This window comes from Pseudomonas syringae CC1557 (genome assembly GCF_000452705.1).
Taxonomy (GTDB): domain Bacteria; phylum Pseudomonadota; class Gammaproteobacteria; order Pseudomonadales; family Pseudomonadaceae; genus Aquipseudomonas; species Aquipseudomonas syringae_F.
The window spans coordinates 2,510,645-2,567,361 of record NZ_CP007014.1; the positions used below are offsets into that span (position 1 = coordinate 2,510,645).

A 56,717-nucleotide genomic window follows, 5' to 3' on the forward strand; every position below is an offset into this window, starting at 1 on the left:
TACATAGATGCGGCGGCAGCGTCGGCCAATCGAGCGGCGGTGCTGACCCAGCGGCTGCTGACCTTTGCGCGGCGTCAGTCGCTGGAGGTCAGTGCGGTCGACATCAATCGCATGGTGCGGTCGATGGAGGAGCTGTTGCGAGGTACGCTAGGCAGTCGTGCGGTATTACACATTGAGCTCGAAGAGGGCTTGAGTGTCATTCAGATCGACGAGCATCAACTGGAAAACGCCTTGTTGAATCTGGTGATAAACGCACGCGATGCCGTGCCATCGGGCGGGCAGGTGTGGGTACGTAGCCAGCCTGTAACGCTTGCGGCGCAGCAAGTCAGCGTGCCTGCGGGTGATTATGTCCGGCTCAGTGTCGAGGACACGGGGTGCGGAATCGCTCAAAGCGTCATTGATCGGGTATTCGATCCGTTTTTCACCACCAAGCCGGTCGGTCAGGGCACGGGGCTTGGGCTGTCCATGGTCTACGGTTTTATCAAGCAGGCCGACGGGCATGTGCAGATCAAGAGTGTCGAAGGTCGGGGCACCGAGGTTCATCTGTACTTGCCTTGTCATGCTGCATAACGGGATCTTCTCAAGTCCTGGCTGACGGTTTCCTTGCGCTGGCTTTGGGCTTTTCAGGCGGGCTCGTCTGACGTTGCAAATTTTCCAATGCAACTTCCTTCTTGGTCAGCAGCAGCTCCAGAACCCTGTTTTGCTGGTGAGCGTCTGTCAGGCTTTGCCTGAGTCCGGTCGCTTCGTCTTGCAGGCTTCGCAGTCTTTCCTCTAGCAACGCGCACTGGGTGTGCGCCTGTTGCTGTTGTTCGGCAGAGGCGGTTGCCTGAATGGCGGCTTTACCCAGCAGGTCTTGCTGGCTGTGCAATTCTCGTTGAACACTGCGGTTTTCGGCCAGCAACCTTTCGTTGTCGCGATTCAGTTGCGTGATGTCCTCCTGGCGCATGGCCAGACTTTGCTGCGCCTGCCTCAACTCCATCTGCAACTGCTGCACCTGGCCTTCGTGGCGTTGTTGCTCGTGTTCGCGCTGATCCTTGATCGAGTTGCGATAGTGCTCAAGCGCTTCACGAGCGTGCTGATGTTTCTCTTCCAGCGAGCTGATCTGTCCATCCTTGTCTTGCACGCGCGCCTCCAGGTCCACTTTTGCCTGAAGCAGCCTGGTCTGTTCGGTTTGCGTGCTCTGCAGTGCCTGCTGGGTGTGGAGCAGGGCGGTGGCCTGTTGCTCAAGCATTTCATCCCGCTGCTGCACCTGCTTTTGCAGGTCGCTGGTCTGCTGTTGAGCCGATGAGAGTTGCTGCTGCAGGCTGTTGCAGCTGGTTTCGTACTCGTCGCGTGCCTGATCGATTCGTTCCTGAGCCTGCTCATCCAGTCGTTGCGCGAGGCGGGCCACCAGTTCGCTGAGCTCTTCATTGATGTCGGGTGCCGGCGAGTGCGCCGTATCCAGCTCCTTGAGGTAGCGATGGATAGTGGTTTTCGAGCCGGTATTGCCCATTTCAATGCGTACCGCATCAATGCTGGGGTTCTCGCCTCTGGCCAGCAGGGCAACCCTTGCTTTCTGCACCAATGCCTTGTTGACGCCGCCGCGAGCCATGTTTACTCCTACGATTTCGTAATGTGGTATGTATCCTGTAATTACATACTATATCGAGACTAAAAATTCGTCATTTTTTGAATTAAATAACGCGGGATATTGGCGTATTATCCCGTGTCAGGCGCTCATGGAGGCGTTTTCAGCGTCCCCTCCGGTACAGGCAGCAGGTTTGAGTCATGAATGACATTGATCGCTACATCGACGCCGCAACCCGCGATAACACCCGCCGCAGCTACCGGGCGGCCGTCGAGCATTTCGAAGTGTCGTGGGGCGGGTTTCTGCCAGCCACCAGTGAAAGCGTCGCGCGCTATCTGGCGACTTACGCAGGGACGCTGTCGGTCAATACCCTGAAGCTGCGGCTTTCTGCGTTGGCCCAATGGCATGTCAGCCAGGGTTTCGTCGATCCGACCAAGGCGCCGATGGTGCGCAAGGTGCTTAAAGGCATACGCGCCTTGCATCCGGCGCAGGAAAAGCAGGCCGAACCCTTGCAGTTACAGGACCTGGAAAAGGTGATCGCCTGGCTGGACGTGGAAGCTTGCGATGCCAGCGTTCAAAACGACCAGCCTCGGCTGTTGCGCTGCCGTCGTGACGCCGCGCTGATATTGCTGGGTTTCTGGCGGGGCTTTCGCAGTGACGAGCTGTGTCGCCTGCAGGTACAGGACGTCAAGGCCATGGCCGGTTCAGGCATTACTCTGTACCTGCCGCGCAGCAAGGGTGATCGCGAAAATATCGGCAGGACTTACCAGACCCCCGCGTTGCAGCGGTTGTGCCCGGTGCAGGCCTACATCGAATGGATCAATTGCGCCGCACTGGTGCGCGGGCCGGTGTTTCGGGCGGTCGACCGCTGGGGCAATACGAGCGAAGAGGGGCTGCATGCCAATAGCGTCATTCCGTTGCTGCGTCAGGCTTTCGAGCGTGCGGGTATCGATGCGGTGCAGTACACCAGCCACTCTTTACGCCGCGGCTTTGCAAGCTGGGCGCACAGCAACGGCTGGGACCTCAAGTCGTTGATGGCCTACGTTGGCTGGAAGGACATCAAGTCTGCGATGCGTTACATTGATGCCGCGCCGTTCCCGGGCAACCCAGGAGTGGGGAGCGGGCTGAAGGTTTCTTCTATTGATAAGCTGCCTTCATAGCGAAAAGCAATCGGTGACATGAGGTTTGCCAATGAGCGATTGTCATCGATGATGCGTAAGCTTCACTCCATCGAATTCACAACCCATCCAACCCATCAGGAGATATACCGATGCCTATCATCAACAGCCAAGTAAAACCGTTCAAGGCTACCGCATTCAAGAACGGCGCTTTCGTTGACGTCTCGGACGCTGACTTCAAAGGCAAGTGGTCTGTCGTATTCTTCTACCCGGCTGACTTCACCTTCGTATGCCCAACCGAGCTGGAAGACCTGGCTGACAACTACGAAGAGTTCAAGAAGCTGAACGTTGAAATCTACAGCGTCTCGACTGACACCCACTTTGCTCACGCTGCCTGGCACAACACTTCGCCAGCCATCGGCAAGATCCAGTACACCATGATCGGTGACCCGACGCTGACCCTGTCGCGCAACTTCGATGTGCTGATCGAAGAAGCCGGTCTGGCGGACCGCGGTACTTTCGTGATCAACCCTGAAGGCCAGATCAAGATCGTTGAGCTGAACGACGGCGGTGTTGGTCGTGACGCTTCCGAGCTGCTGCGCAAGATCAAGGCCGCTCAGTATGTTGCTGCTCACCCAGGCGAAGTCTGCCCTGCCAAGTGGAAAGAAGGCGAGGCTACTTTGGCTCCGTCTCTGGACCTGGTCGGCAAGATCTAAGTCGCATGAATCGGCTGGGGGCGTTGAGCTCTTGAGCAAGTAAACCGCATCGCCCCAAAAAACGCCCGGGCGGTAATCGCCTGGGCGTTGTTATTTCTACCCTTTGTAAAACAGGAAGTCGCCACATGTTGGACGCCAATCTTAAAGCCCAGTTGAAATCCTACCTGGAGCGGGTCACTCGCCCCATCGAGATCGTCGCGTCCCTTGATGACGGCGCGAAGTCTCAGGAAATGCTCGCACTGCTCAATGACGTGATCAGCGTTTCCAAAGACGTCACCCTGAATGACAGCGGCACCGACGCGCGTACTCCGTCGTTCTCGCTGAGCAGCCCTGGACACGATATCAGCCTGCGTTTCGCCGGTATCCCCATGGGTCACGAATTCACCTCGCTGGTCCTGGCGCTGCTGCAAGTTGGCGGCTACCCACCCAAGGTCAGTGCGGAAACCATCGAACAGGTTCGCGCCCTTCAAGGCGAGTTCCATTTCGAAACCTATTTCTCCCAGTCCTGCCAGAACTGTCCTGACGTTGTTCAGGCGCTGAATCTGATGGCAGTGCTGAACCCTGGCATCAAGCACGTCGCTATCGATGGTGCGCTGTTCCAGGACGAAGTCACCGATCGCAAGATCATGTCGGTGCCCAGCATCTACCTGAATGGCGAACTGTTCGGCCAGGGCCGTATGGGCCTGGAAGAGATTCTGGCCAAGATCGACACGGGTGCCGGTGCGCGTCAGGCCGAGAAGCTCAATGCCAAAGACGCGTTTGACGTGTTGGTAGTAGGCGGCGGTCCTGCTGGTTCGGCGGCTGCCGTCTATGCAGCTCGCAAAGGTATTCGTACCGGTGTGGCGGCTGAGCGCTTTGGCGGTCAGGTGCTGGACACCATGGCCATCGAAAACTTCATCTCGGTACAGCACACTGAGGGGCCGAAACTGGCCGTGGCGCTTGAAGAACACGTGAAGCAGTACGAAGTCGACATCATGAACCTGCAACGCGCCGACAAGCTGATTCCTGGTGTAGCCGGTCAGTTGCATGAAGTTAAATTTGCCAGCGGCGCGAGCCTCAAGACCAAGACCGTCATCCTTGCCACCGGCGCACGCTGGAGGGAGATGAACGTTCCCGGCGAGCAGCAATACCGCAACAAGGGCGTGGCGTACTGCCCGCATTGTGACGGTCCGTTGTTCAAGGGCAAGCGCGTTGCCGTAATTGGTGGCGGTAACTCCGGCGTTGAAGCCGCCATCGACCTGGCGGGCATCGTGTCCCATGTCACTCTGCTGGAGTTCGACGTGCAGTTGCGCGCCGACGCTGTCTTGCAGCGCAAACTGCACAGCCTGCCTAACGTCACCGTGATCACCAGTGCGCAGACCACTGAAGTGACCGGCGACGAGCAGAAGGTCAACGGCCTGCGCTACAAGAGCCGCACCACTGGCGAAGAAATCACCGTTCCGCTGGAAGGTATCTTCGTCCAGATCGGCCTGCTGCCTAACAGCGAATGGCTCAGAGGCGCTATCGAGTTGTCGCCACGTGGCGAGATCGTGGTGGATTCGCGCGGCGAAACATCAGTGCCGGGCATCTTCGCAGCCGGCGACGTCACCGTAGCACCTTACAAGCAGATCATCATCGCCCTGGGCGAGGGTGCCAAGGCCTCCTTGAGCGCGTTCGACCACCTGATCCGCACTTCTGCACCAGCCTGATAAGCAGGACCGCGCAAAACCAAAAAGCCCCGTGAGCGATCACGGGGTTTTTTTGCAGCTGATCTGCTGGCAGATCCACAACCGTCAATGACTCTCGTACCAAGGCTCTGGCATGCAGCTCGTGCCGCTCGGCGTTACCGGGCGGCAACGACCTCAGAGCGGCGTAGGCTGGATGATTTCCACCCAGTAGCCGTCAGGGTCCTTGATAAAGGCCAGGCTGTTCATGCGGCCGTCGGACAGGCGCTTTTGAAAGTCCACACCCAGCGCCTCGAAGCGCTCGCAGGCCACCTTGACGTCAGGTACTGACACACAAATGTGACCGAAGCCGCGCGGGTCGCTGTTGCCATTGTGATAAGAGGCTGTGGCATCGCTTTCGGTGCCATGGTTGTGTGTCAACTCCAGAATGCCTGGAATCGATTTCATCCATTCATCGCGCGCAGCGTCATCCTGCGGGATCTGCGCCTTGTCGACCAAGGCGAGAAAGTACAGGCTGAATTCGGCCTCCGGGAAATCACGCTTTGCAACCAGGCTGAAACCCAGGACGCGGGTGTAGAAGTCCAGCGACCGGGTGATGTCTTTGACGCGCAGCATGGTGTGGTTAAACACAAATTTTCGGGTAGCTGCTTCAGGCTCCGCAGTCACGCCTGGAAGTGTATTGAGTTCGTGCAAGCTCATCGATGTTCTCCAACAAATGTAAAAATTAGTGCCAAATGATACGGGGCAGGGCAGTCAGTGCCAAACCATGACAAGCGGATAAACAGCTGCACTCTTGCTCGCCAGCGGCAACAGGCTCAGAATTTGCGGTCAACCGTACTGGCGACCCGACCATGATGCTTTCGCAATACCGACGCTGCTTGCCAGGCCTGGGCCTTTTTCTGCTGCTAGCCGCTGCACAGGCCCATGCCGCTGACGCAATGATCATCTGGCCTGCGGGTTGGGAGGTCGAGGCACTGCCGACTGAATCGGATGCGCCCGCTCAGCCCTCCGTGCAAGTCAGACAGCGCGCTGTCAAAAACGATCAGAATGGAAATCCGCTGATGGTCATGGAGCTGACGCAGACTCGTCTGACTCCTGGGCATGAGGTGAACGTATCGGGTGTGTTGCTTGAAATGCGCAAATCCATTCAGGTCAACTTTGCCAGGAGCGGCTTTCAGAGCGTTTGTACGCATGTGCGCGAAAGTCGACTCAGTGTGGTGCCGGCACTGGAGACCACCTGCACCATCACCCAGAACGGTGTGCATGTGCTGACTCAGACGCTAGTCGCGGCGGCCAGCAAGGAGATGGCCTGGTCGTTATCGTATGCGGGATCGGCAGAGGGGTATGCGGCCAACAAGGAGGAAGCGCTACAAATTCGCGAAAGCCTGCGCCTGGATGCAGTGCAGTGAGACGTACTTTTCTGCAGACAAAAAGAAGCCCGCCGAGGCGGGCATGGGGCGCTATTCCTTTAGCGGTCTTCATCATCTTAGAATCCATGTGAAAAAAGTGTGAAGCCCTGATCACCTGCTTGCACGGCAGCAAAAATCTGACGAATAGGTAGTAAAAATTATTTAATAGTGTGTAACAAAAGACAAACTGAATAATTACTCTACGCTATTCAGCAAATGTTCAGCTGGCTAACTGTGCACTGAATCGCTTAACCGAAAATGTTTATTGGCGTCATTATTTTCACGCTGTGAATAGCGCGATGACCGAAAGTTATACGTACCAGCCAGTTCATTTGCGCAATCACATGGTTCCCAGCCCGCAATGAGCTGAAAGGTAAGCGCTCTATCGACCCTGCCGTGCCGCTGGACTACAGCACACTGTCCCGGCCCTCAAGCAAAAAAGCCCTGCAAGTGCAGGGCTTTCAGGTGACGTAGTTGAAGTCAGGCGCGAAGCCACGAATCAACAGTGTCTACACCGTATTGTTCTTTCCAGGCTTTGAGTCCGCGATGATTACCGCCTTTGGTCTCGATCAGTTCGCCCGTGTGCGGGTTCTGATAAACCTTGATAACGCGCGCGCGACGACGTTTAGGGCCAGCGGGTGCAACCAGCGAGGTGGCGCCTGCCGGGTCCATGATTGCAATGATGTCACGCAGGCTTTTGCCATAGGTGCCCATCAGGTCCTTGAGCTTTTGCTCGAATTCGATCTCCTTTTTCAATCCGGCGTCATTCTTCAACGATTCCAGCTGTGCAAGCTGTTCCTGAAGGGCTTTCTCTGCAGCTCGAAACTCGGCAAGTCTGGACAAGTAAATACACTCCAACAATGTAATGGCTGTTGTCAGCCCAATAAAGCGATGAGACAAAACTGTCTGGCCGATTTGCTCATTCGGTTCTGACCTCTACCTGCGGCGTCAATGTAAAACTTAGCCTTCCCGGCGGGGGATGTGCAGATACAGGGTATTTATAACTCACTAGCCCGTAAATGATGCACCTTTTTTTTCAGTTAGAAAACAGTCTTCTTCAAAATCATTAAATGAGGCTAGGTGCAGCTGTTGGATATACAGGACATTTCTTGTGTTATCGGGCGAGGTCTCTTGTAAGTTATTTCCGATATTTACCCATGATGAGAAACGTGGCACGTCGCGTAGCGCCACGCAGAGTCAGAAACATCTGACAGACATAAAGGCTGCCAGATATCGTGATATCAGAAATGCCCGAAGGTCGCTCGCAGAAAGGCCTGTAGCTGACAGGAGGATAGCATCTGGCCAGTTCTGGAGAATTTTCCAAGGCTCTTCTGGCCCTACAATCCTTGCTGCAACGCCGGATCGTCAGGGTTCTGCTGCTCCAGTTCTGCCAGCAGGACCTGGACATTCTGCAGCTGGCCGGTTTCTTTCCAATACTGGATCAGCAGCACCCTTGCCTTACGATTCGCGGGGTCATTCTGAACGATTTGAGTCAGCTGCTTTTGCGCTGCTTCCAGCTCATTCAGCGAATGCAAGGCAACTGCCAGCTCATAACGGTAGTCGTTGTTTTCAGGTGCAAGCTCGATTGCCTTCGCCAGGCTGAGCACGGCGAATTCGGCTTGCCCGTGATTCAGCAGCCAGGTGCCCAAGGCATGCTGGATCATGGATGAACCGGGATTGTGCTCCAGCAGCCGGGCGAAGAGGGCTCTTGCTTGTTCGGCCTGACCTTTGCGGTCCAGCAGTTCAATGTGCGCCAGCGCCGCTTCAGTGTTACCCGGGTCAAGCGCCGTGGCCTGTTGCAGGGCCGTCAGGGCTGGATCGAGATCACCCGTCTGTAGATACAGCTTCGCCAGCTGCAGTTGATTTTGTGCGCTTGGGGGCTGACTTTTCAGCGCCTCCTGGTAAGCCTCGGCGCTTTGCTGCAGAACGGCAAAGTACAGGCCCAGTTCATCGGGTGTCAGCCCAAGCAGGGCCCGGGTGGCGTGAAACCTTACGGATTGTTCGGCGTCGTCCAGCAACGGGCCAAGCAACAGGCTGCGCTGGCTATTGGAAACCAGTTTGACGCTGACGTCGATGGCCGCTTCGCGTATGCGGGGGGACGGATTACCAAGACCTGCATCAAGCAGCTTGAGGGCCTGAGGGCTCGGGTAGTCGCTCAATTCTGCAAGCAGGTTGATGCGCTGCTCCTCGGGCAGATCGGTGCGTGCCAGCTGTTGGTAGAGCACGCGCGCGGCGCCGGGCTTGCCGTCGTGGGCCTGTTGCAGCGCCTGTTCGTAGGTGTGGCTCAGCCTGGCCGGTGCGGTCTGTACCGGCGTGCGCCACCACCAGAATGCCATTGAAAGCGCTAGCAGCGATGCAACTGCGGCGCCGATCAGCCAGCGACGTCGAGTAACAGGTTGAGGCGATAACCCCTTGAATGGCAGTCTGGGCATATCGGTTTCCAATACATGACGGGGTGCAGCTTCGGATAGAGGGTGGCAGCTGTCAAACGCCAATCGTGCGGCCGGCGGATTAATGACAAAAAAAGCCCCGCGTCCTGAAGGGAGCGCGGGGCTGTGTTTACCGTGATCGTTCAGATCAGGCTTGCGGCTGCCAACCGCCGCCCAACGCTTTGTAGATCGCCACGATGCCACGATACAGTTCGATTTCCGCCTGAGCCTGGGAGTCTTCTGCCGCCAGACGTTCGCGCTCGGCATCGAGCAGCACCAGAAAATCTGCGGTGCCCTCACGGTACTGCACCGACGCCAGTCTGGCGGCGGCGCGGCTCGACTCGCTCTGGCGCATCAGGGCCACCAGGCGTTGCTGACGCTTGTTGTAATCGCTGAACGCGTTTTCCGACTCTTCAAGCGCGAGCAATACCTGCTGCTCATAGTTGGCCAGTGCACCTTCGGCATCCGCATCGGCGCTGCGAATCTGCGCCCGGACACTGCCCAGATCGAAGGCCGCCCAGGTGATGCTCGGGCCCAGCGACCAGGCTCTGGCGGCGGACGAGCCGATCTGCGAGCCACGTCCTGCGGTAAAGCCCAGAAAGCCGCTCAGGCTGACCCGTGGAAACAGGTCGGCAGTTGCCACACCGATCCGCGCAGTCGACGCCGCGAGCTGACGTTCGGCAGCGCGCACGTCGGGACGGTTGCGTAGCACCTGCGTCGCATCGCCGATCGGCAAGGCTTTGGCAATCGCCGGCAGCTTGCTCGGGCTCAGGTCCACGCTCAGGGTGTTCGGGCGTTCGCCCAACAGCGTCGCAATGCGGTTGCGCTGGCGAGCCTGTTCAGCCTGCAATTGCGGCACCGTTGCTTCGACTGCGGCGAGACGCGCATCGGAACGCATCACATCCAGCTCGTTGCCCACCCCGGCATCGCGCAGTTGAGTGGTGATGTCCTGAGACTTCTGCTGGTTGGTCAGGTTGTCCCGGGCGATGGCTTCACGCAATTGCGCCCCGCGCAGCTGGCCGTAGGCGTCCACCACCTCGGCAATCAAGGTTACTTGCAGCTGATACAGATTGGCTTCGGCCGCGTCCTGGTCAGCATCGCTAGCCTCCAGTTGGCGCTGGATACGCCCGAACAGGTCGACTTCCCATGCCATGTCGAGGCCCAGGTCATAGCGCTCGCTGTTGACCCGGCGCTCGGTGATGCCGGGCTGCTGACCCTTGCCGATGTCACTGCTGGCACGACTGGTCACCACCGGCATGACGTCGTTGGCGACGTCATCGCGAATCGCCCGTGCAGACTTGAGGCGGGCAAACGCGACGCGCAGGTCGCGGTTGCCATCGAGCGATTTGGCGACCAGTTTATTGAGGGTCGGGTCCTCGAATTGCTGCCACCACAGGGTGTTCATCCTGCTGCGGTCATAGTTGCCCTGTGCCGCAGACTCCAGCTTTGCCGGCGCCGTTTCCGGCGTCTTGTAGTCCGGGCCGACGGCGCAGGCCGCCAGCGCCATGACCAGCAGGCTCGGGACGAAGAGTTTAAACGCGCTCATCAATGCATCTCCGCAGGCAGGTTTTGCAGTTGCTGCGCACGGGCGGCCTTGCGGGCCTCCTTGCGCTCGACGTAATTACGGATCAACACATAGAACACCGGCGTCAGCAGCAGGCCGAAGAAGGTCACCCCGAGCATCCCGGAGAACACCGCGACACCCATTGCGTGGCGCATTTCGGCACCGGCACCACTGGACAGTACCAGCGGCACGACGCCCATGATGAACGCGAATGAAGTCATCAGAATCGGCCGCAGACGCAGGCGGCAAGCTTCCAGCACTGCATCCAGCGGGCTCATGCCTTCTGCCTGTTTGTCTTTGGCAAACTCGACGATCAGAATCGCGTTCTTGCACGCCAGGCCTACCAGTACGATCAGACCGATCTGGGTGAAGATGTTGTTGTCGCTACCGGCAATCATTACCCCGGCAATCGCCGAGAGTAGGGTCATCGGTACGATCAGGATGACCGCCAGCGGCAGGCTCCAGCTTTCGTACTGAGCCGCGAGTACCAGAAACGCCAGCAGAACGCAGAGCGGGAACACGAACAGCGCCGTATTGCCCGAGAGGATCTGCTGGTAGGTCAGGTCGGTCCATTCGTAGATCATGCCGGTGGGCAGTTCTTCACGAAGCAGTTTTTCCACCGCAGCCTGAGCCTGCCCGGAGCTGAACCCCGGTGCAGCGGCACCGTTGATCTCGGCCGTTATAAAGCCGTTGTAGTGCATGACTCGGTCAGGACCGGCGGTGTCGCTGACCTTGACGAAGGTGGCCAGCGGAATCATTTCGCCGAGGTTGTTGCGCACCTTGAGCTGGCCGATCTGGTCGGCATCCTGACGGAATTGCTGCTCAGCCTGGACGTTGACTTGATAGGTGCGGCCGAAGCGGTTGAAGTCGTTGGCATACAGCGAACCCAGGTACACCTGCAGGGTATCGAAGATGTCGCTGACCGCCACACCGTGGGTCTTGGCTTTCTCGCGGTCGATCGCGGCGTCGACTTGCGGCACGTTCACCGTGTAGCTGGTAAACAGTCCGGCCAGTTCCGGCACGCTGCGACTTTTGGCAATAATGTTCTGGGTTTCCTTGTACAGCTCGTCGTAACCCAGGTTGCCACGGTCTTCGATTTGCAGACGGAAGCCGCCAATGGTCCCCAGCCCTTGTACGGGCGGTGGCGGGAAGATCGCCATGTAGGCTTCCTGAATCGAGGCGAACTGGCCATTCAGTGCGCCGGCAATCGCGTTGGCCGACAGGCTGGCGTCCTTGCGCTCATCGAACGGTTTGAGGGTCACGAACACCACGCCGTTGTTGGGGCTGTTGGTGAAGCCGTTGATCGACAGACCGGGGAAGGCAATCGCGTCCTGCACGCCAGGCTGCTTGAGGGCGATCTCCGACATGCGCTTGATGACGTCTTCGGTGCGATCTAGGCTGGCAGCGTCCGGCAACTGGGCAAATGCAACCAGGTATTGCTTGTCTTGGCTCGGGACGAAGCCGGTCGGTGTGCTGGCAAAGCCCATCCAGGTCAGGACCATCAGGCCTGCATACACCAGCAGGGCAATGCCGCTGCTGCGAATGACCCTGGCGACGGTGCCGACATAGCCATGGCTGGCTTTCTCGAAAAAGCGGTTGAAGGGGCGGAACAACCAGCCACCGAGGATTTTGTCGAGGAAGCGTGAGAAGCGGTCCTTGGGTGCGTCATGACCTCTGAGCAGCACGGCGGCCAGCGCAGGCGACAGGGTCAGCGAGTTGAACGCCGAAATAACGGTCGAGATGGCAATGGTCAACGCGAACTGTTTATAGAACTGTCCGGTAAGCCCGGAAATGAACGCAGCTGGCACGAACACGGCGCACAACACCAGTGCTGTAGCGATGATCGGGCCCGTCACTTCGGCCATGGCCTTGTGCGTGGCGGCGACCGGTTCAAGCCCCAGTTCGATGTTCCGTTCGACGTTCTCCACCACCACGATGGCATCGTCCACCACGATACCGATCGCCAGTACCAGCCCGAACAATGACAGCGCGTTCAGCGAGAAACCGAACATGTGCATCACGGCGAAGGTACCGATCAGCGAAACCGGTACGGCAACCAATGGAATGATCGAGGCGCGCCAGGTCTGCAGGAACAGGATCACCACCAGCACCACCAGAATCAGTGCTTCGAACAGCGTGTGAATCACTGCCTCGATAGAACCACGCACAAAAATGGTCGGGTCATAGACGATGCTGTAATCCATGCCTTCCGGAAAGCTCTTCTTCAGCTCGGCCATCCGCGCCCGAACATCGTTGGAGATGTCGATGGCGTTGGAGCCGGGGCGCTGGAAGATCGGGATCGCCACCGCAGGCTGGTTATTGAGCAACGAGCGCAATGCATATTGGCTGGAGCCCAGTTCAATGCGGGCAATGTCCTTCAAACGGGTGATTTCGCCATCGGCACCGGCGCGAACCACCACATTTTCGAACTCTTCCTCACTGACCAGACGGCCTTGGGTATTGATCGACATCTGGAAGCTGGTGGCATTCGGCGATGGCGGTGCACCCAACTGGCCTGCAGCGACCTGGCGGTTCTGCTCGCGAATCGCGTTGACCACGTCGGTGGCGGTCAGGTTGCGTGAAGCGGTCTTGTTCGGATCGAGCCAGACGCGCAGCGAGTAGTCGCCCATGCCGAACAACTGCACATCACCGACGCCGCCCAGTCGCGCCAGCTCATCCTTGATGTTGAGCACTGCGTAGTTGGACAGGTACAGCATGTCGTAGCGTTTGTCCGGCGAGGTCAAGTGCACAACCATGGTCAGGTCGGGGGAGGCCTTGTCCACGGTGATGCCGATGCGTGTCACTTCTTCGGGCAGTTTTGGCTCGCTGCGGGTCACGCGGTTCTGTACTTGCACCTGCGCGTTGTCCAGGTCAGTGCCCAGTGCGAAGGTGATGGTCAGGGTCAGCTTGCCGTCTGCGGTGGCCTGCGAGGACATGTAGAGCATGCCTTCGACACCGGTGATGGCCTGTTCCAGCGGCGAGGCGACGGTTTCGCCGATCACCTTCGGGTTGGCACCGGGGAAGTTGGCGCGGACCACGACGGTCGGTGGCACCACTTCCGGGTATTCACTGATCGGTAGCTGGAACAGAGAGATGGCACCGGCGATCAGGATCAGCAGCGACAGCACTGCGGCAAAGATCGGCCGTGAGATAAAGAATTTGGAGAAGTTCATCGGACGAGTCCCTTAGCCGCGTGGCGCAGTAGCGCTGGCGATACTGACGGCCGGTTTTGGCGTCACTTTTGGCAGGTTGCTGGCGTCGAGAGCCTGGCGTTGTTTGAGCAGTGCGGCGAGGGTCTCGGCGCTGGCCATCGGTGTGACTTCAGGGTCCACAGGCTGGCCGGGGCGCACACGCTGCAGACCTTTGACGACGATGGTGTCGTCCTTGCCGAGCCCGTTACGCACGATGCGCAAGCCTTCGATTTTCGGGCCCAGTTCAACGGCGCGATAGGCGGGCTTGTTGTCTTTATCCATCACCAGCACAAACTTCTTGCCCAGATCGGTGCCGACCGCTTCGTCGTTGATCAGGACTGCCGAGTACGTGCCGCTGCCCACCAGTTTCAGGCGTGCGTACAGGCCAGGGGTAAAGCTGCCGTCCGCGTTATCGAACACCGCACGACCGCGAATGGTGCCGGTCCTGGGGTTGACCTGGTTGTCGACAAAGTTCATCTGGCCCAGGTGTGGGTTGCCGGTTTCGTTGGACAGCCCCAGGTAGACCGGAGTGCTCTGGCCACGCTGACCTTTGCGAGCCAGTTCGGTGTACTTGAGGAACACACGTTCGTCAGCGTCGAAGTAGGCGTAGACCTTGTCGGTGGAGACCACGCTGGTCAGCGCAGTGACATCGGCGGTGACAATGTTCCCGGCGGTGATTTCGGCGCGGCTCACGCGGCCGGCAATCGGGGCGGTCACGCGGGTAAAGCTGAGGTTCAGTCGGGCCAGGTCCAGTTGCGCCTGTATCGCTGCGACACCGGCTTTGGCTTCCTGCGCCGAGGTTGTACGCGAGTCGGCCAGTTCGGCGGAAATCGCGTTGTTGCTGCGCAAGCGTTCACCGCGCTGGGCCTCGCTTTCACCGCGAGAGGCCACGGCACGGGCCTGCTGCAACTGGGCTTCGAGACGGCGCACTTCGGACTGGAACGGACGGGGATCGATCTGGAACAGCAGATCGCCTTTCTTGACCAGCGAACCGTCGGTGAAGGCGACCTGATCGATCTGGCCTGACACACGAGGGCGAACTTCGACGGTTTCCGGAGCCTCGAGACGGCCGGTGAATTCGTCCCACTCGTTGACCGGCTGCTCTAATACTTTGGCGACGGTGACTTTGGCTGCGCCGGGCGCTGCAGGGGCTTCTGACGTCTTGCCGCACGCACTGATCACGATGAGAGCGATAGCAGTGAGGGGGAAGCGGAGATGGCTGATTGTCTGGGGCATTGGAAGTTCCGCCGAAAATAAACGATGGGCGGATTCTGTTGGCGGGGGGTGTTATTAACGAATCGAATAAATCGAAGGTTACTATCACCCACAATGATGCAGCGTCACAGGGCCGGCAACCGGCGGCCCGAATCAGCAGGCTCGTGTGGTCCATTGCCGTGCATGACACATGCAACGCGCGCCCGTGCCCTGTCTGGATAGCGCCTCAATGGCCGAAAAAAAGCTCATGTCATATTGCTATCTTTGCGATCAATTCTTGCAATCGCCACGGCTATCAAGTTGTCCGGTCCGGCGTCGATCTTTGGGTATTCCGATAAATCCCAAGGCGAAATTTGATGAAATCGACATGGCTGGACAATTTGAACGTCAGTAAGAAACTGAGCTTGGGCTTCGGCCTCATTCTGCTCGGCGTACTGACGGTGACCACTATTGGCTACCTCAGCACCAACCTGCTGATCGAGCGGCTGGGCAAAGCGGCCAGGGTCGCTGAAGTAAAAGCAGATGCGCTGAGCCTGAGAATCGCTGCACAGACCTACATGGCAAAACCTGACGCAAGCACTCAACAGGGTTATGTCGCTGCCCTCGACGACTTGGGCAAGACCATCGAGAACGGCCTGAAGATTCTGACCGTGCCGGTCAACGCCGATAAGCTCCGAGCTATCCGCGATCAGGCGGATGGCCTTAGGCAGACGTTCAGCCAGATGGTGGACAACAACCAGAAAATCGACCAGGCCATGCAGCCGTTGATTACTATTTCCGAGCAGGTCAGCGGCAGTTTCGAAACGCTTCTGCAAAAGACCTTTGAAGACGCCTCGCGCTCGCTTGAACAGAACGCTATCGATCAGGTAAAGGTTGCCGGTGACTTGCGCAACGGCATGACCAACTTTCGTCTGGTGTTCCGTCGCTATATCAGTATTCCTACCGCCGAAAACAAGCAGATCACCTTCGACGCAGCAGACTCTCTGATTACCCAGGTGGGTAGCGCGCGCACCCAACTGCCGAACAAGGCCGGTCCGGCGGTGGATGCTGCCCTTGCAGCCTTGCAGCAGTACAAGTCGCTGATGGTTTCCATTTCCCAGCTGATGCAACAGAACGACCAGATCCGCGACACACTGCGCCAGCAGGCGTTGGACATAGTCAAAAGCTCCGACGGGTTGATGGCTGGGCAGGTAGTCAGCGCCAATAAAGAAAAAGACAGTGCCGTGACCCAGTTGCTCACCGTGGCCTTGATCGTCCTGTTGCTGGGCATCTTCGCAGCCATCCTGATCACCCGTCAGATCACGCGCCCCCTAGACTCCACAGTGATCGCGGCCCGACGCATTGCTGACGGCGACCTGACCAACGACATCAGTACCACCCGACAGGACGAACTGGGCCTGCTGCAAAACACCATGCAACACATGACCGTGTCGCTGCGTACTTTGATAGGCGGTATCAGTAACGGTGTGACACAAATTGCCACGGCAGCCGAAGAGCTGTCGGCCGTCAGCGAACAGACCAGTGCGGGTGTCACCCAGCAGAAAATGGAAGTCGATCAGGTAGCGACCGCCATGAACCAGATGGCCTCTACCGTGCAGGAAGTTGCTCAAAACACCGAAGATGCATCGCAGGCTGCCAGACAGGCCAGCGAGCGAGCAGCCCATGGCAGCAGCGTGGTGCAACACGCCACACGCGAAATCAGTCAATTGGCGGGTGAAGTAGGGCAACTGGGTCAGGCCATGCAGCGCTTGATTCAGGACAGCGACAAGATCGGCGGCGTGATCGATGTGATCAAGGCGGTAGCCGAGCAAACCAACCTGTTGGCGCTCAACGCGGCCATCGAAGCCGCCCGTGCGGGCGAGCAGGGACGTGGTTTCGCTGTGGTCGCCGATGAGGTGCGCTCGCTGGCCCAGCGCACGCAAAAGTCCACCACGGAAATCGAAGCGCTGATTCAGGCGTTGCAGCACGGCACCGGCGCAGCCTCGGACCTGATGGACGCCAGCCGTCAACGCACCGAAGGCACCGTGGAGCTGGCTCGTCAGGCCGAACAGGCGCTGGTGGAAATCACTCACTCGATCGGCACCATCGAGCAAATGAGTCAGCAGATCTCTGCCGCCGCCGAGGAGCAAAGCGCCGTCACTGATGAAATCAACCGCAGCGTCATCAGTGTGCGCGACATTGCCGACCAGTCCGCGACGGCCACCGAGCAAAGCGCGGCGTCCACTGTAGAGCTGGCGCGGCTGGGCAGTAACCTGCAAGACATGGTTTCCCGCTTCCGGATCTGATGCAGCAAGGAGCAGCGCTGAACGTCAGCGCTGTTCCACCAGTTGCAGGAAGCGTCGCGTTCGTTCGTTCTCCGGGTTCAGCAGGATGTCGCTGGCTGAGCCATCTGCCACAATTCGCCCTCCCTCCATGAATAAAACCCGGTCAGCAATGTCCTGAGCGAACTTCATCTCATGGGTGACCAGCAGCATGGTCATTTGAAACTCGTGGGCAATCGAGCGAATCACGGCCAGCACTTCGCCAACCAGTTCAGGGTCCAGCGCTGACGTGACCTCGTCAAACAGCATGATCTGCGGCCGCATGGCCAATGCCCTGGCAATCGCTACGCGTTGTTGCTGTCCGCCGGAGAGCTGGCTCGGGTACGCGTCAGCCTTGTGCGCAAGCCCGACCAGCCCAAGGTATTGATGGGCACGCTCCAAGGCCTCTTCGCGGGACAACCTGATTACTCGCAACGGCGCTTCGGTAATGTTTTCCTGCACGGTGAGGTGCGGAAACAGATTGAATTGCTGAAACACCATGCCCACTCGATGAATCACCGGAGCCTTTGAGGAACCGGGCCAGCGCCAGCGCGCGGTCTGTGCAGGGACAGGTTCGCCTGCCACCTGAATGCTGCCGTGCTGATAATTTTCCAGCCCTTTGATCAGACGCAGCACGGTCGATTTGCCCGAGCCACTGGGCCCGATCAGCGCGACTTTCTGGCCTTGCGGGATGCTCAGGTCCAGATGGTCAATGACCCGGTTGCTACCGAAGTCCTTGACCACTTGCCTGAGCTGTATCTGCGCCTCTGCGGCGGGCAGGGCAGTGGTGTGTGCGAGATCAGACATGATTGCGCCTTTCCAGGTATTTGAACAACAACGAGGTCGGCACGCTGATCGCCAGGAACATCAGCGCCATCACCGTGTACGGCTCGTTGTAGCGATAGGTCATCCCGGCGATCTGCTTGGCTGCCTGAAACAGTTCGGGGATGGTGATCACGGCCAGCAGTGGCGTTTCCTTGAACATGCCGATCAGGTAGTTGCCCAGCACCGGCAGCATTGGTTTCAACGCCTGCGGCAGAATGATGCGTCGCCAGGTATCGCCCCTGTTGAAGTCCAGCGCGCGAGCGGCTTCCCATTGTCCTGCGGGGATGTCCTCGATTGCGCCGCGATAGGCCTCGGCAATATAGGCCGCGTAATAGCACCCTAGGCCGATCACGCCTGTGGTGATCGCCGGGAAGGTGATGCCTGCCAAAGGCAGCGCAAAGAACAGCACATACAATTGGACCATCAGCGGCGTGTTGCGGAAAAAGCTCAGGTAACCCTTGCTCAGGTAATGCACGAGCTTCAGCTGCGAGCGTAACGCCAGCGCCAGAACCAGGCCCAGCAGCACCGCAAGCAGGAATCCCAGTAACACGACTTGCACGGTGACCAGCAAGCCCTGAAACAGCTCCGGCATGATCGACCAGGCGAATGCAACGTCGAACTCCATGTTCAACCTCTCGCCTGGCGCCACGCCGTCGCGTGTCGTTCGTATCGACGGACCAGCCAGCTGAGCGGCCACGCCATCACGAAGTAGCAGACCAGCACGATGCTCCAGATCAGCGTTTGCTGGCCCAGCGTGGTCACCAACTGGCTGCCGCTGAAGGTCAGGTCGGTGAGGGTGATCAGCGAGACCAGCGATGTGGTTTTCAGCAGTTCAACCAATTGATTGCCCATCGGCGGAATCATGAACGGCAGGGCCTGCGGCAGGATGATGCGCCGAAACGCACTCACTGGTCCGAAGTCCAGCGCTCGCAATGCGTCACGCTGCCCCTGGCTGACGTTGATCAGCGCCGAACGGATGATTTCCGAGCCGTAGGCCGAAAACGTCAAGCCCAGACCCAGCACCCCGGTGGTCATGGGTGACAGACGAATGCCGAACAGCGGCAGAATGAAAAACAGGTAAAACAGCAGCACCAACGCGGAAATGCCACGCAGTACTTCGACGTACAGCGTGGCGAACCAGCGCAATGCCCGGAACGGCGACAGGCGCATCAAGGCGATCACAAAGGACAGCACCACTACCAGCAATTCGGCGAGAAAGGTGATTTGCAGTGTAACCAGTGCGCCGTGCGCCAGTTGTCTGGCGATGAAACCGGCGGTTTCCAATGTTGCAGGGTCGACAAGCATGGCCTGTACTCGTAGGGGTTAAGGCCTTAAGCAGTGGCCCGCAGGCCACGCAAATCAGGGGTTGCAGCGTTGGGCTGCGGTAACGGTGGGCTCAGCCAGCTCGTTGTCGGTGTAGCCGTATTTTTCGAGAATTTTCAGCAGTTCACCGGAGGCCCGGAGTTTGGCCAATTGCTCGTTGAACGCCTGCTCGAAAGCCGGATCGTTTTTCGGCAGGCCATAGGCATGGTAATTCCAGCCTGGTTTGCCATTGGCGTCCGGGATCTGCTCGAACGGCAAGGCGCGCTCGATGTCCGGGCTGTTGGCTTTCTTGATCAGACTGATGACTTCTGCGTCAGGGAAATACACCACATCGACCCGACCGGCCTGCAAGGCGGCCAGTGCCTCGGTGTCCTTGTCGAACAACACCACATTGCTGTTGGCAATACCGCTGTCCCTGGCTTCCTGGACCTGATTGCTGCCAGGTTGCGTGGCCAGTCGCGCTTTGCCATGGCTGGCAACATCCTTGAGGCTGTGCAGGTTCAGCGGGTTACCGGTTTTGACAATGAATGCACCGCCGGATCGCGTGACCGGGTTGGAGAACGAGATCACCTTGCAGCGATTCGGATTGATGAACAGACCCGCACCGATCAGATCGAAACGGCCCGCCGCAAGGCCAGGCACCAGAGAGCCGAAGTCAGTGATAGGCGTCTCGATCTTCGTGATGCCCAACGGTTCGAGAATGGCCCGCAATATCTCGACATTGGCACCGGTGGCCTTGCCATCGGTGCCGATGTAGGCATAAGGCTGCTCGTTGGCAATGCCAGCGGTCAGACCGTCGCTGCGGCCCTTTTCCAGCAACCCGGCCAGCGCCGGGAATGAAAGGGCGGCGTTTAACAGTAACGCTGAACCGAACAGGGCTGAGAACGACAGGGGTGTGCTACGTATCATTGCGTGCGCTCGAAGTAGAGGGAAAGGGGCGTCTTGCTGAGGCGGCCAGATCATGTCGATCAAGTGCGCACAATCGCTTCGTCTTGCCTGCTTCCTGCGTCGGCAATGCGTTTTTGCATAAGGCGCAACTCTATAGATATTAAAAAATAAATTTAAATATCGATAAGGAATATGCATATGCACGGGTGCTGTTTCGGTGCTTTCAAGTCAGATGCCTTGGCCGGGTAACCGCAATTTTCTATTGCCGGGCTGATACTTGACGTTCAAGACGACGGCCAGGAATCGCAGCAATCAGCTCCTGGGTGTAAGCAGCTTCAGGTCGCTCGAAAATGTCGCTGGCCTGCCCGTGTTCGACCGTGTTGCCCTGCTTGAGCACCAGCACTTGATGGGCAACGCTGGCGACCACCGCAAGGTCATGGGACACCAATACATAGGCGATGCCTGACTCGGCTTGCAGCTCGACCAACAGGTCGAGAATTTGTGCCTGCACCGATACATCCAGCGCCGAAACCGGTTCATCAAGCAGCAGCAAATCCGGCTGCAAGGCCAGCGCTCGGGCAATCGCAACGCGTTGTCGCTGCCCGCCTGAAAGCTCGCGGGGCAGCCGGTCCAGATAAGCCACTGGCAAGTGAACCCGCTCGATCAACTGGCGCGCAGCCTGTTCCAGTTCGCGGCCCCTGAGCAGGCCGAACGATACCAGGGGCTCGACGATGCTTTCGAACAGCGTGAAGCGCGGGTCCAGGGCGGCGAACGGGTTTTGCTGCACCAGCTGGATGCGCCGCCGCAACGGCCTGAATTCACGCCAGCCGAGGTCTGTTACATCGCGATTCTCCAGCAGTACTCGTCCTTGTGTAGGCTTCTCCAGGCCCAGCGCGATGCGCAGTGCGGTGCTTTTACCCGAACCGGACTCGCCGACGATGGCCAGGGTCTGACCGGGAAAGACCTTGAAACTGACATCCTGCAACGCCTGAAACTCTGCCTTTTCACCTTTTACGTAGGGCAAACGGTAGGTCTTGCTGATGTTGCTCAGGGTCAGCAATGGCGTGTCATTGGCCAGAACCGGGCGTGGAACGACCGGGCTTTTGCGCTGACCGAATGCTGGAGCGGCGGCGATCAGTGCCCGGGTGTAGGCATGGCCGGGGTTGACGAGAATCTGCTCGGGCGTGCCGTGTTCAACCAGCTCGCCTTTGTTCATGACCAGCACCCGGTCAGCGCGGTCGGCCGCTACGCCAAGGTCATGGGTAATGATCAGCAAGGAAATGCCACGCTCGGCCACCAGGCGTTGCAAGTGGTCGAGGATCTTGCGCTGGACGGTGACGTCCAGAGCGCTGGTGGGCTCGTCGGCGATAATCAGGCGCGGATTACCAGCCAGTGCGATGGCGATCAGTACTCGCTGGCGCATGCCACCGGACAGCTCGTGCGGGTACTGACGAGCGCGTAACACGGGCTTGTCCAGGCCGACGTGCTGCAGCAGTTCCAGCACATCGGCATCGACTGTCGAATAACGCCCGCCATGCGCCTGCAGCAGAGCTTCGGCAATCTGCCGACCGATGCGCAGGGTCGGGTTGAGGCTGACCATCGGGTCCTGCGGCACCAGGCCGATCACGCTGCCGCGAATCCGGCGTTTCTCGCGCTCGGAGGCATGGCTCAGATCGTGGCCATCAACCTGCAGTTCGCCACGGGTGATGGTCGCGTTGTCCGGTAGCAGGCCGAGGATTGCGTTGGCCATCGTCGACTTGCCGGAACCCGACTCGCCGACAATCGCCACGGTTTCGCCCTTGGCGACCTGAAACGAAACGTTGCGCACGGCCTGATTGACCTGCCCGTCGAAACGATAGGCAACGCTCAGGTGCCGGATGTCGATCAGTTGCGGGGTGTCGGTCATCGTTGAATCTCTTCCAGAGTGCGGGCGATGTGGTTAAAACTGAACACGACAGCGACCACGAACAGGCCAGGCAGTAGCGAAACCCAAGGCGCAGTCATCAGAAAATGCCGGCCGTTGGCGATCAGCGTGCCCCATTCGGCGGCTGGCGGTTCAGCACCAAAGCCGAGGAAGCTCAGTCCGGCTGTCGCCAGAATCGCCGCGCCGAAGTCCAGTGTGGCGAGCACCGCCACCGGGCCCCAGGCGTTGGGCAGAATGTGTCGCAGCAGGGTGCGGGTCCAGCTAGCGCCGCCCAGACGCGCTGCTTCCACGTAGGGCAACGTCTTGACCCGCAGCACTTCGGCGCGGGTGGTGCGAGCGAAACCGGGAATGATCCCCACGCCCACTGCGATGGCTACCGGGAGGGTGCCGAAACCAATGGCGGTGACAATCGCCAGCGCCAGCAGCAAGCCGGGAAGGGCCAGCAATACGTCGACAAGGCGCATGATCACAGCGTCCAGGCGTCCGCCTGCGAAGCCGGAAATCACCCCCAGACTCAGCCCTCCCGCCATGGCAATGCCAACCGCCAGCAGCGCCGCCTGCACTGACAGGCTGGAGCCATGCACGACGCGGGTGTAGAGATCACGGCCCAACTCGTCGGTGCCGAACCAGTGCGCAGCATTCGGCGGGATGAGTTTGTCGCTGGGCGAGGTGGCGTAAGGTGCGTAGCTGCTCAACAGGCCGGGTGCCAGCGCGGCGAGCAGTGCAAAGGCCACGATTGCCATGGCCAGCAGAAAACCCGGTCGGCGCAACAGCGGTCTGGCGGCCTCAAGGGCGCGGCTCAGGCTGCTGCGGCGTCGCCATGGCGCGGTCAGGTTTTTGTCGCTGATAACGGCTCGGGTCAGGCGTGCAAGGCGGTCGTCGAAAATGGTCATGGCGTCAGGAGACCTTTGGCGTGTGGGCGATGCGCGGGTCAAGCGCGGGGTAGAGCAGGTCAACGATCAGGTTGACCACAACGAAGGCCGCAGCGGATACCGCAACGATGGCCAGAACCACCGGAATGTCCTGACGCAGCACAGCTTCCTGAGCCAGGCGGCCGACCCCGGAGCGGGCGAAAATGGTTTCCACCAGCACCGCGCCGGAAACGGTGTTGCCGACTTGCAGACCGATCAGCGTCAACAAGGGCAGCGCTGCGTTCTTGAACGCATGGCGAGCCTGAACCTGTGCGCGGCTCAGGCCTTTGGCGTAGGCGGTGACGATGTAGGGTTCTTTCCAGACGCCTTGAAAACCGCGTTGCAGAACCTGGGCGTACACCGCAGCGCTGGGGATCGCCAACGTGACGGCAGGGAGTATCAGGCTGGCGAAGCCCTGATTGCCGGTGGCCGGGAACCAGCCCAGCGTGAACGCAAACAGCTGAATGAACAGCAGGCCCATCCAGAACACCGGCACCGAGAAGCCTAGCGACGGCAGCCGTGACAGGGCCACCTTCAAGGGCTGCCAGCGTACATAGGCGGTGAGGTACGCCAGGCCGATCCCGCTGATCAGCGACAGCACAATCGCCAGACCCGCCAGGCTGAGGGTGTGCGGCAACCGCTCGACCAGCAACTCTGACACTGGTCGGTTGAGTGTCAGTGAATTGCCGAAATCGCCATGCATCGCTCCCCACAGCAGATCGAAGTACTGTTCGAAAACGCCGCGATCCAGCCCGTAATACAGCTTGGCCTTGGCAAGGTCCTGCGCTGACAGTGAGTCGATTTCGACACCGGAAGCGCTGAGCATGATCGACAGCGTGTCGCCGGGCAGCAGATACAGAATGAAATAGGTGATGCTGTACGCGCCCCAGAGCACCAGCAGCGCCTGGGCGATCCGGCCGAGAATATAGCGGCTCATGGCGCTGCAATCTCGATGTCGTTGAACAGCGCAAAACCTTCGGCGGTCCAGTGGAAGTTGCGCACGTTTTTCGCCGTGGCGGCTTGCCAGACTCGCTCATAGACCGGGAACGCCGAACCTTCATCAATCAGCAGGTCCTGCAATTCGCCATAGGCTGTTGCGCGTTGCTCACTGCGCGTGGCGGTCAATCCGGCGTCGAACAACTCAAGGGCTTTGGGCAGTGTTTCCGGTGCGTAGAGGTTGGTCGCCAGTGTCGAGCTGTTGGCGCTGCGCGGGTCGATGATGGTCTGCAGAATGATAGGGTCGGCGCGGGTCATGTAGGTGGACGTCAGATCGTAGTTGCCCGAGGCATTGTTCGCGGCCCACTCTGCCGTGGTCACAACATTGAGCTTGAGTTCGATGCCGACCTTGCGCAGTTGATCCTGAATCAGAACATCGCCAGCGGTTTCAGCGGGTGACAGGTTGTAGGCCAGCTTCAGGCGTTTGCCGTCCTTGTAGAGGTAGCCGTCGGCGTTTTTCTGCCAGCCCGCTTCATCAAGCAGACGCTCCGCACCTTGCGGGTCGTAAGCCAGCTTGCCGGCCTGGCTTTTGTAAAACGGCGTGGTGATGTCAAAGATCCCCGAGACCACCGGGAATTGCGGGTTGTAAACGGTGGCTGCGTAGGTCTTGCGGTCGATTGCCTTTTGCAAGGCCAGACGCACGTTACGGTCAGCCAGGATGCGATTACCGCGCGTGTTGGGGTACAGATTCAGGGCCGGCCCTGGCAGCGAACGGCTCTGAATGGTCGCGCCCCTGGATTTGAACAGGTTCAGGTCCACCTCGGAGAACGGGTTGCGCGGCCAGAGAATATCGGTCTGGCCCTGCACGAACTGGCCGTTGCGCACGCTTTCTTCCGGCACATAGCTGACCTCGACTGCATCCAGATGCGCCTCGCCCTTGTTCTGCGCATTGGCCGAGGGCCAGGCATAGCCCTTGCGCTTGGTCAGGCGCAGGCCGCTTTCCGGGGTGTAACGCTCCAGCACAAACGGCCCGGTGCCGATGATCGCGCCCAAGGAGCGCTCCTTGACGCTGAGTGTGTAGGACTCCGGAGCGAGGATGGCGAGGTTGGTGGTGGAGGTGGCTTGCAGGAAGCCAGCATTGGGTGTGGCCAGTACCAGTTTGATGGTGAAATCGTCCAGCACCTCTGCGTGGTCGTAGCCTTTCAGGTAAGTAGCGCCGAAGGTCGCAGGCAATTGCGCGGCAAACGACTTGTCGGCGTCGTAAGCGGTTTTCACTGCCTGAGCATCGAAACGCGTGCCGTTGCTGAACGTTACGTCCTTACGCAGGTGGAAGGTGTACTCCAGCGCGTTTTCACTCACGTCCCAACGTTCTGCCAGCCACGGAATGATGTGACCGGTCTGCGGATCCTGATCGGTCAGGGACTCGGCGACATTACGCAACACCACCCGGTGCTCAAGCCAGTACACCTGGAACGGGTCCAGGCTGACCAGCGTGGTGTTGTCTCTAAAAAAGGTGACCTTGAGCGTCTTGCCGGCCTGACTGTCCTGGCCTGAGGGCGAGCACCCGAACAGGGCGATGGCAGTGATGGTGGCGAATAGCACGCGCGAAAGAAGAGGGCGCCGGTTCATCGCGCTGTCCTCCGATACACGAGTCGGTCCGGGAGTAGCAAAGGGTGAGTGTGATACATGAAAAATCCTCTTCAAATCGAGCACAGCGCTCCAGCTGGTTTTAAGAACCTATTCTTATGATTTGAAGCTGTAAAAGTATTTTTTCATCTAAGCTAATATAGTTTTTTATGATTTATATAGTCATTTATTATGCTTTATTTGAATTTTGTAGCCGCTTGCTTGATATGTGTTGCCTGGCGTGTTGAGCATATCGACCGGCGGGGCGTTTACCCTTACCGCTCTATGCTTATGCGAAACGGGTATTAAATTTATACAAAACAGACGGTTAAGCTATATGTAATAAAGCCAGTTCAAGGCCTCAGCCGATGTATCTCCTGCCCGTTTACCCTGATCCAGAAGGCCAGCGATGACCTTCGATTACGCCTTTGCCATTTCCACGTTGCCTGCCTTCCTCAAAGCCATTGGCGTGACTCTCCAGGTGGGGCTTATTGCGATTCTGACCTCGCTGACAGTGGCGATCATCAATGCAGCAATTGCCATGTTCCGCGTGCCGGTGCTGTATCGCCTGGTGCCTGTATACGTCGAGCTCGCCCGTAACACGCCATTGCTGATTCAGCTGTTCTTCATCTATTTCGCTTTGCCAACACTGGGGATTCGCGTCTCGGGTTTTGCGTCGGCGGTGATCGCCATGACGTTTCTCGGCGGCGCTTACCTGACCGAGATCCTGCGCGCCGGGATTGAAGCGGTGCCCAAGGCACAGATCGAGTCTGGATTGTCTATTGGCCTGTCTCGCTGGCAATTGCTGCGGTATGTGATTCTGCCGCAGGCGGGCATCCTCAGTTTGCCGGCACTGTTCGCCAACTTTGTCTTCCTGCTCAAGGAAACCACGGTGGTTTCTGCCGTAGCGGTGCCGGAAATTCTCTACACCACCAAAAGCTATATCGCTCTGTATTACAAAACCTACGAGATGCTGGCGGTCATGACCGGCCTGTGCGTGCTGTTGTTCCTGCCGCTGTCGCTGCTGCTCGGTGTTCTGGAAAGGAGGCTTCAGCATGGCCAGTTCGGGTCTTGAGCTGTTGTGGGTGTCTGCGCCGCAACTGATCACCGGGGCGGGTCGCACGCTGGGGATTTCACTGCTGGCCATCGTGTTCAGCAGCATTGGCGGTCTCTGCTATGGCGTATTGCGCAGCCTTGGCAAGCGCTGGCTTGAGATACCGCTGCGGACCTATCTGGAGCTATTCCGGGCGATTCCAGTGCTGGTGTGGTTGTACCTGTTCTTCTTTGGCTTGCCGATCTTCTTTGGCTTGAGCATTCCGGCGTTCTGGTGTGCGGTACTGGTGCTGTCGCTGTGGGGTGCCAGTGAGGTCGGCGAGGTGGTGCGCGGAGGACTGCGTTCCATCCCGCGCGGGCAACGCGAAGCAGGCCTGGCGATCGGTCTCGGTCTGGGCCAGTTGTATGGACGGGTACTTTTGCCGCAGGCGCTCAAACGTCTGACGCCGCCGGTGATCAACGTCTACACGCGGCTGATCAAGACCAGCTCGCTTGCGGTGCTGATTGGCGTCATCGACGTGACCAAGGTGGGCCAGCAGATCATTGAACGCACTTATGAATCGGTGCTGATCTACGGCGTCCTGTTTCTGTTCTTTTTCATCATCTGTTATCCGCTGTCGGCCGCCTCGCGTGTGCTTGAACGGCGCTGGAATCACACATGAGCACATTGATCGAGCTGTCCGGTTTCAGCAAAAACTTCGGCGATACGCCAGTTCTTCAAAACATCGACCTGAGCGTGCAAGAGGGCGAGGTTGTGGTGATTCTCGGCCCCAGCGGTTGCGGCAAGAGCACCTTGCTACGCTGTCTCAACGGCCTGGAACTGGGCCACGCAGGCACTTTGCATTTTGCCGGCAAGGCGCTGCCTGCCAATGCCGACTGGCAACTGGTCAGGCAGCAGATCGGCATGGTCTTTCAGAGCTATCACCTGTTTCCGCACATGACTGTGCTCGACAACATCCTGCTTGGACCTTTGCGCGTCCAGAAACGCAGTGCAGTCGAGGCTCGCCAGCAGGCAGAAGCATTACTGGAGCGGGTGGGGCTTGCCGACAAGCGCGACGCCTATCCCCGCGAGTTGTCCGGCGGTCAACAGCAGCGCATCGCCATCGTGCGTGCGCTTTGCATGAACCCAAAAGTCATGCTGTTCGATGAAGTCACCGCCGCCCTTGATCCGGAAATGGTCAAGGAAGTGCTGGAAGTGATTCTCGACCTCGCACAAGGCGGCATGACTATGCTCATCGTGACTCATGAAATGGCCTTCGCCCGTGCGGTGGCTGACCGAATTCTGTTCATGGACCGCGGCCTGATCGCGGAACAGAACGACCCCGAAACTTTCTTCAGCGCCCCGCAGACCGCACGCGCGCAGCAGTTCCTGGAGAGGTTCTCCTACGTGGAAAACATGCCAAAAAGGAAAGCATCGTGAGCTTCAAGACTGCCCTCGTTTTACCCTTGATCGCCTTTACCCTGCTGGCCGGCTGCGACAAGCCGGCCGAACAGAAGCCGGTAGCCAAAGCTGCGCCGTCACCTTCTACCAGTTACCTTGAAACCATCAAGGCTCGCGACAAGCTGATTGTCGGCGTGTTCAGCGACAAACCGCCTTTTGGCTTCGTCAATGAGCAAGGCCAATACGTCGGCTTCGACACCGATTTGGGTAAGCGTTTTGCCAAGGACCTGTTGGGCGACGAGAAGAAGGTCGAATTCGTGGTAGTGGAGCCCGCCAGCCGCATACCGTTTCTGCAAAGCGACAAGGTCGACCTGATCCTTGCCAACATGACAGTCACTCCGGAGCGCCGCGAGGCAGTGGATTTTACCAACCCCAACCTGCGTGTCGCAGTCCAGGCGCTGGTGCCGGAGGCCAGTCCGGTGAAGACGCTGGATGATCTGGCCAGCAAGACCACCATTGTCACCACTGGCACCACGGCTGATATCTGGCTGACGAAGAATCACCCGGACTGGAAAGTGCTGAAGTTCGAGAAGAACTCCGAGTCGCTGCAAGCGCTGGCCAATGGTCGTGGTGACGCTTATGCGCAGGACAATCTGGTGCTGTTCAGCTGGGCGAAGAAAAACCCCGGCTACCGCGTACTGGAGCAGAAGCTCGGTGACGAAGCGCCCATCGCTCCGGCAGTCAAGAAAGGCAACATCGAACTGCGCGACTGGGTAAACACTGAGCTCACCAGACTGGGTGAAGAGAAATACCTGCTCAAACTCTACGACCAGTACGTTCGCCCTGAACTGGCTGAAGGTACTGATCCCAATGCGGTGATCGTCGAGGGCGGAAGCTGGAAGCCGTGATTTGATAGCAGCGGTGGACTGCGAACCGGCCTTATGCCGGTTCGTTTGTTTACGAGGCTGCGCCTGCGTGCTTCTTTTGAAGCTCCGCTTCAAGGCGGTCAATGAACAGGCGTACCCGCTGAGGAACGCGCTGGCGTGTGGGCAGCACAGCGGTGATCGATAGCTGTTCGGGAATGACATCTTCGAGGTCTATCTGCTGGAGGCTGCCTTCACGTATCTCCTGTTGAACATCCCAATAGGTCAGCATGGCCAGCCCCAGGCCCTGTTTGCATGCCGTGCGAACAGCTTCGACACTGTTGGCAGAGAAGGCCCCCTGCGCTCGAATTGTCAAAGCCTCGCCGTCCCTGGTGAACGGCCAGTAAGGCATGGCGTGCAAGGCAATGCATTGATGGTCTCTGAGGTCGTCCACTAACGTCGGTTTGCCGCGCCGGGCAAGGTAGTCGCGGCTTGCACACACCACTCGAGGGTTGGGAGCCAACGACCTGGCCACCAATGCCGAGTCGCGTATCGTGGCAATCCGGATGGCGACATCGATGCCCAGCCCGGCGATATCGACGATACTGTCCGACAGCGTCAGGTCGACACGCAATGCCGGGTTTTCCAGCATCAATACCGGCAGCAGCGGCATGATGACGGTCTGACCAAATACGCTTGGCGCAGTGACCCGCAATACGCCGCTGGCTGAGGCTGCGTCCGCTTTCAGCATGGCCCGGGCCGTCTCGCTGGCCTCCAGCATCGTTTTGGCGTGCGGCAGAAAAACTTCGCCTTCCGGCGTCAGCGACACCGAGCGGGTTGTGCGGTGAACCAGCCTCACACCCACGTCGTTTTCCAGCGAAGCCAAGCGTCTGGAAACCGCCATCGGCGACAAACCCAGTCGCCGGGCTGCTTCGGACAGGCTCTTGCTGGAAGCAATAGTCGCGAACACTTCTATGTCAGAAATTTGCATGGATTCTATCCATTTTCGTTAAAGCGCCTTATCCGGACGGCTGGGTTCCAATGGGCTGCCTCAGCACTTACTGTCGTGCGGGTTCTGTCAATGACTGCGGGCAAATCGCAGGCTATCTGCACGGTGAGGTTTTCCAGCATGAGCGAGATAAACAAACAGGGTTCAGCGTCGTTCGATATAGGCAATCTGAAACTGAAGAACAGGTTCGCGCTTGCGCCCATGACGCGGGTCAGCGCGACTGAGCAGGGCAGTGCAACACCCAACATGGCCCGGTATTACGAGCGGTTCGCCAAAGGCGGTTTCGGTCTGATTATCACCGAGGGAAACTACACCGATCAAAGTTTTTCCCAAGGATACCCGTTCCAGCCGGGTATCACCGACGACGAGCAAGCCTTGGCATGGCGCACCACCACCGATGCAGTTCATCGTCATGGCAGTGCCGTGATTGCGCAGATCATGCACGCAGGGGCGCTCAGTCAGGCCAATCGCTTCGTCAACGACGCCGCTGGCCCCTCGGCCATTCGCCCGAAAGGCGAACAAATGGCGTTCTATTACGGCGAAGGTCACTACCGGGTCCCACGGGCTATGAGTGACAAGGATATCGCCGATGTCATTCAGGGGTTCGTCCGTGCCACGCAACTGGCTATCGGGACTGCGGGTTTTGACGGTGTCGAGATTCATGGCGCGAACGGCTATCTGCTCGATCAGTTTCTGACCGATTACACCAATCAGCGCACAGATCAATGGGGCGGTGATGTTGCCCAGCGTCTGCGACTTACACTCGATGTCATCGCCGAGGTAAAAAAGGCCGCCGGGCAGGCACCGGTTGGCGTGCGTATTTCCCAAGGCAAGGTCAACGATTTTCAGCATAAATGGGCGGGAGGCGAGCGCGACGCCGACATTATTTTCAGCGCGCTGGCCGATGCCGGAGTCGATTACATCCATGTAACCGAGCACGAGGCCTGGCAGCCAGCGTTTGCTCAGGGTGACGCCAGCCTGGTCAGCTTGGCCCGTCGCTACGCGCCTGGTGTTGCGCTGATCGCCAATGGCGGGTTGCACGATCCGGAAAAAGCCGAACAGGCACATCGCGATGGTGCGGACCTCATCGCAGTGGGCAAGGCCGCGCTGGCAAACCCGGACCTTCCACGGTTGCTGCTCGAAGGCGAGGCAATCCGTGACTTTGATCCAGCTATCCTCGGGCCGATTGCAAACCTTAAAGACAGTGAACTGAGCTAGTGGTCTCTCAATAGCATCAGCGCTGGCCGGGTGTGCGACTCCGACAGAGAACGACGCATCCCGGCGAGCTCAGCCGCTACCCCGGCGACAGCATACGTGTCAGGCGGGTGCTCATGCCTGATCAACCGGCTCGGCCACGCCCTGATCCTCGCCCAGAAAACCGCCGCTCTGGTGATGCCAAAGCCGTGCGTAAACACCATTCTTTCCGAGCAGCTCGGCGTGGGTGCCCTGTTCTATGATGCGTCCTTCATCCATGACGATCAGCCGATCCATGGCCGCAATCGTGGACAATCGATGGGCGATGGCAATCACGGTCTTGCCCTGCATCATTTCATCGAGGCTTTCCTGAATGGCCACTTCGACCTCCGAATCCAGGGCGCTGGTGGCCTCGTCAAGCAGCAGGATCGGAGCGTTCTTCAGCATCACCCGGGCAATCGCAACACGTTGACGCTGGCCGCCCGAAAGCTTGATACCGCGCTCACCCACCAGCGTGTCATAGCCGCTATGACCTTGCTTATCGCTTAACTGGCTGATGAACCCATCGGCCTGCGCATTGGCGGCGGCGCTGCGGATTTGCGCATCAGTCGCATCGGGTCGTCCATAGGCGATGTTGTCACGGATGGAGCGGTGCAGCAGGGAAGTGTCCTGGGTGACCATGCCGATGGCGCTGCGCAGGCTGTCCTGGGTGACATGCGCGATGTTTTGCCCATCGATACGAATCTCACCTTCGTCCACATCGTAGAAGCGCAACAGCAGATTGATCAGGGTGGATTTCCCGGCACCCGAGCGGCCCACCAGCCCGATTTTCTCGCCCGCACGAATGCTCAGGCTGAGGTTGTCGAGTACCTGACGTTCGCCATTGTAGTTAAAGCCCACATTGTCGAAGGTTACCGCGCCACCTGTTGTGATCAGGGCAGTAGCGTCGGGCGCATCCTGCACCTTGGGGCCGCGGGTCAGGGTTGCCATGCCGTCCTGCACGGTGCCGATGTTCTCGAACAACGAGGTCATCTGCCACATGATCCAGTGCGACATGCCATTGATGCGCAGCGCCATGGCGGTAATGGCCGCCACGGCACCTGTGCCGACCTGCCCTTGATGCCACAGCCACAGTGCGTAACCGCCGGCGGCCATGATCAGTGCAACCACCAATGCCTGATTGACGATTTCGAACTGGCTGACCAGGCGCATCTGGCGTAAGCCGGTCTGCTTGAAATCTTCCATTGCCGCGCGCGCAAAATGCGCTTCACGTTTCGAGTGAGAGAACAGCTTCACGGTCGTGATGTTGGTGTAGGCATCGGAGATACGCCCGGTCATCGATGACCGCGCATTGGCCTGCTCCTGACCGACCTTGCCCAGGCGGGGCACGAAGTACAGCATGGCCAGCCCGAACAACACGATCCAGGCAATGAAAGGCAGCATCAGCTTCAGGTCGAAGCCGCCAGCCAGGGCGATGATTGCGATGAAATACACGCCGATCCCGGGTGCGATCTCGATGAGGGTAAACAGCACATCGCGCACGGACAGCGCAGTCTGCATCACCTTGGTCGTGACCCGGCCGGAGAACTCATCGGAAAAGAACGAAAGACTCTGCCGCAGCATCAGGCGGTGGAAATCCCAGCGCAGCCGCAGCGGCAGGTTGATTGCCAACACCTGATGCTGAACCATCGTGCGCAACGCCACCAGCGCAATGCTGGCCAGCAATATAATACCGATGCTCCACAGTACGCGGCTCTCCTGCAAGGCCGCCTCGCCACCGGCCTGCCAGGTCGAGAGCAGATCCACGACCTGCCCGAGGAAAGAAAACAGCCAGGCCTCGTAGAGCGATACGCCAGCACTGAGCAGCGCAAGCGCAAGGATGTACCCGCGGGCACCCCGCGTGCAGGCCCAGAGGAACCGAGTCAGGCCGTCGGGCGGCGGCGGTACTTCGTCGGGCGGGAAGGGGTCGAGCCATTTCTCAAATGCACGAAGCATGGTGATCTCCATAACGAACCTGTGAAGATTCTGGCACTTAAAGGCTGTTTTGAGGGCTTTTAAGGCGCGGCCGGTCATTCATCACGAAATGCTGTAAGCGTTGAACGCCTTGCCTTGTTGCAGGGCAGTGATGATGTTTTTACGGGTTACCGGCAGTTCGCTGCCTTCATTGTCGACAAAGCTTGTCTCTTGCAGTTCGGCTGCATCGCCTTCACCAACAAAGGTAAAGCCGAGAAACTCCAGAGCTTCGCGGTCAACATTCAGTTGCGAGCGCGGGGTGCGCAATGGCAGGCTGACACTCTGGCCGTCCTTGCTGATCGTATAGACCTCGGCTTCCTTTTTGGCGCGCGCCGTCTTGCCCTTGGCGGTATGCGGGTTGCTGATCGCCTGATGCGTCTGGTTCAGCACCTTGAGCGCCAGGCCGTAGACCAGTTCCTGAAACGCCGGGTCGTTCTTATAGCTGGACAGGATCCGGCTGATCGGAAACTGCGCGCCAAGATCGGCCAGTGCCGCGCTGTCTGCCGCTTCGGCATCCTTGAGGCGCTTCAGTTGGCCCATCAATTCGTAGGCTTTGTCGTCATCGTGCTCATCCTGCGCCAGGCGAATGGCGGCACGCAGCTCGCGGATTTCTTCGCTTTCCTTGGCCGTCTGGAACGCATCAAGCACCATCTCGCTGATGGTCTTGGCCTGCGGCACGTGCTGCGAAAGACCAATGGCGCTTTCGTATTCCAGCTTGGAGGAGGTCAGGGCTTGGTTGGTCTGGGAGTCAGGCATTGAATTTCACTATTTGGATTTGAGGCATTTCAGATTTGAGGCGCGAAAGGCTCAGGGCGTTTCGGGGGTGCGTAATTTAGTGGAGCAACGCGAGGATGTCACGGACCATTGGGCTGGAGGTCTGACTTGACTCCATCAGCCATTATCCGTCCGCTGCTGATGGTGATGGCCTTCGGGCTTAATGCTTTCCAGGCTTACAACTTCTCTGAAGCCTTCCGGCGCAAGATAAATTTGCAAATACCCGAAGTGCAGTGAGCTGGTGCAAAGCCGGAGTGACCGGTCGTTCGCCGCCCGCTAAAACGCGATTGAACTGTGGAGCCATCGTGGGGACTGAACTTAAACCCCCTTGAAGGAGCCAGCCCCATGAACAGCGATCAACTCAATCAATACGACGCCGAGCGCCTTCACCAGCGAGTAGCGGCCGAACTGGGCATTACTGCCGAAGAGCTGACCACCTGGATGATCAACGATATCGAACGCGTGACCGAGGGCGGCAAGGACGTCGGGCATATGGTGGTATTCCGCGAGTCGACCCCGGCGCAGATTCTCGACAGGGTTCAGCACAAGCAAAGCCATTTCACGGCCATGACCGGCGTGATCGATCTGAGCTAAGTGCAGCGGGCTTTGCTGTCAAAGCCCGCAGACTCAGTAGCCCGCTCCCGTACCCGCGCCTGTCACGATCGCAATCCCGGAACTGGTGCCCAGGCGTGTTGCGCCGGCTTCGATCATCGCTCTGGCCGTGGCCACGTCACGTACTCCGCCAGACGCCTTGACGCCGATGTCAGGGCCGACCACACGGCGCATCAGCGCCACATCCTCGAGCGTCGCGCCACTGCGGCTGAAGCCGGTGGAGGTCTTGACGAATGCCACGCGCAGGTCGCGGCAGATCTCGCAGGCGCGCACCTTCTGCGCCTCATCGAGCAGGCAGGTTTCCAGGATCACCTTGAGCGGCACCTTGCCACAGGCCTGCAACACCGCGGCGATATCGTCGCGGACCTCATCGAACAGGCCCTCCTTGAGCCAGCCGATGTTCAGTACCATGTCGATTTCCTGAGCTCCGGCGGCGATCGTCAGGGCCGCTTCCGACGCCTTGCTGGCACTCAGCCCGGCGCCCAGCGGAAAGCCCACCACTGCACAGACCTTCACGGCAGAGCCGGCCAGTTGGCGAGCGGCAAAAGGCACCTGGCTGGAGTTAACGCACACCGAGTAGAAACCGTGTTCTCGGGCTTCAACGCAAAGTGTCGCAATCTGCTCTCGGCTGGCATCTGCCGCCAACAAGGTGTGATCGATGGCCTGGGCCAGTGCAGCGGGTTCGAGCGAATTCATCAAGGGATTCCTGTCATCATTAAAAATATTTGGGCGGATACCCATAAGTTATAAAATTAACACTTGGTGTTATTCTAGCGACACCACCAACGGATTGCCGAGATGCCCATGGACGTCAAGAAAACCGACCGCATCAAACAGATTCAACAGGCTCTGCAAGATCAGAAAGCCATTCATCTGCGGGAAATGGCGGCGCTGCTCGATGTGTCCGAAATGACCTTGCGTCGCGACCTCAGCCGGCATCCCGAACAGTTACGACTGCTGGGCGGCTATATCACCCGTGCCCACGATGATCCTGAACCGGGGGATTACCGGGTCAGCGAGCAGGACGCCCGCCACGTCGAAGAGAAGCGCCGCATCGGCAAGCTGGCCGCGACTTTCATCCGGCCCGGCGACACGGTGTTTTTCGACTGTGGCACGACGATCCCCTTCGTGGTCGACTTCATCCCCGACGAGCTGGAGTTCACCGCGGTGTGCAACTCGCTCAACGTGCTGCTCAAGCTGCAGCAGAAACCCAACTGCAGCATCGTCCTGTGCGGTGGGGTATTCCACCGCAAGAACCAGGTGTTCGAGAGCCATGCCGAAACCAGCATTCTCGATGGCGTGCGCCTGACCTGGGCGTTTGTCTCGGCGGCCGGGGTCAGCCTGGATTGCGGTGTCACCTGCTTCAATCTCCACGAGGTGGAGGTCAAGCAGAAAGTCATGCGCCAGGCGCGGCAAAGCCTGCTGCTGGCCGATCACTCCAAATTCGACGCCGTACGCACTGCGCACTTCGGTGCCTTGAGCGACTTCCATTGCGTGGTCAGCGACAAGAAAATCCCGCGTAGTTACCGCGAGGCCATCGAGGCGGGCGGTGCGCAACTTGTGCTTTAGCAGCATCACGGTTGCAGCGCCCGACGTTCGGCTACGTTCAGGTAACCTGTGGTCAGGCTGAACTCGGCGCTGGCACCGGGCGCGAGGCTGCGCACGTTGCCTTTGGCGAGTTCTGCGCGGTAGCCCTCCGGTTCGCAGGTGGCCGGCAAGATGAAGGCCGCCACCTGTTGATCAGTGTTATGCAAGATCCAGCGCGCAGCATGTTCAAATTGCCCGGGGCTGTAGCGAGTGTAGAACGCTGCGCCTTCGGGATGATCAAGGAAGAAGTGCGCCTGTCCCTGAGCGTCGCTGCGCACGTCGTCGAAGAAGCAGACGATCTCCGGGTCATACAGCGTGGGCGAGTCGAGCACCTCGAGGCGGGTAGGGTTCTGGCTGAGTTCGGCGATATAGGCGCTCCAGGCCGGCGTCGGCCGCACATGCGCCGGCACGCTGGTGCGCACCCGTGTGCGCTCGCATCCCAGGGGTTGGGTGAGGCGGGCGCCCTCGACGTAGGCGTAGTTCATGTGCGCCATGTACATCAGGTCCATGGCTTTGCCGGCCAGATTGACCACCTGCATGCCGATCTCGAACAGCCCGCTGGCCGGTCGCAAGGTCACACTCGGGCTGGCCCGGTAATGGTCGCCGAAGCCCTGCACGTATTCATGGGTGCCGCCGAGGCGCAGATAAGCGCCGTGCTCGTCTTCGCCTGTTTGCAGCCAGGCATCGTCCATGGGCGCGCAGGGCATTTCGCCGTGCAGCGCATGATCATCCTCGGGACCCGGGCAACCATTGCGCAGCAGGCCGCTGTGAAACATGAAACAGCCGTAAGTGCCGATCACGCTGGCGCTGGGTCGCGGCTGGGTGAACATATTGAGCATGGTCAAATCAACGCCGTCGAATTCGGCCGACCAGATCATCTGCCCCTGCCAGGGCAGGATCACCAGCTTGCCCCGGCTGTTTTCCAGTGACAGCGCCTTGACCCCGCTGGGGTAGGTCCAGGCACGCGCGCTGAAATCAGCTGATTCGAGCAGCAGTCGGCTAGCCTGGTCCCAGAGCTGTGGGTAGAGCGGTAGGCGCAACGCTTCGCTACTCATTACGCCACCGCCTTGGCCGAGCCACTCAGCACTGGTTGCGGCTGACGCATGCAGTGCACTGCGTACATCACGATGGCCACGAAGCACAGCAGCGGCACGCTATAGGCTATCTGCATGTTGCCGCCATTGGCATCGCTGAGCAGGCCCTGGAAGATCGGCATCACGCCACCTCCGACGATGCTCATCACCAGCAACGAGCCGCCGACACCGGTGTCCTCGCCGAGTCCATCAATGGTCAGACCATAGATGGTCGGCCAGCAAGGCCCGAGAAACACACTGACCCCCACGGCGGCATACACCGCGGTGATGTTCGGCACCAGGATGGTGTAGGCCAGCAGCACGATGCACAGCACGCCATACACAGCAAGGACTTTGGCTGGGTGCATTTTGCGCATCAGCAGGTTGGCGATCATCTTGCCGATAAAATAGGCGGCAAAGGTGGTCAGCAGGAACCACGAGGCACTGCGCTCGTTCATGCCGCCCATTTGCATGGCCAGGCGAATAGTGAAGCTCCATACCCCGACCTGCGCGCCCACGTAGAGAAACTGCGCCAGTACACCGAAGCAGAAGCGCGGATTGCGCCGCAGACGGCCGAGGCTCTGACCGATGCTCGCCCGCGGTTCGTTGACCGTGCCATTGCCCTTGCACGCGGGGAAGCGGGTGATGGCGATCAGAATGAACATCAATATGAGTACCGCGATCATCCACTTGTACGGCAGCAGGGTCGACTGGATCATTTGCAATTGCTGGACCGCCGCATCGCTGGCGCTCATCTGCGTCAACTGTTCGCGCGTGGCGTCGGTGTCCTTGAACATTACGAAGCTGCCCACGTACACCCCGGTCATGGCGCCGAATGGGTGGAAGGTCTGCGAAATGTTCAGGCGCCGTGTGCCGGTTTCCCGCGGCCCCATCAGGGTCGAATAGGTGTTGCACGCGGTCTCGAGAAACGACAGGCCGGCGGCGATGACGAAAAGCGCCATCAGGAACATGCCGTACTTGGCGGTCGACGCTGCCGGAAAGAACAGGGCGCAGCCGAACAGGTACAACATCAGGCCGATGAGGATGGTGGTCTTGTAGCTGAAGCGGCGCACCACCATTGCCGCTGGAATGGCGACGAAAAAGTAGCCCAGATAGAACGCCGACTGTACGAAAGCGGTCTGGAAGTCGCTGAGCAGGAAGGCCTTCTTGAAGTGCGCGATCAGCACGTCGTTCATGCTCGCGGCCGCCGCCCAAAGAGCAAAGATGCTGCAGAGCAGGAGGAAGGCGAACCACGGCGTGCGGTTCAGGTAGAACCCGTCCGGGGTTTGTTGCAGCGCAGGCTTATTCATTATTGTTCTCCGCGAGATGCTGGTGAGTGTCAGTTGGCCGATGCATTGAGGAATCGCGCAAACGTGGGTGCATCGGGATAAGAAGATTGCGTGCCGAGGCTGGTGACCGAGCAGGCGGAGTAGGCCACAGCGTGGTGCATGGCTTGGCGGATATTGCCGTCCTGGCTCCAGTGCCGGGCGAAGCAGCCAATGAAGGCGTCACCGGCACCGGTGGTGTCACGCGCCTTAACCTTGACCCCTGGCGTCTGCCACTCGCCTTCGGCGCCGACGTACAGCGCCCCTTGTTCGCCCAGGGTGACGATGACGTGACGTACGCCCAGCGCGACCAATTGGCGTGCAGCCTGAGCCGCCTCCTCGGCGCACGTCACCGGCTGGCCGCTGATCAGTGCTAGCTCGCTCTCGTTGGGGATCAGGAAATCCAGCTGCGCCAGGTGCTCGCGACTCAGACCGGACAAAGCAGGGGCCGGATTGAGCAGCACCGGGATGGCATGCCGGTGAGCGAAGGCGATGGCGTGGTAAACGGTCGCCAGCTCTATTTCCAGTTGCAGCACAATCAAAGCGCAATCGCGCAACTGCGCCTCGGCGCGGTCGATATCGGTCGGGCTCAAATGGGCATTGGCGCCTTTGACGATGAGGATGCTGTTGTGGGAGTTCTCCTGAACGAAGATCGGCGCCACGCCGCTCGACACGCCCGGCACCCGTTCGACGAAGCGCGTATCAATGCCCAGCCGTTGAAAATTGGCCAGCGTGGTATCGGCGAAAGCATCGTCGCCGACCTTGCTGAGCATCAGCACGTCTGCGCCCAGCAGCGCCGCAGCGGCGGCCTGATTGGCGCCTTTGCCGCCGCACCCCATGGCAAAACTTGGTGCTTCGAGCGTTTCTCCCTGGGCGGGCATGCGTTCGATGTAAGTGATCAGGTCGACCATGTTGCTGCCGATGACTGCAATCTTGCTCATTGTTATTTTGACCTCAACTGCGCCGACGGAAGCCTCAACGGCTTCTATTTCAGCTTCTATTTGTGTTATTTAAATAACATTTTTTGTGAGGATTCAATCTTTATTTTTTGATGTGAGCTTGCGATGTCAAAACGCCGGCCAGGCGTTTCGGTGTGGAAGGGCGCTTTGCGCAGATTGATTTTGACTTCGAGTGCAGGTAGCCGCTGCGCCGATAAAGCAGCAGCGCATGCAGCGTGTTCGTGCGCTCGAGGATTGAACGCGATAAACATGTGTGCATGGAATTGTTCAGAATTGCGGCGTGTCGGTCAGCCTGTTTATTGACCGACATGCCACAACAGCGAGCAAGCGCGATTTATTTGCATTGTCAGGTCAGCAGGTGCTGCTCAGGGTTGGGTGCAGGCACCATCCTGGGTAATGATCAGGCCCGCATGTTGCTCAAAATGGACGGTTGCAGACGGGGAAATCCTCACGACCAGTCCTTGATTTCGCAGCACTGAATCCGTGCGTCACCGCAGGGAGGGCTAGCCACCTTTTCGTGCAGTCGCGACATTGGAGATCCGGGCCAGAAATGGCTCCAGCCTTTCGCGTGGAGCGTCGTGTTCAACAACCAGCGCTGCGACTTCGGCACATTGCGCCACTTGATAATGGGCGACGCTGGACAATTTCTCATTGGTTACAGCGACAATCACCTGACCACTCGCCGATACGACGGCGCGTTTGAAGTCGGCGTCCTCGAGTTCAAAGGCCGTTACGCCATTGTCAGGGTCAATGGCGCAGGCGCCGATAAAGCAACAGTCGTAGTTGAACTGCTGCAACTGCTGGACGGCCCTCAGACCTGTAACGCCGCCGGTGACCGGGTGTACGCGGCCCCCCAGGAGAACGACCTCGACGCGTTGCAGCTTCATCAACTGGACGGCAATCAATGGCGAGTTGGTGGTCACCGTCAACTGCAACTGCGGGTCAATTGCACAGGCGATCGCCATGTTCGTTGAACCTGCGTCAATGAATACATGTTGCCCGGCGGTCAAAAACGCGACCGCAGCCTGCCCAAGACTGCCCTTGCGCGACCAGTCCTGAAGAACGCGAACCTCCAACGGATCCTCCGACTCACGCATCAGGATTGCGCCGCCGTATACCCGCTTGCACAGGCCCGCAGATGCCAGGACGCCCAGATCACGTCTTATGGAGTGCTCGGACACCCGGAACTCGCCGGCCAAATCAGTGGCGATCACCCGGCCGTAGCGAACCAGGCGTTCCTGGATCAAGCGCTGGCGTTCACCGGGAAGCGTCTCAAATGGGGAGGTCATCGTATTGAATCCTGCATAAACGATCATAAGCGAGCTAAACCGAGCATAAATATGATGGTTATTGGGGAGGCCGTCAACAGAAGGTATGCAGGGAAACGGGTCACATACCGAAATATGATCAGCCATGCTGCGCAAGCCTGCAGGGGGTGAATACCCGCTGGATCAGCTCATCACGCATTGTTTTCCGTGACTGACGATTTGGGCCTCTTGAGGAATGAGGCGAGCACCGATTATGAGGGGAAGACGGTCTCTGAAGTTAAGGCAGACCCTGGTCTAGGTGAGGCCGTACTGATTGCTTTCGTACTGGACGGGAAGGTTGCAAATTCCAGCACTAAACTAACCGGGCATAATGGACTGGATTTACAGGAAAGAAGACGGGTAGTGAAGCTCTCTTGCACGCTTTTTCGCTGGAAGAAAAAAGGGGAGCCCCCAGAGTGAGTCGAAGGCACCTGCCAGGAGTGCATTGAGCGGAGGACCTTGCTCTGATGTGTGGTTCCAAAAGTGTTGGGCCATTATTGGAAACACCCATCGCGAAATTTGTCAGAGGGAGGGGAATAACGTCTACACGCTCAATCGAAGGTGGCGTTTTTCCGCAATAAGTCCAGATATTCTGCCCAAATTGTGCCGCCTCCCGGCGTTGACCAATTTCAAAAACGCAGCCTTGACGCGCGAGTGATTCACCGACCGCGTCACTGCCGGACCGCTTTCAATCGTCCGCCTGGGAGGGTAATGTTGCGCAGTTCCAAACGTACACACCGCTTGACTCACAGGACCTTCGTACAGGACCTTCGTTATGTTGAAGCACTCCGAGCAGACCGCCCCATCCGAGCCCCTGCATGCTGCGTCAGCGGGCCCTGCGGCCCCCCGGTTAACGCCATTGCGTGCTGACCATTTACCGCAGGCGGTCGGCCTCTCGTCTGCATTGGCGTGGCCATATCGGGAGGCTGACTGGTGCTTCGCCTTTGATCTGGGCGCAGGTCTCGCCGTGGAGGTAGAGGGAAAATTGGTCGGCACTGCCCTATGGTGGCTGCAGGGCGATAGTCACGCTTCGGTGGGCATGATCATTGTCTCGGCAGCCATGCAGGGTAAGGGTATCGGGCGCGCCCTTATGGACAGTGTGTTGCAGCACACGGGCGAGCGAACGCTGATTCTCAACTCGACTCAAGAAGGCTTGGCACTGTACACCCGACTTGGGTTCGTCGCCCACGGGCAGCTCCATCAGCATCAGGCGGTGCTGGAGCGGGCGGCGCATTTTGTCCGCGATGGCTCGCACCTTCGAAGCATGCAGCCCAGCGACGAGCAGGCGGTGCGACAGCTGGACAGGGCGGCCACAGGCAGGGACCGCAGCGCGTTGTTAAGCCACTTGTTCGACATCGGCAGCATCCTGGTCGTCGATCGAGGTGCCGGCGTGTTGGCTTACGCTTGTGTACGCGAATGGGGCCGTGGCGTGGTTATCGGCCCGGTGGTTGCCCGTGGGCCAGAGGCGGTGCCGGATGCCAAAGCGCTTATCGGCGCACTTACGGAAGCTCATCAAGGCCGTTTCGTTCGCATCGACGTGACCGACCGCAGTGGCTTGTCGCACTGGTTGACCGAGCTAGGTCTGCCTTGCGTTGGCCATGCAACCCCCATGGTGCGTACCACGCGCTCCTCCCCAGGCTCTGCTGAAACTGATGCGCATTTGTTTGCCCTGTCCAACCAGTCGATCGGCTGACGCAGGCAACCACTCACCGATTCTGCATTGCGCGAACGGCTCACTCACCCTCAGATAATGGATGGTTGCGTATGAAAATGATGCCCTACTGGCTGGATACCGCCCCCAGGTTCGCAGCGGGTGAACGTGATGCGCCCTGCGGTGAGGTCGATGTGGCGGTCGTCGGCGCCGGGTTTACCGGTTTGTCCGCCGCCATCGCGCTGGCCAAAAAAGGCGCAAAGGTTGCGGTGTTCGAGGCTGGTTTGGTCGGCAACGCAGCTTCCGGACGCAATGGTGGAATGTGTAACAACGGCTTTGCCCAAGACTACTACGCGTTGTCCACCGCTATCGGGCGCGAGCGTGCGAACCTGTTGTTTCGCGCGTTTGACGCCGGCGTCAGTAAGGTCGAATCGCTGATTGCGGAGGAGGGAATCGACTGCGATTTCAAGCGCGTCGGCAAGCTCAAACTGGCGGCGAAGCCTGAGCATTTCGATAAGCTGGCGCGGTCCCAGGCACTTATGGAAAAAGAATGCGACCCCGATACGTTCATGTTGACCCGGGAACAGTTGAGCAGCGAAGTCGGTTCAGATCGTTATTTCGGTGGCCTGGTCTTTGGTAAAAGTGCCGGCATGCACGTAGGTCGCTATGGTCAGGGGCTTGCGGAGGCTGCCGCCCGGCGAGGCGTACGTATCTATGAAAATGCGCCGGTGCTTGGCCTGGCGCGTCACGCAGGCACCGCGCATCAGGTAAAAACGCCACGCGGCGAGGTGCGTGCAAAGCAAGTGCTGCTGGCGACCGGCACGTCCGCAGTGGGACCGCTGGCGTGGTTCCGCCGACGCATAGTGCCCGTGGGCGCTTTTATCATCGTCACCGAGCCGTTGTCTGCCGAGGTGCTTGACCGTCTGGTGCCGAGTCGGCGCATGTACACCGATACGAAAAACTTCGTCAACTACTTTCGGATCACCCCGGACAATCGCTTGTTGTTCGGTGGGCGTGCGCGTTTTGCGACGTCGAACCCAGCATCCGACATGAAAAGTGGCGTGATCCTGCAGAAGGCACTGATCGATATCTTCCCTGAGCTGAGCGGTACACGCATCGATTACTGCTGGGGAGGCATGGTGGATATGACGCGCGACCGCTTACCCCGTGCCGGTGAGCACGACGGGCTGTTCTATTCCATGGGTTACAGTGGCCATGGCACACATATGGCGACCTATATGGGTGCGATCATGGCCGAGGTGCTCGATGGCCGCGCCGACCTAAACCCATGGAAGGATTTCAACTGGCCTGCCATCCCGGGGCACTTTGGCAATCCATGGTTTCTGCCGTTGGTGGGCGCCTATTATCGGTTCCAGGACTTGGTGCGTTAAACCGCACTGCAACGCTGCCGTTGTTGCGGTGCGATTTGTTCAAAGGAGTTTGGTGCTTAGGTGGCTGAACTGCGTGAGAAGCCACTCTGCAAGTTCAAACTCCACACCTTGCAGTTCACTCGCCCCTAACCATATCAACCCATATTGACTGCCGTCAGGGTCAAAGCCAGCGGGTGCCGCCAGGCTTCCTCGTCCCACATCGTCAAGGGCGAGTATCAGCGGGCTGAGGGCGACACCCAGGCCTGCAGCCGCAGCTTCGACAATTAAAGAATGATGGTCGTAATAGCGGATTTCTGTGGGCCGAAGCGCCGACGGATGGGTTCTCAGCCATTGCGCCCATGCGTCAGGTCGGGTCTTCGACCCGAGAGCAAGATAGTCGCCGCTTTCGAAATTCGGCACCAATTCGGGCCTCATGACAGGCCCAACCTTTTCGGGGAATAGGGGCCGTACGTTCCACGTCTCGGGCACAGCGAAGTCTAGCCGTCGAATAGCGAGATCCACCTGACTCTTGCGAAAGTCCACCAGCCCGCCACCCACGGAGAGGTGGAGGGCGATGTTCGGATGCGTCAATTGAAATCCTGCTAGTCGCGGAATGAGCCAGCGCATGGCAACTGAAGGCTCGCAGGAGAGCACCAGGGCAGTCTTCCCAACATTGGTAGCACGCAGGCCTTGCACCGTGGCGACCAACTCGCCGAAGAACCTGCCAAGCGTGAGGTTGAGTGTCTCGCCGGCTGGTGTGAGCCGCAGGCCTCGCCCATTCCTCTCAAATAACTTGACCCCGATGTCGTCGGCCAGTTTGGTGATGCGCCGACTGACGGCGCCGTGCGTGAGCGCGAGCGAGTCAGCTGCACGCCGGACTGAACCCAGCCGCGCTGTTGCTTCGAAGGCTCGCAGGTCATCGAGCGAAGGTATGTCTGAATGGTCCATTGGTGAGAAATTATCACCAATAGCGATCAGAAACTATCGCTTTTTATAGTGTGACCGAATTTTTACAATCGATGCATGTTTAGAAAACATCAACCGAATATTGGGGGCCTAATGCTTACAAATCATCAACCCAATATCGGGGTCCTTGCCGACGATCTAACCAGCGCGGCAGATGGCGCGGCACCTTTCGTCGCCCGCGGGCTGAGCGCGCGAATCGGAAGGGGCCAGCTTCCGCGTCAAACGGCAGCGGTCATCGCTGTCGATAGCGGTTCGCGTTCCGCCACTCTGTCGCAAGCATGTGAAGACATCACGCGACTAACCTCCCTGCTTTCCGGCTGCGCCGTACTTTACAAAACGGTCGACTCCACTCTGCGCGGCCACATAACACAAGAGCTTGAGGCATGTTTTGCGGCGAGCGGCCGCAGGTCAGTGGTGTTCGCACCCGCATTCCCCCAAGCCGGGCGTACAACAGTAGGGGGTATTCAGCTTGTTGACGGCGTCCCGGTTTCTGAGAGTGTGTATGGCCAGGACCCTGTGCATCCGGCGCGGTGTTCCGCGCTCGTCGACCTGCTTCCGAACTGCATTAAGGATGTCACGCTGCTCGATGCGATAATGCAGGAAGAACTCGATACGCAGATTGCTGCCATCGAGGACCCAGAATCGATTCTGTGGCTCGGCTCTCCTGGAATGGCGGCAGCCCTGGCGCGGCGGTTTGTACCGGCGAAGACGGCAGCGCAATTGCTTGACTGCATCAGCACCGATGTCCTGGTCGTTATTGGAAGCGCGAATCCGCGCAGTCACCGACAGGCCGATCTGGTCCGGGGACTCAGCGGCGTCACGCTGCTGCGCGGGCCCGCTATGCGTGAGCGCGACCCGGCGGCGGTGCTGCGCCGCATTGCAGACGCCGCCGCGCACGAACTTCAAGACCCACGCTTTGGCGCGTTGATCGCCACTGGCGGCGACACGATGGAGGCGGTCCTGGATCTTCTCAACGTCCGTGAGTTCGAGATCGTGCAAGAACTCGAACCCGGTTTTCCCCTTTCTCGCGCCAAGCTTGGCGATGGGCGCACGCTCCTGCTCGCCATGAAAGCCGGTGGCTTTGGCAGTGATGATGCGCTAGAGCGCGCTGTCGCGCGGATACGCGGTGCAGCCCAAGCCTTCTCCAGGGATTTACTATGAAAAATATCGTTCCTCCAATTGCTCTGACGATGGGCGATGCATCCGGCATTGGGCCGGAAATCGTTGCGAAGCTACTCGCGAAGGGCGGCGAACGCGTGGTCGTGTTCGGCAGCTGTGTCGTGATGCAGGACATTGTGCGTCGGTTGGGCTTGGACATCGAGGTGAGACGTATCGATGCACCCGATGCAGCGCAGTTCCAGCCGCGCGTTATTGAGGTCATCGAGACTACCCGGATCGTCGAAGCTCCACCCATTGGGCAGATCAGCGCGATTTCCGGGCAGGCGGCGTTCGATGCCATCGTTGCAGCGATCGCGGCAGCCAAGTCCGGAGAGGTGAGCGGTATTGTCACGGCGCCGATCAACAAGGAGGCGATGAGCAGCGCTGGAATTCGCTACCCCGGCCATACGGAAATCCTGGCCGAGTACGGCGGCGTCAGCCGTGTCGCAATGATGCTGGCCAACGACGACATCCGTACGGTGCTCGTCACGATCCACACCTCGCTGCGCAAGGCGATCGAGCAGGGTGATTTCGACGCGCAGATGTCGGCCATCCGCCTTGCCCACGAGGGCGGGAAGGCGCTCGGCTTCCCGAGCCCGCGTATCGCCGTTGCAGGTCTCAACCCGCACGCCGGTGAAGGCGGCCTGTTTGGCGATGAGGAAATAAGGATCATCCGGCCTGCAATTGAAGCGGCCCGTGCCGAAGGCATCGATGCCAGCGGCCCACATCCAGGCGACACGGTCTACATGCAGGCACGGACGGGCCGGTTCGATGTCGTGGTCGCCCAGTACCACGATCAAGGGCTGATCCCTGTGAAGTATCTCGGTCTGGAAAAAGGCGTGAACATCACGCTGGGCTTGCCGTTTGTCCGCACCAGCCCAGATCACGGCACGGCGTTTGACATCGCAGGCCAGGGTATTGCCGACCACGCCAGCCTGGAAACTGCACTTGCCTATGCACAGCGTCTCGTCGCTGCGAAAGCTACGCCAAACTAATCGAAAGGAAACCATCATGGGACTTCGTTTCATTTTCATGCTCACGCGCAATGACCGCACGGTCGCAGACGCATCGCAGCAACTCCAGACGGCGCTCGGCCTCGGCGTACGCCACATCGGCTTCAAAGACATCGGCTTGCCGATCGAGCAGTTGAAGAGCCTCAACGCAGCGATCAAGGCGGGCGGTGCCACATCCTACCTGGAGGTCGTGTCGTTGGACCGAGAAAGCGAAATCGTGTCAGCGAAGGCGGCTGTCGAGATCGGCGTCGACATTCTTCTGGGTGGCACGCGGGTCGACGACGTGCTGCCGATCATCAAGGAGGCCTGCATCCAGTACTTCCCTTTCCCGGGTCGGATCACCGGTCACCCGAGCGTGCTGGAAGGCAGCATCGAGGAAATTGTCGACAGTGCCAAGGCGATGGCCGCGCGCGATGGCGTGCACGGCCTGGACCTGCTTGCATACCGCTCGGCGGAGAACGTGCCCGACCTGATGAGGGCCGTCTGCGCTGCAGTCTCCAAGCCTGTCTACGTTGCGGGCTCAATCGCCAGCCCTGAGAGAATTGCAATAGTCCAGGATGCGGGCGCAGCTGGTTTCACGATTGGGACCGCAGCCCTGGATGGCCAATACCCCGCCGACGGGAAGGACGTGCTCAGTCAACTCACCGCTATCCTGCGCGACGTCGCCGCCCTGAACAAACATCTTTCGCCGATCAGCAAGACGAACCTGTCAAGCGTGTTTGCCGACAAAGTCCAAGGGCAGTTCAACAACACGCACATCAAGGTCGCCATGTTCAAGGGCGCCTCCAACTGGTCATTTCGACAGGACGACGATGAGCTGTTCTTCGTTCACCGGGGACGCCTGCTCATTAAATTCCGTGACCGTGAAGAGATTGTCGAACCGGGAGAGTTCATCGTCGTACCGCATGGCGTTGAGCACTGTGCGGTGGCGTTGGACGCAGAGGCATGTGAAGTGTTGCTGGCAACCGCCGGCTAGGTTTCCAGAGAAATCATCTCGCAACGAGCAGGAGCAATCATGTCCGAAGCCCAAGTGCTGCATCGCGCCAACGGCGCACCCTTTTCAACTTCCTTCCGCCAGGCGGCGTTCGGTAAAGACGATCCTTTTGCGCGAGATCGCGAGATCGCGTGGGAAGGCCCTGACTCGATGATCGCGGGTCGAACCCGTTTCGTCGGTGAACTCGAGGTTCCGGGTTTCCCTCACACCGAAACCATCGTCGTCGTCGAGGGAGAGTTGACCCTGACCGCAGCCGGAGCGGCCCCTCTGGTGCTCGGCCCGCAAGCGGGCGTTGTCATCGGATGCGGTACGGTGCTTCGCATCCAGGCCGAATCGGGCGCACGATTCGTCTTTTGCGCGGCCGCTTGCGACACGCCGACCCAACGCGGGCTGTTCCCGCTGTGCGCTGACGCCGACTTCAAGCCATCCCCGTCGCTGCCCGCAGAGGCACTGCTGAGCCAACCCCCGCACTGCCGCAAGGACAGTGTCTTCACCGAGGAAGGCACGCATTACAGCGCGGGTGTCTGGGATTCGACACCGTACCACCGAATTGTTCGCCCGCATCGCATCAACGAATTCATGTATCTGCTGGCCGGCAGCGTGCGGTTCGCGACACCTGACGGCAGCGTGCTGTCGCTCGGCACTGGCGACGCGCTGTTCGTGCCCCAGGGCGCGCAGGTTGGATGGGAAAGCAGCGATCGCGTGGCAAAGTTCTATGTGTCCCAAAGCGTTCAGGCCTGAATCGACGAGCGAGATCCATCATGTCCCCACCACTGAACCACATCAACACATCCTCCAAGCCACCAGCCTGCGCTGACGTCGTCGTGATCGGCGGTGGCATCATCGGTGTCTTCACCGCCTACTATCTGGCAAAGCGCGGCGTATCCGTCGCCCTGGTCGAGAAGGGGAGTATCGGGGCTGAGCAGTCCAGCCGCAATTGGGGATGGTGCCGGCAGCAGAACCGCGACGCCCGAGAACTGCCCATGGCGAGCAAGAGCCTTGACCTCTGGGAGCAATTTGCCATTGAGAGCGGTGAAGACACGGGTTTTCGTCGCTGTGGGCTCTTGTTTCTCAGTGACGACGAGGCCGAGATTTCGCGTTGGGCCAGTTGGCATGATTTTGCCAAGTCCGCGGGCGTGACCACCCACATGCTGAGCAGCCGCGAGGCCGCCCAGCGCGGGCAAGCGACCGGCCGTGCCTGGAAGGGCGGCGTCTTCTCACCCAGCGATGGCACTGCCGATCCTGGCAAGGCTGCGCCGGCCGTGGCAGCTGCACTCATCAAGCTCGGCGGCAGCGTTCACCAAAACTGTGCCGCCCGTGGCATCGAGACCGAAGGCGGGCGGGTTAGCGGCGTCGTGACAGAAGCCGGTGTCATCAAGACCAAGACGGCTGTGCTTGCCGGTGGGGCCTGGGCCTCCTCGTTCTGCCGTCAGCTGGGCATTCGTTTTCCCCAGGCCTCGATACGCCAATCCATCCTGAGCGTGTCCCCTGTGGAACATTGTTTGCCGGATGCCCTCTTTACCAAAGGCATTTCCGCCACGCGCCGCAACGACGGACGCTACGCCTTGGCCATCAGCGGCCGCGCACGCGTGGACGTTACGCCACAGCTCATGCGATTCGCGCCGCAATTCTTGCCCATGTTCGCGGAGCGCTGGCGCAACCTTCTTCCGGGAGGCCTGCAAGGCATTCAAAGTGGGCACGAAACGCTAAAGCGGTGGCGGCTCGATGCGCCGACCCCCATGGAGCGGATGCGCATCCTCGATCCGAAGCCTTGCATGTCCACGATCAAGGAGACCCAACGCCGCGCAGTTGAACTGCTGCCCCAACTTCTCGATGCAAAGATCACGCACGCATGGGCCGGCTTCGTCGACTGCACGCCGGACGGCGTTCCCGGCATCGGCGAGGTCCCCGGGGTGCCAGGCTTCATCCTCGCAGCAGGTTTTTCCGGACACGGCTTTGGCATTGCCCCTGGCGCCGGCCACCTGATCGCGGACCTGGCCAGCGGCGTCGAACCGATCGTTGATCCTTTACCGTACCGGCCGGGCCGGTTCAGTAGTTCCGCATGGGGCAAGGTCGCTGATTTTTAGGCCGTGCCCACCCAACCAGGCCTTAATAGCACCACGGCCTTCTCGTGGAAGTCCGGATGACGGCATACCGGTGCGGGTTTGAGCCAGGATCCTGCGAATGTTGCAAGTCCAAGGAGAGAAACCATGACCTATCAGTCGAGGAACGCCGGCATCACCTATCGCCGGATGACCGAGGTTGACCTTCCCTCGGCACACGACCTGTCGCAGGCGGTGTACTGGGCACATCGCCTCGAAGACTGGCAGTTAATGCACCGTCTCGGTACAGGTTTCGTTGCGGCGGAACACGGGACGCTGGCCGGCACCGGCCTGTGCTGGAAATTCGGCAATGCCCATGCCTCGCTCGGCATGATCATTGTGTCGCCGGAAAGGCAAGGCAAGGGCATTGGCCGTGAACTGATGAACCTGGTGCTGGAGGAACTGGGCGAGCGCTGCATCCTGCTCACGGCCACGCCGCTCGGGCAGCCACTGTATGAAAAACTGGGCTTCGTGCCGACCGGTACTGTCGACCATCATCAGGGCATGATGCAGCAGTGCTGAATGTAGCCGAGGGTGTGCTGATCGAAAAGGATGGCGAAGTGCTCGGATTCTCCCTGATGCGCCTCTTCGGCCGCGGCCGTGTGATCGGCCCAGTGGTGGCACCCGATATACAGCGCGCCAAGGTGCTGATCGCCCATTGGGCGCAAACCTACGCCGGTTCCTTCGTGCGAGTCGATGTGACTGGCGAGAGCAGTCTTAGCACTTGGGTTGAAAGCCTCGGCCTGGCACTGGTCGGGCCCTCGGTACGCATGGTGCGCGGCCAGACACCGGTATCGGACGGCACGGTCAAGCAATACGCGATCCTCAGCCAGGCCCTGGGTTAAGCGGCCGCAATGCCGTCCGCCTATTTCCGGCCATCTCCGGCCATCTCCGGGCATTTCGGCAAACCCTGGTCACTGACGATGGTGGTGGCGTATTACCGATTACAGGACTACCTACACTGAATTTATGCAGTTGCGTCACGTTGCAAAAACGCTTCGGCAATGCGGGAGCATTAGAACCTTAGAACCTTCAAAAGGTAGAACCGATATGACTGATGATAAAAACAAAGTCGACTCCCAATTGATCACAGGCCAAGAAAGCCTGCGTGTTTTTGAAGGGCTCAATCGTGGTATGTCGCGCCGTGATGCCTTGCGCATGCTGGGGGTCGCAGGGATTGCTGCCTCGGGCGCGGGCAGCCTGTTCGGTTCGGCCGGCCAAGTGTTCGCCGCAACCTCAACCTCCGCAACCTCCGCAAGCACGGGTCAAGGCAAGCAGGGTGGCCGCATCAAGGTTGCCACTTCGACCAGCTCGACCGCCGATACGCTGGATCCGGCGAAGGGCGCGAACTACACCGACTACTGTCGGCACAACATGTTCTATAACGGCTTGGCGGTCCTGGACGCGCAACTGACGCCGCGCATGGCTCTGGCGGAGTCGTTCGACACAGGTGATGCGATCTCCTGGACCATCAAGCTGCGCAAGGACGTCGTGTTCCACGATGGCAAGCCATTCACCTCGGCCGACGTCGTCTACTCGTTGACCCGCCACAAGCTACCGGAGACTGGCTCCAGGGTGGTAGCCATTGCGCAGCAGTTAGACGAAGTGAAGGCCGTTGGGCCACATGAGGTGCAGATCCGCTTGGTCAGCCCGAACGCCGACCTGCCAGCGATCCTCTCCACTACTTATTTTCTCATCGTGCGTGACGGTACCACCGACTTCGCTATCGCCAACGGCACCGGGCCTTTCAAGTGCGCGGAATTTCAGCCAGGCGTGCGCTCGATCAGCGCGCGCAACGCGAGCTATTGGAAGCCGGGCCTGCCCTACCTCGACGAGATTGAGTTCTTCTCGATCCCCGACGAGGCTGCTCGTATCAGTGCCTTGCTTGCCGGTGATGTGGACCTGATCAACCCGATAAATCCACGTTCGGTGGCGCGCATCCAGGAAAGCCCCAAGGTAGAGTTGATGGAGACCGCGACCGGTGGCTATACCAACCTTGGGCTGCGCGACAATCTGGGCCCGGTGCAGAACCCGGACTTCGTCCTGGCGATGAAGTATCTGCAAGATCGCAAACAGATCAATCGGGTTGCTTTCCGGGGCTACGGCGTGATCGCCAACGACCAGCCGGTCGCCCCCAGCAACCGTTACTACTTCGCCGGTCTGCCACAACGTGAGTACGACCTGGATAAGGCCAAGTTCCACCTGCAGAAATCCGGCATGGCCGGACATCCCTTGCCCCTTGTGTGTTCCGATGCCGCTACGGGCTCAGTGGACATCGCGCAGTTGCTGCAGCTCTCGGGACAACAGATCGGCCTCAAGCTGGATATCAAACGGATGCCAGCGGATGGTTACTGGTCCAGTCACTGGATGAAGCATCCGTTGTACTTCGGCAACATTGGCGCGCGCCCGACCGTCGACCTGATGTTCAGCCTGTTCTACCAGTCCAGCGCCGGCATGAACGAATCGGGTTGGAAGAACGAACAGTTCGACCAGTTGCTGGTCGCTGCGCGCGGTGAGACTGACGAAGCTAAACGCAAGCAGATGTATGGCGATATGCAGGTGCTGGTGAATGAACACTGCGGCGTCGGTATTGCGCAGTTCAACAGCAGCCTCGATGGCCACAACACCAAGTTGAAAGGACTTACCCCTCATCCACTGGGTGGGATGATGGGTTACATGTTCGCAGAGAACGTCTGGCTGGATGCCTGAGCGATTGGGGAAACGAGAGCTCGATAACCGACGTTCCGCCTGCGGGTCATGCAGGCGGCAGGACTAAGTGAAGGTATGAATTATGAACAGTACTATTGCACGCTTGGTTGGTGGTCGATTGGCCGTAGGCGTGCTGACGCTGCTTTTCGTTTCGCTCGTGGTGTTTTTCCTCACCAACCTGCTACCCGGTGACGCGGTCCAGGAACAGCTCGGCCAAGAGGCAACGCCAGAAGTGCTGGCGGCGCTGCGCGCGCAGTTAGGCCTGGATCTACCCGTGTACCTGCGTTACGTGAACTGGCTGGGCGGGCTGCTCACCGGTAATCCTGGCGTTTCCCTGGTCAACGGAATGCCGGTGGACGAGATGATCGCCAGCCGGCTGCCCAATACCCTGAAACTGGGAGCGATCGCTGCGCTGTTTTCGGTGCCGCTGGCGTTGGTCATAGGCATTCTGTCAGCGATGTACCGCGGCTCGATCTTCGACCGTTACAGCAACATGCTGACGGTGTTCGCCGTCTCCGTGCCGGAGTTCCTGATCGCCACCATCGCGGTACTGATCTTCGCGGTCAAGCTGGGCTGGCTGCCGGCGCTGTCGCGTAGCGTCGAGACCGAGTCGTTTGGCGAACTGATTCACGTCTATACGTTGCCGGTGTTGACGCTGTGCTGCGTACTGACGGCGCAGATGGCGCGCATGACGCGGGCTGCGGTGGTCGATCAGCTCAGCGCCTCCTATGTCGAAATGGCGACGCTCAAAGGGGCAGGGCCGATGCGGGTAGTGCTTCGTCATGCATTACCCAATGCGATCGGGCCGATCGCCAACGCCATAGCGCTGAGCCTGTCTTACCTGTTGGGCGGCGTAGTCATAGTCGAGTCGATCTTCAACTATCCGGGCGTAGCAACACTGATGGTAAACGGTGTAGTCACGCGTGACATGCCATTGATACAGGCATGCGTGATGTTATTTAGCCTGGGTTTTCTGGTGCTGGTTCTGCTGGCTGACCTCTGTGCAATCCTGTCCAACCCGAGGCTGCGCAAATGAAACCGAACAGTATTTCACCTAAAACGAGTATCGGCAGCGGCAAGGATAACGCCCGGAAGCAGGATGAGGATGGAACGAAACCGCCGCTGCGAACACACCGGCATCGGCTCTCCCTGTCTGTCAGCGGCTTCATTGGCCTGCTGATCGTGACCTTCTGGGCGCTAATGGCCGTCGCCGGGCCCTTGTTGGCGCCCTACGATGCCAACGCCATGATCAGCGACGATTACTTCGGTCCGCTTAGCCTGGCGTTCCCCTTGGGTACCGACTACCTTGGGCGGGATATCCTCAGCCGCTTATTGCACGGTGCGCCTTTCACCATCGGTGTGGCGTTGACGGCCACAGCGATAGCCTGCACGGCTGGCGTCGTACTGGCGCTGGTGGCGGCTGCCTCCGGTGGCTGGGTCGATGCATTCATAAGTCGTACCCAGGATGCGCTGATCGCGATTCCAAACAAGATTTTTGCCCTGCTGATAGTGGCTACGTTCGGCTCCTCGGTGCCGCTGTTGTTGCTGATGGCCGCATTCGCCTATATGCCGGGTTCCTTCCGGATGGCACGTGCAGCGGCGGTCAACGTCATGACCATGGACTTTATCCAGGTTGTGCGTACTCGCGGCGAAGCCATGCCCTACATCATCTTCATCGAAGTGCTGCCGAACATGCTGCGCCCAGTGCTGACCGACTTTGGTCTGCGCTTCGTCTACGTGGTGCTGCTGCTCAGCGCCATGAGTTTCCTTGGGCTGGGCGTGCAGCCACCGGACGCCGACTGGGGTTCGCTAGTACGGGAAAATATCGACGGCCTTTCAGCGGGCGCCCCGGCAGTGTTGGTACCGGCGGTCGCCATAGCCACCCTGACTATGGGTGTGAACCTGCTCATCGACAGCTTCGGCGGCCGATCCAATCGCTAGATGGAGAAGTGAGATGAACGAAATCGTCAGGGTAAGTGGCCTGCGTGTGGTTGCACGTAACGAAAAGGGCATCGATATACCCATCGTGCACGGTGCCGATTTCAGCCTGGAAAAAGGCGAAGTACTGGCGCTGATCGGCGAGTCCGGTTCCGGCAAGAGCACCATAGCGCTGTCGCTGATGGGTTACGCCCGCTCGGGTTGCCGTATCGTCGGCGGCTCTATACGGGTAGGTGATGTCGACGTGCTGAAACTGTCGAATCCCGAGCTGGCAAAGCTGCGCGGGCGCACCGTGGCGTATATTGCGCAGAGTGCGGCCGCGGCATTCAATCCGTCCAAAAGCATCATGGAACAGGTGATCGAAAGCGCGCTGATCCACGGCGTTCTTTCACGCAAGCAGGCGCAGGCCAAGGCCGTCGAGCTGTTCCGCGAACTTGCTCTGCCGGAACCGGAACGCATCGGCTCGCGCTATCCGCACCAGGTCTCGGGTGGGCAGCTGCAACGGCTGATGGCGGCGATGGCGCTGATAACCGATCCGGCATTGGTGATTCTGGATGAGCCGACCACGGCGTTGGATGTCACGACCCAGATTGAAGTGCTGCGGGCGTTCAAAAAGGTGGTACGCGAACGCGGCACCACGGCCATTTACGTCTCCCACGATCTGGCGGTGGTGGCGCAGATGGCCGACCGCATCGTCGTACTGTGCGACGGCCGGATTCAGGAAAACAACCCTACCGAACAGATCCTGGCTGCGCCGGAACATCCCTATACGCGCAGCCTGCTGGCCGCGATAAGGCCGGCAGTTCGCCTGGGAGCGGGCGTTCAAGAGGCGCCTTCGGCGCAAGAGGATCTGCTGCTCGACATCCACGGTCTGGAGATTTGCTACGGCACCAAGAAGGTGCTGCATAATGTCGATCTGAAGATCCGGCGCGGCGCGGCGGTCGGTGTGATTGGTGAGTCGGGGTCAGGAAAAACCACGCTGGCGCAGGCCATCGCCGGTTTGGCACCAACGTCGGCCGGACGTATCCTGCTGGATGGTCAGCCGCTTAGCAGGACGCTTGCGGGGCGTACCCGCGAGCAGTTCCGGCGTGTTCAGTTCGTCTTCCAGAACGCTGATACGGCGCTGAACCCAAAGCACAGCATCGAACAGATCCTCGGTCGCCCGCTACGTTTCTACCACGGGATGAACGGCGTGCGGCAGCAGCGTCGGGTAACCGAATTGCTGGAGCTGGTGCAGTTGCCGGCCAGCATTGCGCAACGCCGGCCCTGCGAGTTGTCCGGCGGCCAAAAGCAACGTGTCAACCTGGCGCGGGCGCTGGCGGCGGAGCCGGATCTGATCCTCTGTGACGAAGTGACCTCGGCGCTGGACACAGTGGTAGGCGCGGCGATTCTCGAACTGTTGCGCGACCTGCGCCGCGAACTGGGAGTCTCCTTTCTGTTCATCAGTCATGACATCTCCACCGTACGTGCACTCTGTGACGACATAGTGGTGATGTACAGCGGCTACAAGGTCGAGGCCGGCGATCAGAGTGCGTTCGCCCAAGCTCCGTTCCATCCCTACACCTACCTTTTGACCAATTCGGTGCCGGAGCTGCGCCAGGGCTGGCTGGAAACCTGCGGAGCCGCTAAAGGCAAGTTGCCGTCGATTGGCGAGAAGACCGGCGTAGCGAATCTCTGTGCGTTTCTCGATCGCTGCCCGGTGCGCATCGACGGCCTGTGCAATCGTAGCGCGCCACCGCGCGGCAAAATCACCTGCGGTAGTGAGATTCTTTGTCACCACACCAGTGCCGAGCTGCTCAAGGCGCAGGAAGGTGTGAGCTGCATGAAATTAGTGGGTAACTACATGTGATTGCGCGTTTCGTACGCTTGGCCGAGCGTGAGCGGCCAATGATCAGCCTGTTGGTCGATGGCGAAGCGGTCGAGCCATGGCAGGGCGACACCTTTATGGTTTCGTTATTGACCCGGGTGTCGGCGCTGCGCCAGTCGGAGTTCGATCCGGGCCGACGTGCCGGCTTTTGCCTGATGGGAGCCTGCCAAGACTGCTGGGCTCATTGAGGCTT

General features: G+C 59.4%; 51 protein-coding genes and 3 pseudogenes (1 of these 54 cut by a window edge). 30 read left to right on the forward strand and 24 right to left on the reverse strand.

All coding sequences use genetic code 11. The features are described 5' to 3' along the window. Positions 1 to 570 carry the final stretch of a PAS domain-containing sensor histidine kinase gene (locus tag N018_RS11455; protein ID WP_025389634.1) on the forward strand. It extends 723 nt beyond the left edge of the window, so only the last 570 of its 1,293 coding nucleotides appear in the window; its start codon lies beyond the left edge, outside the window; its stop codon occupies positions 568 to 570. A gap of 10 nt (positions 571 to 580) precedes the next feature. Here N018_RS11455 and N018_RS11460 read toward each other — a convergent pair whose 3' ends face one another. Continuing rightward, positions 581 to 1,591: a DNA-binding protein gene (locus N018_RS11460; RefSeq protein ID WP_025389635.1), complete on the reverse strand. Its 1,011-nt coding sequence runs from the start codon at positions 1,589 to 1,591 to the stop codon at positions 581 to 583. A 176-nt stretch (positions 1,592 to 1,767) separates the two neighbouring features. Between N018_RS11460 and N018_RS11465 the strand changes: the two genes are divergently transcribed. The 3 genes from N018_RS11465 (at position 1,768) to ahpF (ending at position 5,089) form a co-directional block, all read left to right on the forward strand. Continuing rightward, positions 1,768 to 2,727 carry a site-specific integrase gene (locus N018_RS11465; RefSeq protein WP_025389636.1) on the forward strand — a complete coding sequence of 320 codons (960 nt, stop codon included), beginning with the start codon at positions 1,768 to 1,770 and terminating at the stop codon, positions 2,725 to 2,727. Between the two features lie 110 nt (positions 2,728 to 2,837). After that, positions 2,838 to 3,401 (forward strand): alkyl hydroperoxide reductase subunit C, encoded by a 564-nt coding sequence (ahpC, locus tag N018_RS11470; RefSeq protein WP_024646078.1) that lies wholly within the window; start codon positions 2,838 to 2,840, stop codon positions 3,399 to 3,401. A gap of 125 nt (positions 3,402 to 3,526) precedes the next feature. After that, a complete protein-coding gene (gene ahpF, locus N018_RS11475; protein WP_025389637.1) occupies positions 3,527 to 5,089 on the forward strand; it encodes an alkyl hydroperoxide reductase subunit F in 1,563 nt (520 codons plus the stop codon). Positions 5,090 to 5,242: 153 nt separating this feature from the next. Here ahpF and gloA read toward each other — a convergent pair whose 3' ends face one another. Beyond that, entirely contained in the window at positions 5,243 to 5,764 is a 522-nt protein-coding gene (gene gloA, locus N018_RS11480) for a lactoylglutathione lyase (protein WP_025389638.1), read from the reverse strand. 152 nt (positions 5,765 to 5,916) lie between these two features. On the opposite strand from gloA, the gene N018_RS11485 reads away from it, so the two are divergent. Next, on the forward strand, positions 5,917 to 6,474 hold the full coding sequence (locus N018_RS11485) for a DUF4946 domain-containing protein (RefSeq protein WP_024646891.1): 558 nt from the start codon (positions 5,917 to 5,919) through the stop codon (positions 6,472 to 6,474). 480 nt (positions 6,475 to 6,954) lie between these two features. On the opposite strand, the gene N018_RS11490 is transcribed toward N018_RS11485, so the two are convergent. The 5 genes from N018_RS11490 to mexE form a co-directional block, all read right to left on the reverse strand. Further along, complete coding sequence (locus N018_RS11490) at positions 6,955 to 7,317, reverse strand: histone-like nucleoid-structuring protein, MvaT/MvaU family (RefSeq protein ID WP_024646890.1); 363 nt, start codon at positions 7,315 to 7,317, stop codon at positions 6,955 to 6,957. Positions 7,318 to 7,811: 494 nt separating this feature from the next. Next, positions 7,812 to 8,906, reverse strand: a complete 1,095-nt coding sequence (locus N018_RS11495; RefSeq protein WP_025389639.1) for a HEAT repeat domain-containing protein — start codon at positions 8,904 to 8,906, stop codon at positions 7,812 to 7,814. 145 nt (positions 8,907 to 9,051) lie between these two features. Further along, positions 9,052 to 10,449 (reverse strand): efflux transporter outer membrane subunit, encoded by a 1,398-nt coding sequence (locus N018_RS11500; protein ID WP_025389640.1) that lies wholly within the window; start codon positions 10,447 to 10,449, stop codon positions 9,052 to 9,054. Then, the gene (locus N018_RS11505) at positions 10,449 to 13,640 is read right to left on the reverse strand and encodes an efflux RND transporter permease subunit (protein ID WP_024646887.1); all 3,192 of its coding nucleotides are present in this window, start codon (positions 13,638 to 13,640) and stop codon (positions 10,449 to 10,451) included. Before N018_RS11505 ends, N018_RS11500 begins: the two co-directional genes overlap by 1 nt. A 12-nt stretch (positions 13,641 to 13,652) precedes the next feature. Then, positions 13,653 to 14,894, reverse strand: a complete 1,242-nt coding sequence (gene mexE / locus N018_RS11510) for a multidrug efflux RND transporter periplasmic adaptor subunit MexE (protein WP_024646886.1) — start codon at positions 14,892 to 14,894, stop codon at positions 13,653 to 13,655. 335 nt (positions 14,895 to 15,229) lie between these two features. Here mexE and N018_RS28540 point away from each other — a divergent pair. After that, positions 15,230 to 16,252 (forward strand): annotated as a pseudogene (locus N018_RS28540) (methyl-accepting chemotaxis protein); the annotation flags it as partial. 201 nt (positions 16,253 to 16,453) lie between these two features. Beyond that, positions 16,454 to 17,158, forward strand: a complete 705-nt coding sequence (locus N018_RS28545; protein ID WP_418903476.1) for a methyl-accepting chemotaxis protein — start codon at positions 16,454 to 16,456, stop codon at positions 17,156 to 17,158. A gap of 24 nt (positions 17,159 to 17,182) precedes the next feature. On the opposite strand, the gene N018_RS11520 is transcribed toward N018_RS28545, so the two are convergent. From N018_RS11520 to N018_RS11555, 8 genes are all read right to left on the reverse strand, one after another. Further along, positions 17,183 to 17,980, reverse strand: coding sequence for an amino acid ABC transporter ATP-binding protein (locus N018_RS11520; protein WP_025389642.1), 798 nt, complete (start codon positions 17,978 to 17,980; stop codon positions 17,183 to 17,185). After that, the gene (gene ehuD, locus N018_RS11525) at positions 17,973 to 18,623 is read right to left on the reverse strand and encodes an ectoine/hydroxyectoine ABC transporter permease subunit EhuD (RefSeq protein WP_024646883.1); all 651 of its coding nucleotides are present in this window, start codon (positions 18,621 to 18,623) and stop codon (positions 17,973 to 17,975) included. Before ehuD ends, N018_RS11520 begins: the two co-directional genes overlap by 8 nt. Before the next feature lie 2 nt (positions 18,624 to 18,625). Beyond that, positions 18,626 to 19,303: an ectoine/hydroxyectoine ABC transporter permease subunit EhuC gene (gene ehuC / locus N018_RS11530; RefSeq protein WP_024646882.1), complete on the reverse strand. Its 678-nt coding sequence runs from the start codon at positions 19,301 to 19,303 to the stop codon at positions 18,626 to 18,628. 54 nt (positions 19,304 to 19,357) lie between these two features. After that, positions 19,358 to 20,230 (reverse strand): ectoine/hydroxyectoine ABC transporter substrate-binding protein EhuB, encoded by an 873-nt coding sequence (gene ehuB, locus N018_RS11535; RefSeq protein WP_024646881.1) that lies wholly within the window; start codon positions 20,228 to 20,230, stop codon positions 19,358 to 19,360. Positions 20,231 to 20,468: 238 nt separating this feature from the next. Continuing rightward, entirely contained in the window at positions 20,469 to 22,115 is a 1,647-nt protein-coding gene (locus N018_RS11540; RefSeq protein ID WP_025389643.1) for a dipeptide ABC transporter ATP-binding protein, read from the reverse strand. Further along, positions 22,112 to 23,026: an ABC transporter permease gene (locus N018_RS11545; RefSeq protein ID WP_025389644.1), complete on the reverse strand. Its 915-nt coding sequence runs from the start codon at positions 23,024 to 23,026 to the stop codon at positions 22,112 to 22,114. Before N018_RS11545 ends, N018_RS11540 begins: the two co-directional genes overlap by 4 nt. Positions 23,027 to 23,030: 4 nt before the next feature. Next, on the reverse strand, positions 23,031 to 23,981 hold the full coding sequence (locus N018_RS11550; protein ID WP_025389645.1) for an ABC transporter permease: 951 nt from the start codon (positions 23,979 to 23,981) through the stop codon (positions 23,031 to 23,033). Continuing rightward, entirely contained in the window at positions 23,978 to 25,609 is a 1,632-nt protein-coding gene (locus N018_RS11555) for an ABC transporter substrate-binding protein (RefSeq protein ID WP_025389646.1), read from the reverse strand. The genes N018_RS11550 and N018_RS11555 overlap by 4 nt, the downstream gene beginning before the upstream one ends. Before the next feature lie 406 nt (positions 25,610 to 26,015). Between N018_RS11555 and N018_RS11560 the strand changes: the two genes are divergently transcribed. From N018_RS11560 to N018_RS11575, 4 genes are read left to right on the forward strand one after another with little or no spacing between them, the layout of a single operon-like run. Next, positions 26,016 to 26,681, forward strand: coding sequence for an amino acid ABC transporter permease (locus tag N018_RS11560; protein ID WP_024646876.1), 666 nt, complete (start codon positions 26,016 to 26,018; stop codon positions 26,679 to 26,681). Beyond that, positions 26,662 to 27,321 (forward strand): amino acid ABC transporter permease, encoded by a 660-nt coding sequence (locus tag N018_RS11565; RefSeq protein ID WP_025389647.1) that lies wholly within the window; start codon positions 26,662 to 26,664, stop codon positions 27,319 to 27,321. Before N018_RS11560 ends, N018_RS11565 begins: the two co-directional genes overlap by 20 nt. Further along, positions 27,318 to 28,079: an amino acid ABC transporter ATP-binding protein gene (locus tag N018_RS11570; protein ID WP_025389648.1), complete on the forward strand. Its 762-nt coding sequence runs from the start codon at positions 27,318 to 27,320 to the stop codon at positions 28,077 to 28,079. Before N018_RS11565 ends, N018_RS11570 begins: the two co-directional genes overlap by 4 nt. Then, complete coding sequence (locus N018_RS11575; protein ID WP_024646873.1) at positions 28,076 to 28,948, forward strand: transporter substrate-binding domain-containing protein; 873 nt, start codon at positions 28,076 to 28,078, stop codon at positions 28,946 to 28,948. The genes N018_RS11570 and N018_RS11575 overlap by 4 nt, the downstream gene beginning before the upstream one ends. Before the next feature lie 49 nt (positions 28,949 to 28,997). Here N018_RS11575 and N018_RS11580 read toward each other — a convergent pair whose 3' ends face one another. Then, positions 28,998 to 29,894, reverse strand: a complete 897-nt coding sequence (locus tag N018_RS11580) for a LysR family transcriptional regulator (RefSeq protein WP_032632999.1) — start codon at positions 29,892 to 29,894, stop codon at positions 28,998 to 29,000. Between the two features lie 138 nt (positions 29,895 to 30,032). Here N018_RS11580 and N018_RS11585 point away from each other — a divergent pair, with 138 nt between their 5' ends. Further along, complete coding sequence (locus tag N018_RS11585; RefSeq protein WP_025389649.1) at positions 30,033 to 31,130, forward strand: NADH:flavin oxidoreductase; 1,098 nt, start codon at positions 30,033 to 30,035, stop codon at positions 31,128 to 31,130. Positions 31,131 to 31,241: 111 nt separating this feature from the next. Here the strand turns inward: N018_RS11585 and N018_RS11590 are convergent, their stop codons facing one another. After that, positions 31,242 to 33,101, reverse strand: a complete 1,860-nt coding sequence (locus N018_RS11590) for an ABC transporter ATP-binding protein (protein ID WP_025389650.1) — start codon at positions 33,099 to 33,101, stop codon at positions 31,242 to 31,244. An 81-nt stretch (positions 33,102 to 33,182) separates the two neighbouring features. Then, positions 33,183 to 33,875 (reverse strand): hypothetical protein, encoded by a 693-nt coding sequence (locus N018_RS11595; protein ID WP_024646870.1) that lies wholly within the window; start codon positions 33,873 to 33,875, stop codon positions 33,183 to 33,185. Between the two features lie 126 nt (positions 33,876 to 34,001). Here N018_RS11595 and N018_RS28280 point away from each other — a divergent pair, with 126 nt between their 5' ends. Next, complete coding sequence (locus N018_RS28280) at positions 34,002 to 34,130, forward strand: hypothetical protein (RefSeq protein WP_267872190.1); 129 nt, start codon at positions 34,002 to 34,004, stop codon at positions 34,128 to 34,130. A 108-nt stretch (positions 34,131 to 34,238) separates the two neighbouring features. Next, positions 34,239 to 34,487 (forward strand): hypothetical protein, encoded by a 249-nt coding sequence (locus tag N018_RS11600; RefSeq protein ID WP_024646316.1) that lies wholly within the window; start codon positions 34,239 to 34,241, stop codon positions 34,485 to 34,487. Between the two features lie 33 nt (positions 34,488 to 34,520). Here the strand turns inward: N018_RS11600 and deoC are convergent, their stop codons facing one another. Beyond that, positions 34,521 to 35,201 (reverse strand): deoxyribose-phosphate aldolase, encoded by a 681-nt coding sequence (gene deoC / locus N018_RS11605; RefSeq protein WP_025389651.1) that lies wholly within the window; start codon positions 35,199 to 35,201, stop codon positions 34,521 to 34,523. Positions 35,202 to 35,309: 108 nt separating this feature from the next. On the opposite strand from deoC, the gene deoR reads away from it, so the two are divergent. Continuing rightward, complete coding sequence (gene deoR / locus N018_RS11610; protein ID WP_038401756.1) at positions 35,310 to 36,074, forward strand: DNA-binding transcriptional repressor DeoR; 765 nt, start codon at positions 35,310 to 35,312, stop codon at positions 36,072 to 36,074. 5 nt (positions 36,075 to 36,079) lie between these two features. Here deoR and N018_RS11615 read toward each other — a convergent pair whose 3' ends face one another. From N018_RS11615 to rbsK, 3 genes are read right to left on the reverse strand one after another with little or no spacing between them, the layout of a single operon-like run. After that, the gene (locus N018_RS11615) at positions 36,080 to 37,147 is read right to left on the reverse strand and encodes an aldose 1-epimerase family protein (RefSeq protein WP_025389653.1); all 1,068 of its coding nucleotides are present in this window, start codon (positions 37,145 to 37,147) and stop codon (positions 36,080 to 36,082) included. Continuing rightward, positions 37,147 to 38,475 (reverse strand): L-fucose:H+ symporter permease, encoded by a 1,329-nt coding sequence (fucP, locus tag N018_RS11620; RefSeq protein ID WP_025389654.1) that lies wholly within the window; start codon positions 38,473 to 38,475, stop codon positions 37,147 to 37,149. The genes N018_RS11615 and fucP overlap by 1 nt, the downstream gene beginning before the upstream one ends. A 29-nt stretch (positions 38,476 to 38,504) precedes the next feature. After that, the gene (rbsK, locus tag N018_RS11625; protein ID WP_024646311.1) at positions 38,505 to 39,431 is read right to left on the reverse strand and encodes a ribokinase; all 927 of its coding nucleotides are present in this window, start codon (positions 39,429 to 39,431) and stop codon (positions 38,505 to 38,507) included. A 143-nt stretch (positions 39,432 to 39,574) separates the two neighbouring features. Here rbsK and N018_RS27395 point away from each other — a divergent pair. After that, positions 39,575 to 39,687: pseudogene (locus tag N018_RS27395) on the forward strand (catechol 1,2-dioxygenase); the annotation flags it as partial. A 265-nt stretch (positions 39,688 to 39,952) separates the two neighbouring features. Here N018_RS27395 and N018_RS11635 read toward each other — a convergent pair. Then, a complete protein-coding gene (locus tag N018_RS11635) occupies positions 39,953 to 40,738 on the reverse strand; it encodes a DeoR/GlpR family DNA-binding transcription regulator (protein WP_025389656.1) in 786 nt (261 codons plus the stop codon). 793 nt (positions 40,739 to 41,531) lie between these two features. On the opposite strand from N018_RS11635, the gene N018_RS11645 reads away from it, so the two are divergent. Together N018_RS11645 and N018_RS11650 are read left to right on the forward strand one after the other, a co-directional pair. Continuing rightward, positions 41,532 to 42,449: a GNAT family N-acetyltransferase gene (locus N018_RS11645; RefSeq protein WP_025389658.1), complete on the forward strand. Its 918-nt coding sequence runs from the start codon at positions 41,532 to 41,534 to the stop codon at positions 42,447 to 42,449. Between the two features lie 71 nt (positions 42,450 to 42,520). Continuing rightward, positions 42,521 to 43,798, forward strand: coding sequence for an NAD(P)/FAD-dependent oxidoreductase (locus N018_RS11650; RefSeq protein ID WP_025389659.1), 1,278 nt, complete (start codon positions 42,521 to 42,523; stop codon positions 43,796 to 43,798). 39 nt (positions 43,799 to 43,837) lie between these two features. Here N018_RS11650 and N018_RS11655 read toward each other — a convergent pair whose 3' ends face one another. Next, on the reverse strand, positions 43,838 to 44,725 hold the full coding sequence (locus N018_RS11655) for a LysR family transcriptional regulator (protein ID WP_025389660.1): 888 nt from the start codon (positions 44,723 to 44,725) through the stop codon (positions 43,838 to 43,840). Between the two features lie 111 nt (positions 44,726 to 44,836). On the opposite strand from N018_RS11655, the gene N018_RS11660 reads away from it, so the two are divergent. From N018_RS11660 to N018_RS28550, 12 genes and pseudogenes are all read left to right on the forward strand, one after another. Next, positions 44,837 to 45,904 carry a four-carbon acid sugar kinase family protein gene (locus N018_RS11660; RefSeq protein ID WP_025389661.1) on the forward strand — a complete coding sequence of 356 codons (1,068 nt, stop codon included), beginning with the start codon at positions 44,837 to 44,839 and terminating at the stop codon, positions 45,902 to 45,904. Next, on the forward strand, positions 45,901 to 46,896 hold the full coding sequence (gene pdxA, locus N018_RS11665) for a 4-hydroxythreonine-4-phosphate dehydrogenase PdxA (RefSeq protein WP_024646304.1): 996 nt from the start codon (positions 45,901 to 45,903) through the stop codon (positions 46,894 to 46,896). Before N018_RS11660 ends, pdxA begins: the two co-directional genes overlap by 4 nt. 16 nt (positions 46,897 to 46,912) lie before the next feature. Then, positions 46,913 to 47,890 (forward strand): cupin domain-containing protein, encoded by a 978-nt coding sequence (locus N018_RS11670; RefSeq protein ID WP_024646303.1) that lies wholly within the window; start codon positions 46,913 to 46,915, stop codon positions 47,888 to 47,890. A 39-nt stretch (positions 47,891 to 47,929) separates the two neighbouring features. After that, on the forward strand, positions 47,930 to 48,649 hold the full coding sequence (locus tag N018_RS11675; RefSeq protein WP_024646302.1) for a cupin domain-containing protein: 720 nt from the start codon (positions 47,930 to 47,932) through the stop codon (positions 48,647 to 48,649). A 20-nt stretch (positions 48,650 to 48,669) separates the two neighbouring features. Further along, complete coding sequence (locus tag N018_RS11680) at positions 48,670 to 49,995, forward strand: NAD(P)/FAD-dependent oxidoreductase (protein ID WP_024646301.1); 1,326 nt, start codon at positions 48,670 to 48,672, stop codon at positions 49,993 to 49,995. Between the two features lie 123 nt (positions 49,996 to 50,118). Next, complete coding sequence (locus tag N018_RS28010) at positions 50,119 to 50,532, forward strand: GNAT family N-acetyltransferase (protein WP_051476167.1); 414 nt, start codon at positions 50,119 to 50,121, stop codon at positions 50,530 to 50,532. Then, on the forward strand, positions 50,526 to 50,855 hold the full coding sequence (locus tag N018_RS28015; RefSeq protein ID WP_051476168.1) for a hypothetical protein: 330 nt from the start codon (positions 50,526 to 50,528) through the stop codon (positions 50,853 to 50,855). The genes N018_RS28010 and N018_RS28015 overlap by 7 nt, the downstream gene beginning before the upstream one ends. Before the next feature lie 205 nt (positions 50,856 to 51,060). Next, positions 51,061 to 52,719 carry an ABC transporter substrate-binding protein gene (locus N018_RS11690; protein WP_024646299.1) on the forward strand — a complete coding sequence of 553 codons (1,659 nt, stop codon included), beginning with the start codon at positions 51,061 to 51,063 and terminating at the stop codon, positions 52,717 to 52,719. Positions 52,720 to 52,801: 82 nt separating this feature from the next. Then, positions 52,802 to 53,755 carry an ABC transporter permease gene (locus N018_RS11695; protein ID WP_024646298.1) on the forward strand — a complete coding sequence of 318 codons (954 nt, stop codon included), beginning with the start codon at positions 52,802 to 52,804 and terminating at the stop codon, positions 53,753 to 53,755. Continuing rightward, positions 53,752 to 54,660: an ABC transporter permease gene (locus tag N018_RS11700; RefSeq protein WP_032632930.1), complete on the forward strand. Its 909-nt coding sequence runs from the start codon at positions 53,752 to 53,754 to the stop codon at positions 54,658 to 54,660. The genes N018_RS11695 and N018_RS11700 overlap by 4 nt, the downstream gene beginning before the upstream one ends. Positions 54,661 to 54,673: 13 nt before the next feature. Beyond that, positions 54,674 to 56,506, forward strand: coding sequence for an ABC transporter ATP-binding protein (locus N018_RS11705; protein WP_025389662.1), 1,833 nt, complete (start codon positions 54,674 to 54,676; stop codon positions 56,504 to 56,506). Beyond that, positions 56,503 to 56,703: pseudogene (locus N018_RS28550) on the forward strand (2Fe-2S iron-sulfur cluster-binding protein); the annotation flags it as partial. The gene N018_RS11705 and the pseudogene N018_RS28550, both read left to right, overlap by 4 nt. Positions 56,704 to 56,717: the final 14 nt, after the last annotated feature.

Bases quoted from the DNA above. Each gene is read 5' to 3' on its own strand.
- N018_RS11670 (WP_024646303.1), top strand. From the start codon at position 46,913: ATGGGACTTCGTTTCATTTTCATGCTCACGCGCAATGACCGCACGGTC.
- rbsK (WP_024646311.1), bottom strand. From the start codon at position 39,431: ATGAGCAAGATTGCAGTCATCGGCAGCAACATGGTCGACCTGATCACT.
- N018_RS11680 (WP_024646301.1), top strand. From the start codon at position 48,670: ATGTCCCCACCACTGAACCACATCAACACATCCTCCAAGCCACCAGCC.
- N018_RS11520 (WP_025389642.1), bottom strand. From the start codon at position 17,980: ATGTCTGATCTCGCACACACCACTGCCCTGCCCGCCGCAGAGGCGCAG.
- N018_RS11645 (WP_025389658.1), top strand. From the start codon at position 41,532: ATGTTGAAGCACTCCGAGCAGACCGCCCCATCCGAGCCCCTGCATGCT.
- N018_RS11690 (WP_024646299.1), top strand. From the start codon at position 51,061: ATGACTGATGATAAAAACAAAGTCGACTCCCAATTGATCACAGGCCAA.
- mexE (WP_024646886.1), bottom strand. From the start codon at position 14,894: ATGCCCCAGACAATCAGCCATCTCCGCTTCCCCCTCACTGCTATCGCT.
- gloA (WP_025389638.1), bottom strand. From the start codon at position 5,764: ATGAGCTTGCACGAACTCAATACACTTCCAGGCGTGACTGCGGAGCCT.
- N018_RS11495 (WP_025389639.1), bottom strand. From the start codon at position 8,906: ATGCCCAGACTGCCATTCAAGGGGTTATCGCCTCAACCTGTTACTCGA.
- N018_RS11550 (WP_025389645.1), bottom strand. From the start codon at position 23,981: ATGAGCCGCTATATTCTCGGCCGGATCGCCCAGGCGCTGCTGGTGCTC.
- pdxA (WP_024646304.1), top strand. From the start codon at position 45,901: ATGAAAAATATCGTTCCTCCAATTGCTCTGACGATGGGCGATGCATCC.
- ahpF (WP_025389637.1), top strand. From the start codon at position 3,527: ATGTTGGACGCCAATCTTAAAGCCCAGTTGAAATCCTACCTGGAGCGG.
- deoR (WP_038401756.1), top strand. From the start codon at position 35,310: ATGGACGTCAAGAAAACCGACCGCATCAAACAGATTCAACAGGCTCTG.
- N018_RS11500 (WP_025389640.1), bottom strand. From the start codon at position 10,449: ATGAGCGCGTTTAAACTCTTCGTCCCGAGCCTGCTGGTCATGGCGCTG.
- N018_RS11660 (WP_025389661.1), top strand. From the start codon at position 44,837: ATGCTTACAAATCATCAACCCAATATCGGGGTCCTTGCCGACGATCTA.
- ahpC (WP_024646078.1), top strand. From the start codon at position 2,838: ATGCCTATCATCAACAGCCAAGTAAAACCGTTCAAGGCTACCGCATTC.
- N018_RS11700 (WP_032632930.1), top strand. From the start codon at position 53,752: ATGAAACCGAACAGTATTTCACCTAAAACGAGTATCGGCAGCGGCAAG.
- N018_RS11570 (WP_025389648.1), top strand. From the start codon at position 27,318: ATGAGCACATTGATCGAGCTGTCCGGTTTCAGCAAAAACTTCGGCGAT.
- N018_RS11565 (WP_025389647.1), top strand. From the start codon at position 26,662: ATGGCCAGTTCGGGTCTTGAGCTGTTGTGGGTGTCTGCGCCGCAACTG.
- N018_RS11655 (WP_025389660.1), bottom strand. From the start codon at position 44,725: ATGGACCATTCAGACATACCTTCGCTCGATGACCTGCGAGCCTTCGAA.
- N018_RS11650 (WP_025389659.1), top strand. From the start codon at position 42,521: ATGAAAATGATGCCCTACTGGCTGGATACCGCCCCCAGGTTCGCAGCG.
- N018_RS11595 (WP_024646870.1), bottom strand. From the start codon at position 33,875: ATGCCTGACTCCCAGACCAACCAAGCCCTGACCTCCTCCAAGCTGGAA.
- N018_RS28545 (WP_418903476.1), top strand. From the start codon at position 16,454: ATGGCCTCTACCGTGCAGGAAGTTGCTCAAAACACCGAAGATGCATCG.
- ehuD (WP_024646883.1), bottom strand. From the start codon at position 18,623: ATGGAGTTCGACGTTGCATTCGCCTGGTCGATCATGCCGGAGCTGTTT.
- N018_RS11635 (WP_025389656.1), bottom strand. From the start codon at position 40,738: ATGACCTCCCCATTTGAGACGCTTCCCGGTGAACGCCAGCGCTTGATC.
- N018_RS11460 (WP_025389635.1), bottom strand. From the start codon at position 1,591: ATGGCTCGCGGCGGCGTCAACAAGGCATTGGTGCAGAAAGCAAGGGTT.
- N018_RS11675 (WP_024646302.1), top strand. From the start codon at position 47,930: ATGTCCGAAGCCCAAGTGCTGCATCGCGCCAACGGCGCACCCTTTTCA.
- N018_RS11465 (WP_025389636.1), top strand. From the start codon at position 1,768: ATGAATGACATTGATCGCTACATCGACGCCGCAACCCGCGATAACACC.
- N018_RS28010 (WP_051476167.1), top strand. From the start codon at position 50,119: ATGACCTATCAGTCGAGGAACGCCGGCATCACCTATCGCCGGATGACC.
- ehuB (WP_024646881.1), bottom strand. From the start codon at position 20,230: ATGATACGTAGCACACCCCTGTCGTTCTCAGCCCTGTTCGGTTCAGCG.
- N018_RS11485 (WP_024646891.1), top strand. From the start codon at position 5,917: ATGATGCTTTCGCAATACCGACGCTGCTTGCCAGGCCTGGGCCTTTTT.
- N018_RS11585 (WP_025389649.1), top strand. From the start codon at position 30,033: ATGAGCGAGATAAACAAACAGGGTTCAGCGTCGTTCGATATAGGCAAT.
- N018_RS11705 (WP_025389662.1), top strand. From the start codon at position 54,674: ATGAACGAAATCGTCAGGGTAAGTGGCCTGCGTGTGGTTGCACGTAAC.
- N018_RS11600 (WP_024646316.1), top strand. From the start codon at position 34,239: ATGAACAGCGATCAACTCAATCAATACGACGCCGAGCGCCTTCACCAG.
- N018_RS11615 (WP_025389653.1), bottom strand. From the start codon at position 37,147: ATGAGTAGCGAAGCGTTGCGCCTACCGCTCTACCCACAGCTCTGGGAC.
- N018_RS11590 (WP_025389650.1), bottom strand. From the start codon at position 33,101: ATGCTTCGTGCATTTGAGAAATGGCTCGACCCCTTCCCGCCCGACGAA.
- N018_RS11695 (WP_024646298.1), top strand. From the start codon at position 52,802: ATGAACAGTACTATTGCACGCTTGGTTGGTGGTCGATTGGCCGTAGGC.
- N018_RS11505 (WP_024646887.1), bottom strand. From the start codon at position 13,640: ATGAACTTCTCCAAATTCTTTATCTCACGGCCGATCTTTGCCGCAGTG.
- N018_RS11560 (WP_024646876.1), top strand. From the start codon at position 26,016: ATGACCTTCGATTACGCCTTTGCCATTTCCACGTTGCCTGCCTTCCTC.
- deoC (WP_025389651.1), bottom strand. From the start codon at position 35,201: ATGAATTCGCTCGAACCCGCTGCACTGGCCCAGGCCATCGATCACACC.
- N018_RS11555 (WP_025389646.1), bottom strand. From the start codon at position 25,609: ATGAACCGGCGCCCTCTTCTTTCGCGCGTGCTATTCGCCACCATCACT.
- N018_RS11540 (WP_025389643.1), bottom strand. From the start codon at position 22,115: ATGACCGACACCCCGCAACTGATCGACATCCGGCACCTGAGCGTTGCC.
- N018_RS11580 (WP_032632999.1), bottom strand. From the start codon at position 29,894: ATGCAAATTTCTGACATAGAAGTGTTCGCGACTATTGCTTCCAGCAAG.
- fucP (WP_025389654.1), bottom strand. From the start codon at position 38,475: ATGAATAAGCCTGCGCTGCAACAAACCCCGGACGGGTTCTACCTGAAC.
- ehuC (WP_024646882.1), bottom strand. From the start codon at position 19,303: ATGCTTGTCGACCCTGCAACATTGGAAACCGCCGGTTTCATCGCCAGA.
- N018_RS11545 (WP_025389644.1), bottom strand. From the start codon at position 23,026: ATGACCATTTTCGACGACCGCCTTGCACGCCTGACCCGAGCCGTTATC.